The 56750-nt window shown below is 60.3% G+C and carries 50 protein-coding genes (1 of these 50 running past the window's edge); 27 read left to right on the top strand and 23 right to left on the bottom strand.

The window, feature by feature from the left end; genetic code table 11:
- From GJV78_RS15735 to GJV78_RS15700, 8 genes are all read left to right on the top strand, one after another.
- A protein-coding gene (locus GJV78_RS15735; protein WP_155109216.1) for an MFS transporter crosses the window boundary here: on the top strand, nt 1-801 show its 3' portion. Its footprint begins 528 nt before the window's first position; the window shows 801 of its 1329 coding nt (coding positions 529-1329); the start codon falls outside the window, past its left edge; it ends in the stop codon at nt 799-801.
- 50 nt (nt 802-851) lie between these two features.
- Complete coding sequence (locus GJV78_RS15730) at nt 852-1601, top strand: SDR family NAD(P)-dependent oxidoreductase (RefSeq protein ID WP_155109215.1); 750 nt, start codon at nt 852-854, stop codon at nt 1599-1601.
- Nucleotides 1602-1615: 14 nt separating this feature from the next.
- Nucleotides 1616-2464, top strand: coding sequence for a transketolase (locus tag GJV78_RS15725; RefSeq protein WP_155109214.1), 849 nt, complete (start codon nt 1616-1618; stop codon nt 2462-2464).
- Nucleotides 2461-3459, top strand: a complete 999-nt coding sequence (locus GJV78_RS15720) for a transketolase family protein (protein ID WP_155109213.1) — start codon at nt 2461-2463, stop codon at nt 3457-3459. Before GJV78_RS15725 ends, GJV78_RS15720 begins: the two co-directional genes overlap by 4 nt.
- A gap of 251 nt (nt 3460-3710) precedes the next feature.
- Nucleotides 3711-5063 (top strand): ATP-dependent RNA helicase RhlE, encoded by a 1353-nt coding sequence (gene rhlE, locus GJV78_RS15715; protein WP_155109212.1) that lies wholly within the window; start codon nt 3711-3713, stop codon nt 5061-5063.
- 296 nt (nt 5064-5359) lie between these two features.
- Complete coding sequence (gene dinG, locus GJV78_RS15710) at nt 5360-7507, top strand: ATP-dependent DNA helicase DinG (RefSeq protein WP_155109211.1); 2148 nt, start codon at nt 5360-5362, stop codon at nt 7505-7507.
- A gap of 29 nt (nt 7508-7536) precedes the next feature.
- On the top strand, nt 7537-8505 hold the full coding sequence (ybiB, locus tag GJV78_RS15705) for a DNA-binding protein YbiB (protein ID WP_155109210.1): 969 nt from the start codon (nt 7537-7539) through the stop codon (nt 8503-8505).
- 151 nt (nt 8506-8656) lie between these two features.
- Nucleotides 8657-9742 (top strand): malate/lactate/ureidoglycolate dehydrogenase, encoded by a 1086-nt coding sequence (locus GJV78_RS15700; RefSeq protein ID WP_155109209.1) that lies wholly within the window; start codon nt 8657-8659, stop codon nt 9740-9742.
- 636 nt (nt 9743-10378) lie between these two features.
- Here GJV78_RS15700 and GJV78_RS15695 read toward each other — a convergent pair.
- The gene (locus tag GJV78_RS15695) at nt 10379-10645 is read right to left on the bottom strand and encodes a DksA/TraR family C4-type zinc finger protein (protein WP_155109208.1); all 267 of its coding nucleotides are present in this window, start codon (nt 10643-10645) and stop codon (nt 10379-10381) included.
- Between the two features lie 344 nt (nt 10646-10989).
- Between GJV78_RS15695 and rlmF the strand changes: the two genes are divergently transcribed.
- Complete coding sequence (gene rlmF / locus GJV78_RS15690; protein WP_155109207.1) at nt 10990-11922, top strand: 23S rRNA (adenine(1618)-N(6))-methyltransferase RlmF; 933 nt, start codon at nt 10990-10992, stop codon at nt 11920-11922.
- On the opposite strand, the gene ybiO is transcribed toward rlmF, so the two are convergent.
- The 6 genes from ybiO to rhtA all read right to left on the bottom strand — a co-directional run bounded on the left by ybiO (nt 11897) and on the right by rhtA (nt 18994).
- Nucleotides 11897-14110, bottom strand: a complete 2214-nt coding sequence (gene ybiO / locus GJV78_RS15685; protein ID WP_155109206.1) for a mechanosensitive channel protein — start codon at nt 14108-14110, stop codon at nt 11897-11899. The genes rlmF and ybiO overlap by 26 nt on opposite strands.
- Before the next feature lie 114 nt (nt 14111-14224).
- Nucleotides 14225-14947 carry a glutamine ABC transporter ATP-binding protein GlnQ gene (glnQ, locus tag GJV78_RS15680; protein WP_167519600.1) on the bottom strand — a complete coding sequence of 241 codons (723 nt, stop codon included), beginning with the start codon at nt 14945-14947 and terminating at the stop codon, nt 14225-14227.
- Nucleotides 14944-15603, bottom strand: a complete 660-nt coding sequence (gene glnP, locus GJV78_RS15675; protein ID WP_155109204.1) for a glutamine ABC transporter permease GlnP — start codon at nt 15601-15603, stop codon at nt 14944-14946. Before glnP ends, glnQ begins: the two co-directional genes overlap by 4 nt.
- A gap of 466 nt (nt 15604-16069) precedes the next feature.
- Nucleotides 16070-16816 (bottom strand): glutamine ABC transporter substrate-binding protein GlnH, encoded by a 747-nt coding sequence (gene glnH, locus GJV78_RS15670; protein ID WP_155109203.1) that lies wholly within the window; start codon nt 16814-16816, stop codon nt 16070-16072.
- A 364-nt stretch (nt 16817-17180) separates the two neighbouring features.
- Nucleotides 17181-17684 (bottom strand): DNA starvation/stationary phase protection protein Dps, encoded by a 504-nt coding sequence (gene dps, locus GJV78_RS15665; protein WP_155109202.1) that lies wholly within the window; start codon nt 17682-17684, stop codon nt 17181-17183.
- Between the two features lie 407 nt (nt 17685-18091).
- A complete protein-coding gene (gene rhtA, locus GJV78_RS15660) occupies nt 18092-18994 on the bottom strand; it encodes a threonine/homoserine exporter RhtA (RefSeq protein ID WP_155109201.1) in 903 nt (300 codons plus the stop codon).
- Between the two features lie 35 nt (nt 18995-19029).
- Between rhtA and GJV78_RS15655 the strand changes: the two genes are divergently transcribed.
- Both GJV78_RS15655 and ompX read left to right on the top strand, forming a co-directional pair.
- Nucleotides 19030-19176, top strand: a complete 147-nt coding sequence (locus GJV78_RS15655; RefSeq protein WP_155109200.1) for a hypothetical protein — start codon at nt 19030-19032, stop codon at nt 19174-19176.
- Between the two features lie 170 nt (nt 19177-19346).
- The gene (gene ompX, locus GJV78_RS15650) at nt 19347-19862 is read left to right on the top strand and encodes an outer membrane protein OmpX (RefSeq protein WP_155109199.1); all 516 of its coding nucleotides are present in this window, start codon (nt 19347-19349) and stop codon (nt 19860-19862) included.
- A 75-nt stretch (nt 19863-19937) separates the two neighbouring features.
- Here ompX and GJV78_RS15645 read toward each other — a convergent pair whose 3' ends face one another.
- Both GJV78_RS15645 and mntS read right to left on the bottom strand, forming a co-directional pair.
- Nucleotides 19938-21521 carry a phosphoethanolamine transferase gene (locus GJV78_RS15645; protein WP_155109198.1) on the bottom strand — a complete coding sequence of 528 codons (1584 nt, stop codon included), beginning with the start codon at nt 21519-21521 and terminating at the stop codon, nt 19938-19940.
- 247 nt (nt 21522-21768) lie between these two features.
- The gene (gene mntS, locus GJV78_RS15640; protein ID WP_155109197.1) at nt 21769-21900 is read right to left on the bottom strand and encodes a manganase accumulation protein MntS; all 132 of its coding nucleotides are present in this window, start codon (nt 21898-21900) and stop codon (nt 21769-21771) included.
- Between the two features lie 185 nt (nt 21901-22085).
- Between mntS and mntR the strand changes: the two genes are divergently transcribed.
- Both mntR and GJV78_RS15630 read left to right on the top strand, forming a co-directional pair.
- Complete coding sequence (gene mntR, locus GJV78_RS15635) at nt 22086-22559, top strand: manganese-binding transcriptional regulator MntR (protein WP_155109196.1); 474 nt, start codon at nt 22086-22088, stop codon at nt 22557-22559.
- Nucleotides 22556-23677, top strand: coding sequence for an anion transporter (locus GJV78_RS15630; RefSeq protein ID WP_155109195.1), 1122 nt, complete (start codon nt 22556-22558; stop codon nt 23675-23677). Before mntR ends, GJV78_RS15630 begins: the two co-directional genes overlap by 4 nt.
- A 256-nt stretch (nt 23678-23933) precedes the next feature.
- On the opposite strand, the gene ldtB is transcribed toward GJV78_RS15630, so the two are convergent.
- On the bottom strand, nt 23934-24854 hold the full coding sequence (gene ldtB, locus GJV78_RS15625; protein ID WP_155109194.1) for a L,D-transpeptidase: 921 nt from the start codon (nt 24852-24854) through the stop codon (nt 23934-23936).
- Nucleotides 24855-25068: 214 nt separating this feature from the next.
- Here ldtB and GJV78_RS15620 point away from each other — a divergent pair, with 214 nt between their 5' ends.
- On the top strand, nt 25069-26661 hold the full coding sequence (locus GJV78_RS15620; RefSeq protein WP_167519599.1) for an ABC-F family ATPase: 1593 nt from the start codon (nt 25069-25071) through the stop codon (nt 26659-26661).
- Nucleotides 26662-26730: 69 nt separating this feature from the next.
- Here the strand turns inward: GJV78_RS15620 and GJV78_RS15615 are convergent, their stop codons facing one another.
- Together GJV78_RS15615 and GJV78_RS15610 are read right to left on the bottom strand one after the other, a co-directional pair.
- Nucleotides 26731-29100 (bottom strand): glycoside hydrolase family 31 protein, encoded by a 2370-nt coding sequence (locus GJV78_RS15615; protein WP_155109193.1) that lies wholly within the window; start codon nt 29098-29100, stop codon nt 26731-26733.
- A 17-nt stretch (nt 29101-29117) separates the two neighbouring features.
- The gene (locus GJV78_RS15610) at nt 29118-30419 is read right to left on the bottom strand and encodes an MFS transporter (protein ID WP_155109192.1); all 1302 of its coding nucleotides are present in this window, start codon (nt 30417-30419) and stop codon (nt 29118-29120) included.
- A 292-nt stretch (nt 30420-30711) separates the two neighbouring features.
- On the opposite strand from GJV78_RS15610, the gene GJV78_RS15605 reads away from it, so the two are divergent.
- A complete protein-coding gene (locus GJV78_RS15605) occupies nt 30712-31791 on the top strand; it encodes a LacI family DNA-binding transcriptional regulator (RefSeq protein WP_155109191.1) in 1080 nt (359 codons plus the stop codon).
- A gap of 208 nt (nt 31792-31999) precedes the next feature.
- The gene (locus GJV78_RS15600) at nt 32000-32854 is read left to right on the top strand and encodes a hypothetical protein (protein WP_155109190.1); all 855 of its coding nucleotides are present in this window, start codon (nt 32000-32002) and stop codon (nt 32852-32854) included.
- Nucleotides 32855-32876: 22 nt separating this feature from the next.
- Here GJV78_RS15600 and GJV78_RS15595 read toward each other — a convergent pair whose 3' ends face one another.
- From GJV78_RS15595 to GJV78_RS15580, 4 genes are all read right to left on the bottom strand, one after another.
- On the bottom strand, nt 32877-34139 hold the full coding sequence (locus GJV78_RS15595; RefSeq protein ID WP_155109189.1) for a DUF1479 domain-containing protein: 1263 nt from the start codon (nt 34137-34139) through the stop codon (nt 32877-32879).
- Nucleotides 34140-34272: 133 nt separating this feature from the next.
- The gene (locus GJV78_RS15590; protein WP_155109188.1) at nt 34273-35091 is read right to left on the bottom strand and encodes a Cof-type HAD-IIB family hydrolase; all 819 of its coding nucleotides are present in this window, start codon (nt 35089-35091) and stop codon (nt 34273-34275) included.
- A 282-nt stretch (nt 35092-35373) separates the two neighbouring features.
- On the bottom strand, nt 35374-37806 hold the full coding sequence (locus tag GJV78_RS15585; protein WP_155109187.1) for a formate C-acetyltransferase/glycerol dehydratase family glycyl radical enzyme: 2433 nt from the start codon (nt 37804-37806) through the stop codon (nt 35374-35376).
- Nucleotides 37807-37810: 4 nt separating this feature from the next.
- Entirely contained in the window at nt 37811-38710 is a 900-nt protein-coding gene (locus tag GJV78_RS15580; RefSeq protein ID WP_155109186.1) for a glycyl-radical enzyme activating protein, read from the bottom strand.
- 129 nt (nt 38711-38839) lie between these two features.
- Between GJV78_RS15580 and fsa the strand changes: the two genes are divergently transcribed.
- Nucleotides 38840-39502, top strand: a complete 663-nt coding sequence (fsa, locus tag GJV78_RS15575) for a fructose-6-phosphate aldolase (protein ID WP_155109185.1) — start codon at nt 38840-38842, stop codon at nt 39500-39502.
- 58 nt (nt 39503-39560) lie between these two features.
- Here the strand turns inward: fsa and moeB are convergent, their stop codons facing one another.
- Together moeB and moeA are read right to left on the bottom strand one after the other, a co-directional pair.
- Nucleotides 39561-40310, bottom strand: a complete 750-nt coding sequence (gene moeB, locus GJV78_RS15570) for a molybdopterin-synthase adenylyltransferase MoeB (RefSeq protein ID WP_155109184.1) — start codon at nt 40308-40310, stop codon at nt 39561-39563.
- Nucleotides 40310-41545, bottom strand: coding sequence for a molybdopterin molybdotransferase MoeA (gene moeA / locus GJV78_RS15565; RefSeq protein ID WP_155109183.1), 1236 nt, complete (start codon nt 41543-41545; stop codon nt 40310-40312). The genes moeB and moeA overlap by 1 nt, the downstream gene beginning before the upstream one ends.
- A gap of 252 nt (nt 41546-41797) precedes the next feature.
- Here moeA and iaaA point away from each other — a divergent pair, with 252 nt between their 5' ends.
- From iaaA to gsiD, 5 genes are read left to right on the top strand one after another with little or no spacing between them, the layout of a single operon-like run.
- Nucleotides 41798-42766 carry a beta-aspartyl-peptidase gene (gene iaaA / locus GJV78_RS15560; RefSeq protein ID WP_155109182.1) on the top strand — a complete coding sequence of 323 codons (969 nt, stop codon included), beginning with the start codon at nt 41798-41800 and terminating at the stop codon, nt 42764-42766.
- Nucleotides 42750-44618, top strand: a complete 1869-nt coding sequence (gene gsiA, locus GJV78_RS15555) for a glutathione ABC transporter ATP-binding protein GsiA (protein WP_230979166.1) — start codon at nt 42750-42752, stop codon at nt 44616-44618. Before iaaA ends, gsiA begins: the two co-directional genes overlap by 17 nt.
- A gap of 22 nt (nt 44619-44640) precedes the next feature.
- Nucleotides 44641-46179, top strand: coding sequence for a glutathione ABC transporter substrate-binding protein GsiB (gene gsiB, locus GJV78_RS15550; RefSeq protein WP_155109180.1), 1539 nt, complete (start codon nt 44641-44643; stop codon nt 46177-46179).
- A gap of 50 nt (nt 46180-46229) precedes the next feature.
- Complete coding sequence (gsiC, locus tag GJV78_RS15545) at nt 46230-47150, top strand: glutathione ABC transporter permease GsiC (protein WP_155109179.1); 921 nt, start codon at nt 46230-46232, stop codon at nt 47148-47150.
- Nucleotides 47151-47152: 2 nt separating this feature from the next.
- The gene (gene gsiD, locus GJV78_RS15540; RefSeq protein WP_155109178.1) at nt 47153-48064 is read left to right on the top strand and encodes a glutathione ABC transporter permease GsiD; all 912 of its coding nucleotides are present in this window, start codon (nt 47153-47155) and stop codon (nt 48062-48064) included.
- A 36-nt stretch (nt 48065-48100) separates the two neighbouring features.
- Here gsiD and rimO read toward each other — a convergent pair whose 3' ends face one another.
- Nucleotides 48101-49426: a 30S ribosomal protein S12 methylthiotransferase RimO gene (rimO, locus tag GJV78_RS15535; RefSeq protein WP_155109177.1), complete on the bottom strand. Its 1326-nt coding sequence runs from the start codon at nt 49424-49426 to the stop codon at nt 48101-48103.
- Nucleotides 49427-49630: 204 nt separating this feature from the next.
- On the opposite strand from rimO, the gene bssR reads away from it, so the two are divergent.
- Nucleotides 49631-50014 (top strand): biofilm formation regulator BssR, encoded by a 384-nt coding sequence (bssR, locus tag GJV78_RS15530; RefSeq protein ID WP_155109176.1) that lies wholly within the window; start codon nt 49631-49633, stop codon nt 50012-50014.
- Nucleotides 50015-50158: 144 nt separating this feature from the next.
- Here the strand turns inward: bssR and GJV78_RS15525 are convergent, their stop codons facing one another.
- Nucleotides 50159-50785 carry a glutathione S-transferase family protein gene (locus GJV78_RS15525; protein ID WP_155109175.1) on the bottom strand — a complete coding sequence of 209 codons (627 nt, stop codon included), beginning with the start codon at nt 50783-50785 and terminating at the stop codon, nt 50159-50161.
- 235 nt (nt 50786-51020) lie between these two features.
- Between GJV78_RS15525 and dacC the strand changes: the two genes are divergently transcribed.
- Nucleotides 51021-52223: a serine-type D-Ala-D-Ala carboxypeptidase gene (gene dacC / locus GJV78_RS15520; RefSeq protein ID WP_155109174.1), complete on the top strand. Its 1203-nt coding sequence runs from the start codon at nt 51021-51023 to the stop codon at nt 52221-52223.
- A 64-nt stretch (nt 52224-52287) separates the two neighbouring features.
- Here the strand turns inward: dacC and deoR are convergent, their stop codons facing one another.
- Together deoR and ybjG are read right to left on the bottom strand one after the other, a co-directional pair.
- On the bottom strand, nt 52288-53070 hold the full coding sequence (gene deoR, locus GJV78_RS15515; protein ID WP_155109173.1) for a DNA-binding transcriptional repressor DeoR: 783 nt from the start codon (nt 53068-53070) through the stop codon (nt 52288-52290).
- 62 nt (nt 53071-53132) lie between these two features.
- Nucleotides 53133-53741, bottom strand: coding sequence for an undecaprenyl-diphosphate phosphatase (gene ybjG, locus GJV78_RS15510; protein ID WP_155109172.1), 609 nt, complete (start codon nt 53739-53741; stop codon nt 53133-53135).
- 353 nt (nt 53742-54094) lie between these two features.
- Between ybjG and GJV78_RS15505 the strand changes: the two genes are divergently transcribed.
- Nucleotides 54095-55327 (top strand): MFS transporter, encoded by a 1233-nt coding sequence (locus GJV78_RS15505; protein ID WP_155109171.1) that lies wholly within the window; start codon nt 54095-54097, stop codon nt 55325-55327.
- Between the two features lie 95 nt (nt 55328-55422).
- Here the strand turns inward: GJV78_RS15505 and GJV78_RS15500 are convergent, their stop codons facing one another.
- Nucleotides 55423-55638 carry a hypothetical protein gene (locus GJV78_RS15500; RefSeq protein ID WP_155109170.1) on the bottom strand — a complete coding sequence of 72 codons (216 nt, stop codon included), beginning with the start codon at nt 55636-55638 and terminating at the stop codon, nt 55423-55425.
- 315 nt (nt 55639-55953) lie between these two features.
- On the opposite strand from GJV78_RS15500, the gene GJV78_RS15495 reads away from it, so the two are divergent.
- A complete protein-coding gene (locus GJV78_RS15495) occupies nt 55954-56502 on the top strand; it encodes a DUF3304 domain-containing protein (protein ID WP_230979165.1) in 549 nt (182 codons plus the stop codon).
- Nucleotides 56490-56696 (top strand): hypothetical protein, encoded by a 207-nt coding sequence (locus GJV78_RS15490; protein WP_209439258.1) that lies wholly within the window; start codon nt 56490-56492, stop codon nt 56694-56696. Before GJV78_RS15495 ends, GJV78_RS15490 begins: the two co-directional genes overlap by 13 nt.
- The last annotated feature ends 54 nt before the right edge of the window (nt 56697-56750 follow it).

The following is a 56750-nucleotide window of genomic DNA, read 5'->3' as shown; positions in this document are numbered from 1 at the left end:
TTCTACTCTTTTGCCATTCCCGGCATTGTCGCAGCGGTCGCCTGGTATATGCTGGTTAAATCCGCGCCCGCAGAAAGCCGCTTTGTTTCGCAAAGCGAACTGGAGGAGATTAACGCCGGGCAGAGCGACCGGCAGACGACGCGGGAAAATATTTTAATCACCGATAAGTTTACCTGGCTGGATAAGCTCATTCGGGTGCGGAAATTAGCGCCAATCGATACGGCAAAAGGGCTGTTTACCTCTAAAAATATCCTTGGCGACTGCCTGGCCTATTTTATGATGGTGAGCGTGCTGTACGGCTTGTTAACCTGGATACCGCTCTATCTGGTAAAGGAAAAAGGCTTTGACTTTATAAGCATGGGGCTGGTTGCCAGTATGCCGTGCATCGGCGGTTTCGTCGGGGCGATCGGCGGGGGATATATTTCCGATAAATTACTGGGCCGCCGCCGGAAACCGACGATGATTTTTACCGCAATATCGACGGTAATGATGATGCTCATCATGTTAAATATCCCGGCCAGCACCCCGGCGGTGTGCATCGGATTGTTTATGGTGGGGCTGTGCCTGAATATTGGCTGGCCCGCATTTACCGCCTACGGCATGGCGGTCTCCGACGTAAAAACCTACCCGGTGGCCTCTTCAATTATTAATAGCGGCGGCAACTTAGGCGGATTTGTTTCCCCGATGGTGGCGGGCTTTTTACTTGACAGTACCCACAGCTTTAATTCCGTGTTTATGTATTTCGGTATTTGCGCAGCAATAGGTTTAGTGGTGATTCTTTTTCTGGATGAGCCACGCTAACGGGTATTCATTTTGTTCATTTAAATGACCTGAGGTCATGGAGTCATACTATGTTATTAAAAGATAAAGTCGCCATTATTACCGGCGCGGCTTCCGCACGCGGTTTAGGTTTTGCGACGGCAAAACTCTTTGCTGAAAATGGCGCAAAGGTGGTCATTATCGATCTTAACGAGGCGGCCAGCATCTCGGCGGCCCGATCGCTGGGGGAGGGGCATCTGGGCCTGGCGGCAAACGTCGCCGACGAGGCCCAGGTGCAGGCGGCGATCGGGCAGGTTATGGCGAAATATGGTCGGGTGGACGTGCTGGTGAATAACGCCGGTATCACCCAGCCGCTGAAGCTGATGGACATTAGGCGTGAAAATTACGACGCGGTGCTGGACGTCAGCCTGCGCGGCACGCTGCTGATGTCGCAGGCGGTGATCCCGACGATGCGGGCGCAAAAATCCGGCAGCATCGTCTGCATCTCTTCGGTGTCCGCCCAGCGCGGCGGCGGCATTTTCGGCGGCCCGCACTACAGCGCGGCAAAGGCCGGCGTGCTGGGGCTGGCACGGGCGATGGCCCGCGAACTGGGGCCGGATAACGTGCGCGTCAACTGCATCACGCCGGGGCTGATTCAGACCGATATCACCGCCGGTAAGCTGACCGATGAGATGACGGCCGGCATTCTCGCCGGTATCCCGATGAACCGTCTCGGCGACGCCGTTGATATCGCCCGGGCCGCGCTGTTCCTCGGTAGCGATCTCTCTTCTTACTCCACCGGCATCACCCTGGACGTCAACGGCGGCATGTTAATTCACTAAGCGAGGGGCGATTAATGACTAACTCACGGTTACAAAAAGTTGCCGCGGCGGCGTGGCGTATTCGCCGCTATGCCCTGCGTATGGGGGAAGTTCAGGGGCAGGGCTATATCGGCCAGGCGCTGGGCTATGCGGACGTGCTGGCGACGGCGTTCAGCGACGCCGTGTGCTTTCGCGCGGCCGATCCCGAGTGGGAGGGGCGCGATCGCTTTCTGCTTTCCCACGGCCACTACGCCATCGCCTATTACGCGGCGCTGCTGGAGGCGGGAATTATTCCGCAGGAGGAGCTGGAAACCTATGGCTCCGACGACAGCCGCCTGCCGATGTCCGGCATGGCGACCTACACCCCGGCGATGGAGATGTCCGGCGGTTCGCTGGGGCAGGGGCTGTCGATCGCGGTCGGCATGGCGCTGGGGCTGAAGCAAAAGCAGAGCGCGTCATGGGTGTATAACTCGATGTCGGACGGCGAGCTGGACGAAGGCTCGACCTGGGAGGCGGCGATGTCGGCCGCCCACTACGGTCTTAATAACCTGATTACCCTCGTTGACGTCAATAAACAGCAGGCCGACGGCGACTCGCGAAAAATCCTTGGCTTTGAGCCGCTGCACGAGAAATGGGCGGCGTTCGGCTGGCTCGTACAGCGCGTGGACGGCAACGATCTGCCGGCGGTCATCGCCGCTTTCGATAAGGCGAAAAGCGATGTGGGCGAACGGCCGCGGGTCATTCTCTGCGACACTCTGATGGGCAAAGGCGTACCGTTCCTCGAAACCCGCGATAAAAACCACTTTATTCGCGTCGACCCCGATGAATGGCAGCAGGCAATTGCGCTGCTGGATGCCAACAAACCGGAAGGAGTGCTGCAATGAGTCAGACCACGCAAAAACCCCGTTTAAAAACCTCGGCGATGATCGCCTCCATCGCCGACGGAGGCCAGGCGACGGTCGCCGCCCCGTTTGGCGTCGCGCTGTCGAAGCTGGCGGCGGAGCGGCCGGAAATCGTTGGTATGACCGCCGACCTGTCCAAATACACCGATATGCATATTTTCGCCCAGGCCTTCCCGGAGCGTTTTTTTCAGATGGGGATGGCCGAGCAGCTCTTAATGGGGGCGGCGGGCGGCATGGCCAAGGAGGGATTTATCCCCTTCGCCACCACCTATGCCGTATTCGCCACCCGCCGCGCCTGTGATTTTATCCATCAGGTGATTGCCGAAGAACAGCTGAACGTGAAGATCTGCGCCGCGCTGCCGGGCCTGACCACCGGCTACGGCCCCAGCCACCAGGCGACGGAAGATCTGGCGATTATGCGTGGGATCCCCGGCATGACCATCATCGACCCCTGCGATGCGCTGGAGATTGAGCAGGCGGTGCCGGCGATAGCCGCTCACTCTGGCCCGGTCTATATGCGCCTGCTGCGCGGCAAGGTGCCGCTGGTGCTGGATAAATATGACTACCGGTTCGAGTTGGGCAAAGCGAAGCTGCTGGAGGAGGGCAACGACCTGCTGTTTATCTCTTCCGGGCTGATGACCATGCGCGCGCTGGAGGCGGTGGCGAAGCTGCGTGCCGACAACATCAGCGCGGCGGTGCTGCACGTTCCGACCATCAAGCCCCTGGACGAGCAGGCCATCGTTGAGCAGGCGTCGAAGCCGGGTCGGCTAGTGGTGACGGCGGAAAACCACACCTGCATCGGCGGGCTGGGAGAGGCGGTAGCGGCGCTGCTGATGCGCAGGGGCGTGCGCTGTGAGCTGGATACGGTCAGCCTGCCCGACGAGTTCCTGCTGGCCGGCGCGCTGCCGACGCTGCACGATCGCTACGGCATATCCACCGCCATGATGGTGGAAAAAATTAAACGTCGCCTCGGCTGACGCCCGCGCCGCCGCGCAGTGCGGCGGCGCTTTTCCCGCCTCCGGGCCGATGCTCTCCGCGGCAGAATGCCGCTGTTCAGGAAAGCGAATCTTTGTGGCTGAAGAAGGGGCGCGGCGCAGGATAATTTATGCGCCATATCACAAAAACTGTTACACTCCGTTCCTTCATGACATTGTGGTTTTTGTCATCCCTCATGTATGTATCTCCCTGAAGACTACACCGGGAACGGTCGGGGCGGTTCGGAGTTGTTATGTCTTTTGATTCTCTGGGGTTACACCCTGATATCCTGCGCGCTGTTGCCGAGCAGGGCTACCGTGAACCTACCCCTGTTCAGCAACAGGCAATTCCGGCGGTGCTGGAAGGTCGCGATCTGATGGCCAGCGCGCAGACCGGCACGGGCAAAACGGCGGGCTTTACCCTGCCGCTGCTGCAGCATCTCATCAGCAGACAGCCGCACGGCAAAGGGCGTCGCCCGGTGCGTGCGCTGATCCTCACCCCCACCCGCGAGCTGGCGGCGCAGATCGGTGAAAACGTCCGCGACTACAGTAAGTATCTGGATATTCGCTCGCTGGTGGTGTTCGGCGGCGTAAGCATTAATCCGCAGATGATGAAGCTGCGCAGCGGCGTGGACGTGCTGGTCGCCACGCCGGGCCGCCTGCTGGATCTGGAGCATCAGAACGCGGTTAAGCTCGATCAGGTTGAAATTCTGGTACTGGATGAAGCGGATCGTATGCTGGATATGGGCTTTATTCATGATATTCGCCGGGTGCTGGCGAAGCTGCCGGCGAAGCGGCAGAATCTGCTGTTTTCCGCGACCTTCTCTGATGATATCAGGGGCCTGGCGGAGAAGCTGTTGCACAATCCGCTGGCGGTTGAGGTGGCGCGGCGTAATACCGCCTCTGAGCAGGTCACCCAGCACGTTCATCTGGTGGACAAAAAACGTAAACGCGAGCTGCTGTCGCTGATGATCGGCAAGGGCAACTGGCAGCAGGTGCTGGTCTTTACCCGCACCAAGCACGGTGCCAACCACCTGGCGGAGCAGCTTAATAAAGACGGCATCCGCAGCGCGGCGATCCACGGCAACAAGAGCCAGGGTGCCCGCACCCGCGCGCTGGCGGACTTCAAGTCCGGCGATCTGCGCGTGCTGGTGGCGACCGACATCGCGGCCCGCGGTCTGGATATCGAAGAGCTGCCGCACGTGGTCAACTACGAGCTGCCGAACGTGCCGGAGGACTACGTTCACCGCATCGGCCGCACCGGCCGCGCGGCGGCCACCGGTGAGGCGCTGTCGCTGGTCTGCGTGGATGAGCATAAGCTGCTGCGCGACATCGAAAGGCTGCTGAAAAAAGAGATCCCGCGGCTGACCACGCCGGGCTTTGAGCCGGACCCGTCCATCAAGGCGGAGCCGATTCAGAACGGCCGCCAGCAGCGCGGCGGCGGTCGCGGTCAGGGGCAAGGGCAGGGAGCGCCGGGCCGCGCCCAGCGTCCGCGTCGCCAGGACAGCGGCGCGCCACAGGCCAAACCGCGCGGCGGCGAAGGTAAACCGACGGGTGATAAGCCGCGCCCGCCGCGTCGCCCGCGCAGACCAGCCTCCGCGCAATAACGCTCTCTCAGGCCTGCCGCTCCGGCAGGCTCAGACGGATGATAAAGAGGGGAAAACGTAGTTTTCTCCTCTTTATCTTTTTCAGCCCCAAATCAATTTTTCTTGTTTCTTTTCCCGGCGCGTCGGGAGGAATCTGTTCGCCAGTCTATCCGGCCGGTTTTTTCTCTCCCGACCCGCGGGCCTCACCGCCGCCCTCCATTTTTGCGAAGCCCCTTCCGCAACCGGCAAAAAAGGTTCTGCCAGCACCTGATCTATGCCACAATAGTGGCTGTTTATACAGTGTTTCAGGTTTTCTTATGGCCTTAACCGCCGCGCTAAAAGCGCAAATCGCCGCCTGGTACAAGGCGCTTCAGGAGCAGATCCCCGACTTCATTCCCCGCGCGCCGCAGCGGCAGATGATTGCCGACGTCGCCAGAACGCTCGGCGGCGAAGAGGGGCGGCATCTGGCCATTGAGGCACCGACCGGCGTCGGGAAAACCCTCTCCTATCTGCTCCCCGGCATTGCTATTGCCCGCGAGGAGCAAAAAACGCTGGTGGTCAGCACCGCCAACGTGGCGCTACAGGATCAGATCTACAGCAAAGACCTGCCGCTGCTGCGCAAAATCATTCCGGGTTTACGCTTTACCGCCGCCTTTGGCCGCGGCCGCTACGTCTGCCCGCGCAACCTGACGGCGCTGGCCAGCACAGAGCCGGCGCAGCAGGATCTGCTCGCCTTCCTCGACGACGCGCTGACCCCCAATAGCCAAGAGGAGCAGAAGCGCTGCGCAAAGCTGAAGGCCGCCCTCGACGGCCATCGCTGGGACGGCCTGCGCGACCATATCGATATTGCCATCGACGACGACCTCTGGCGGCGGCTGAGCACCGACAAGGCCAGCTGCCTGAACCGCAACTGCCTCTACTACCGCGAGTGCCCGTTTTTTGTCGCCCGCCGGGAAATTCAGGAGGCGGAGGTGGTGGTGGCCAACCATGCGCTGGTGATGGCGGCGATGGAGAGCGAGGCGGTGCTGCCGGATCCGAAAAACCTGCTGCTGGTGCTTGATGAAGGGCATCATCTGCCGGATGTGGCGCGCGACGCCCTGGAGATGAGCGCCGAAATCACCGCCCCCTGGTATCGCCTGCAGCTGGATCTCTTCGTGAAGCTGGTGGCGACCTGCATGGAGCAGTTTCGCCCGAAAACCACTCCGCCGCTGGCCCTCCCCGAGCGCCTGAACGCCCACTGCGAAGAGCTGTATGAGCTTATCGCCTCGCTCAATACTCTCCTTAATCTGCTGATGCCCGCCGGCCAGCAGGCGGAGCACCGCTTTGCTATGGGCGAGCTGCCGGAAGAGATGATGGCCATCTGCCAGCGGCTGGCGAAGCTGACCGAACAGCTGCGCGGGCTGGCGGAGCTGTTTATTAACGATCTCAGCGAAAAAACCGGCGCTCATGACGCGGTGCGCCTGCACCGGCTGCTGCTGCAGATGAACCGCGCGCTGGGGATGTTCGAGGCGCAAAGCAAGCTGTGGCGGCTGGCGTCGCTGGCGCACGCCTCCGGCGCGCCGGTCTCGAAATGGGCCACCCGGGAGACGCGCGACGGGCAGGCGCACGTCTGGTTTCACTGCGTGGGCATTCGCGTCAGCGATCAGCTGGAAAAGCTGCTGTGGCGCAGCGTGCCGCATATTATCGTCACTTCCGCCACCCTGCGCTCGCTGAACAGCTTTTCGCGCCTGCAGGAGATGAGCGGCCTGCAGGAGAAGGCGGGAGATCGCTTTGTGGCCCTCGACTCACCCTTTAACCACGTTGAGCAGGGGAAAATCGTGATCCCCCAGATGCGCTACGAGCCGCTGATGGAAAATGAAGAGCAGCATATCGCCGAAATGGCGGCCTTTTTTCGCCAGCAGCTGGAGAGTAAAACCCATCGCGGGATGCTGGTGCTGTTTGCCAGCGGCCGGGCGATGCAGCGCTTTCTGACCTACGTGACCGATCTGCGCCTGCTGCTGCTGGTGCAGGGCGACCAGCCGCGCTACCGGCTGGTGGAGCTGCACCGCAGGCGGATTGAGAGCGGCGAGCGCAGCGTGCTGGTGGGGCTGCAGTCCTTTGCCGAAGGTCTCGATCTGAAAGGCGAGCTGCTCAGCCAGGTGCACATCCATAAAATCGCCTTTCCGCCCATCGACAGCCCGGTGGTGATCACCGAGGGCGAATGGCTGAAAAGCCTGAACCGCTATCCTTTTGAAGTGCAGAGCCTGCCGAGCGCCTCGTTTAATCTTATCCAGCAGGTGGGGCGTCTGATCCGCAGCCACAGCTGCTGGGGAGAGGTGGTTATCTACGATCGGCGGCTGTTGACCAAAGGCTACGGCAGGCGTTTACTGAATGCGCTGCCGGTATTTCCCATCGAGCAGCCGGCGGCACCGGAGGGGATCGTTAAACCCGAAGAGAAAAAAGCGAAGCCCGCGCGCCGACGTTAACAATGTGAGCACGAGGCAAGGAGTTTTCGATGGATTATCGCAACGTTATTAAAGAGATAGGGCGCGGTAAACACCACGCGCGCGACCTCGATCGGGATACCGCCCGCGCCCTGTACGCCCGGATGCTCAACGGCGAGGTGCCGGACCTGGAAATGGGCGGCATGCTGATTGCGCTGCGCATCAAGGGGGAGGGCGAAGCGGAAATGCTCGGCTTCTATGAGGCGATGCAGCATCACATTCTCCGGCTGACGCCTCCGGCCGGCAGACCCATGCCGGTGGTGATCCCCAGCTACAACGGCGCGCGCAGGCAGGCCAACCTGACGCCGCTGCTGGCGATCCTGCTGAGCAGGCTCGGTTTTCCGGTGGTGGTGCACGGCGTCAGCGAAGATCCAACCCGCGTGCTGACCGAAACCATTTTTGCGCTGCTGGGCATTACCCCGGCCCGGCACGCCGGGCAGGCGCAGGCGGAGCTTGATGGCCAGCGGCCGGTCTATCTTCCCGTCGGCGCTCTCTGCCCACCGCTGGAAAAACAGCTGGCGATGCGCTGGCGGCTCGGCGTACGCAACAGCGCTCACACCCTGGCGAAGCTGGCGACCCCGTTTGCCGAGGATGCCGCTCTGCGCCTCTCCAGCGTTTCGCATCCGGAGTATGTGCCGCGGGTGGCGAAGTTCTTCAGCGATATCGGCGGCCGGGCGCTGCTGATGCACGGCACCGAAGGCGAAGTGTATGCCAATCCGCAGCGCTACCCGCAGATTAGCCTTGTCGATCGCGGCGGAATAAGCGTTCTGCTGGAGCGGCAGAGCGAAATGCCGGACGAGCCGGTGCCGCTGCCGGCGGCGAAAGATCCGCAAACCACCGCCCGCTGGATCGAGCGCTGCCTGGCGGGCGGCGAGCCGGTTCCCGCATCGCTGAAGGTCCAGATGGCCTGCTGCCTGAAGGCGACGGGCGAGGCAGCGTCGCTGGCGGAAGGGCTGGTGCGGGTAAACCAGATCGTCTGATTTCTCGGATCTGCGCTGGTTCGCGGCCGGTGTTGGCCTCTCCGGCGCGACTTTTTCGCGCCTTTATTGACCTTTCGGGCCGCCCGTGGGCAGCATAGAGAGGGGTAAAAAAGCCCCTCCCGGCAGCCGGGCCATATAACAGGAGACAAGAATGAACAGTGGGCACCGCTTTTCCGCACCGACCCTGCACGCCTTTGTTGAGGCCGTTTTCCGTCAGATGGGCAGTCATGAACAGGAGGCGCGTCTGGTAGCCGATCACCTGATCGCCGCTAACCTTGCCGGACATGACTCCCACGGCGTCGGCATGATCCCGAGCTATATTCGCTCCTTCTCGCAGGGCCATCTGCAGATTAACCGCCACGCCAGCGTGATAAAGGATGCCGGGGCGATACTGACCCTGGACGGCAACCGCGCCTTCGGGCAGGTAGCGGCCCACGAGGCCATGGCGCAGGGGATCGCCAGGGCGCGCGAGCACGGCATTGCCGCCGTGGCGCTGCATAACTCGCACCATATCGGGCGTATTGGCTACTGGGCCGAGCAGTGCGCGGCCGCCGGATTCGTATCCATACATTTTGTGAACGTGGTCGGCACCCGGATGGTCGCGCCATTCCCTGGGCGCGACGGCCGTTTCGGCACCAACCCCTTCTGCGCCGTCTTCCCGCGTAAAAACGATTTTCCCCTGCTGCTGGACTACGCCACCAGCGCCATCGCCTTCGGTAAAACGCGCGTGGCCTGGCATAAGGGCGTGCCGGTGCCGCCGGGCTGTCTGATCGACGCCAGCGGCGAGCCGACCACCGATCCGGCGGCGATGCAGGAGCCGCCGCTGGGGGCGCTGCTGACCTTTGCCGCCCATAAAGGCTACGCGCTGGCGGCGATGTGCGAGATCCTCGGCGGCGCGCTCTCCGGCGGAGAAACCACCCATCAGGAGACGCTGCAGGAGAGCGCCGACGCCATTATTAACGGCATGACCACTGTGATCCTCAATCCTGAGCTGTTTGGCGCGCCGGAGTGCGACCGCCAGACCGCGGCCTTTGCCGAGTGGGTTAAGGCTTCCCCTCATGCGGAAGAGGCACCGATCCTGCTGCCGGGAGAGTGGGAGGTGAACACCCGTCGGGAGCGTCAGCAGCAGGGGATACCGTTGGACGCCGGCAGCTGGCAGGCGATCTGCGACGCGGCGCGGCAGATCGGTATGCCGGAAGCGGAGCTGCAATCCTTCTGCCATCGGCTGGCCGGTTAACGATCGCGTCTTATTCGCCGGAAGCGCTGAAAAAGCCCCGCCGCGCCCTGGAAGAAATCCGTTGTCGGCAGGGCCTGACACCGCCGGTGGCGCATAAAAAAGTCCGTCCGCTGGACGGGCAAACAGGGGTGATACAGAGCAATAAGGGGGGAAGCAGTGGTGTCGGTGGGTTAACCGACGAGGAGAACGTCAGGAGAGGCAGCGCTTAGCAAATGCCCCGGCTGTAGTGCCGATCATGAGCGCGATATAAATGTGGCGCTCAACATACAGCACATGGACATAGCAGAATTAATGGCAGCGGATCACGTCGTCAAAGCCATCGAGGCTGGCGTAAGTCTGGCTCTGTGCCAGTTGTAGCCTGAGAAGTGGGAAGACTCGCCGTTTATGGCGGGGGCAGTCACTTGTTGATAAACGCGGTGCCGCTTATTTGCAGATAAGCTTCAGAAAGTTGATGTTTTGTCGGTGCGCTGAGTATCCGGCACGGCGAGGCAATATAAAATTGCATACGAATTTAAGAACGGGTTAACGCGGATCAACGCCGGCCGGCAGCGCGGCGTTTAACGGCACGTTTTGTTAAGCGGTGGGGAGGACAGCAGGGACGCAGACGGAATCGTTTGTGCTGGTTTGCCGCTGATGTCAACGCAGCTGGCTGTCCTTCGAACCCCGGCGGTTATAGCCGGAGCTGACCTGATTCTGCGAATCTTTCTCCTGCTGGCACTGCAGGCACAGTTTGACCCCCGGCACCGCCTTACGCCGGGCCTCCGGGATAGGTTCGCCGCACTCTTCGCATTCGCAGCGGCTCTCGCCGGTCGGCAGCTCGCCGCGGGCGCGGGCAATGGCGTCTTCTATGGTGCTGTTGATCTGATCGTTTACGGCGTCGTCATTCGCCCAGCCGGATGCCATGCGTTACCTCCCGTAGGGTTAAAAATTTTGCCGTCCGGAACGGACGTAGCAAGTGAATCTGTCGTTACGTTGTGCGATCTCCGCACCGCCGGGATTTTAAGAACGTTTTCTTTGAATAGTGTAGTGAATATGCGACCAAAAAACGCGCGCGCAAGGTGTCTCCGGAGAAAGCTATTGCCGGGACGTGGCGGCCCGGGCCGCAAAAACCGCTAAATCAGCGGGATACCGGCGGCGGGGCCAGCGTTTTTTATCCTCTGCCAACTTATGTCGCTTTTCTCGCGTCGTGCTGGTTTACCGCGTGGCGTTATGCGGGTATCTTACGCCGCTGCAAAAAGGAGAATGTTATGTCCCCCCAGAAACCGGGATTACACCCGCGCAACCGTCACCACGGCCGTTACGATCTGGCCGCGCTGTGCCAGGCGAACCCTGAGCTGGCCCAATTTCTTACCCTGACCCCGGCGGGCCAGCAGAGCGTTGATTTCGCCAATCCGCTGGCGGTAAAAGCGCTTAATAAAGCCCTGCTGGCGCATTTTTACGGCGTCGCCAGCTGGGATATTCCACCGGGGTTTCTCTGCCCGCCGGTGCCGGGGCGCGCGGACTATATTCATCATCTCGCCGATCTGCTCGGTGAGACGACGGGGTCCATTCCGACCGCTGCCAGCGTGCTGGACGTGGGCGTCGGGGCAAACTGTATCTATCCGCTTATCGGCGTGCGCGAGTACGGCTGGCGCTTTACCGGCAGTGAAACCAGCGATACGGCGCTGGCCAGCGCCCAGGCGATCGTCAACGGCAACCCCGGCCTGAGCCGCGCCATTCGCCTGCGCAGGCAGAAGGACCCCGCCGCCATCCTTAATGGCATTATCCATAAGAACGAGCAGTATGACGCCACGCTATGCAACCCGCCGTTCCATGATTCCGCCGAGGCCGCCCGCGAGGGCAGCGAGCGCAAGCGGCGCAACCTCGGGCAGAGCAAGCACGACGCCCTGAACTTCGGCGGCCAGCAGGAGGAGCTGTGGTGCGAGGGCGGCGAGGTGGCCTTCATCAGCAAAATGATTGCCGAAAGCCCGGCCTTTGGTCGTCAGGTGATGTGGTTTTCTACCCTGGTGTCGCGCGGTGAAAATCTGCCACCCCTCTACCGGGCGCTCACTGAGGCCGGGGCGGTGAAGGTGGTAAAGAAGGAGATGGCCCAGGGGCAAAAGCAGAGCCGCTTTATTGCCTGGACCTTTATGGATGACGATCGCCGCCGCCGCTTTATGGCGCGCAGACGCCAGGGGTAGGCGACTCCGCTGACGGGGCAGAGGGCGCTGGCAGCACCTGCCAGGTCTGCACCGGGGCGCGAACCTTCGCCAGGTCGAACTGTTTTTTCACCTGGCCGTCGAGGGCGAAGCGCACCGTCCACTGCTTCAGCGGCAGGGTGGTAAACGACACGCGGAGCGTAAAGGCGGTGTTGCTCAGGCCAACGATGCCGGCGAACGACGGTTCGCCGATAATCAGTCCGCGAATCTCCTCCATCGCCATCACTGCCGCTACCGCCTCCTTCAGCGCCTGGTTGGCTTTGTCCGCGTCCTCGTTGCGATCGACGTCATAGTTGGCCACCACCGAGCCGATGCCGCGCACGAAGTTGGCGAAGGTGGTGATCGATGACCACGGAATAATATGATAGGCACCGGTATCCTGGCGCACCCCCACCGAACGGATCGACATGCGCTCCACCGTGCCGGTCAGCGGCCCAATGGTCACCAGATCGCCGGTGTTCATCCCGTTCTCAAACTGAATAAATACCCCGGTAATAATGTCCTTCACCAGGGTCTGCGCGCCAAACGAAATCGCCAGCCCGAGCGCCCCGGCTCCGGCGAGCAGCGGGGCGATATTCACGCCGATCTCCGACAGCACGATCATCACGGTAATGGTGCTGATCACTACCGCCAGCGCGTTGCGAAACAGCGTCAGCAGCGTGCGGGTGCGCGCGCTGGGCAGCGGACGACCGTGGATATCCGACGTCAGCCGGTTTTCGATCAGGCTGGCGAGAAGAGTCCAGCCCACGGCGGAGAAGAAAAGGATCAGCGCGATGCGGATCAGAATATCAACGGTTCTCTCGCCCGCGCCGTAGTGCAGCCAGTTCCAGAAATCAAACAGCCCCCAGGCGTTGAGCAGCAGCATAACGGCGACGCAGACCGTCAGAATACGCGCCGCTTTCAGGGCGGTGGAGAGCCAGCCGTTGAGCCGCTTTTGCAGCTCCGGATAGCTGCGCTGAGTGTGGGGCGACAGGGTAATAGTTTTGGCTATCCAGCGGGAGAATATGCCGCAGACAAAGGCGGCGACGCCGATAATCAGCAGGCTGCGCAGCGTTGCGCCCATCATAAACTTCAGGCTGTTGCCCGGATCGAACAGCGAGAAAAAGAACAGCACGATGAAGTAAGCGCTGGCCAGCCAGTGCCAGATCAGCGCGAAGGCGCGGATAAAGAGGCTGAAGAAGGCCAGCGACCGCTCTGAAAGGCTCAGCAGATGGCCGGCAATCTCTCTTTTATTATGGAAGATCAGGTACAGCGCCCACAGGGTGATGCACAGCATAATAACCACGTTCGCCATCGCGCCCACCTGTACGTTGACCTGATTTGAGACGATCGGCACCGCGACAATCAGCCCGTAGCCGATCAGGCTGCTCAGGGCGCTGAGGCGGCGGTTCCAGTAGTTCGCCCCGACGTCCTGAATGTTGAACGCCCGCAGATCCGCCACCTTAGGGCAGAAAATCAGCCGCAGAACGGCCTTGAAAAACTCAATCAGCGCGAAGGCGTTAAGAAACAGGCTCTGCTGAAAGGCAATGGTTCTGTTATTGGCGTTAAAGCTGTTGCTCAGCATCTGCCCGACGAACAGGGTCAGCGCCAGCAGCAGCAGATCGATAAAAAAAGCGCCGAGGATCATGGCGGGCAGCTGCAGCCAGTTGCTGCGGTCGCGATTCTTTTTGCGCGCCCACGCGCCCATTTTACGATACAGCGGCAGGGCGCACAGGCGCGCCAGCCAGTAAAGGCTGAACACCGCCGCCGCCAGCAGCAGAAAGTGGCTCAGGGCGTTGGTAAAGGTGCGGGCATTAAAGGGTTTATGCGGCGCGGTGGTGATATTGCGATACAGCTGGGCAAAGCGGTCAGAGAAGGCTTCGCCATAGCGGCGGCTGATATCGGTGACGTTTTCCAGCACCGTCTTCTCTTCCCTCAGCGTGGGCGGCGTAATTTTAGGCACCGCTTCCGGGGGCGGCGTGGCGGCCGCGCTGCGCAGTTGGTCAATCAGCTCCTTGCGGGAAGCGTCATTTTCCAGTATGTCCGCCAGCGCCGCCCAGGCCGCTTTTTTCTGCTCCAGGTCCGGCGCGCTCCGGGAATCACTCGTCGCGCCGGTAGTGACGCCAGGAATCACCGCCGCGTGGGCGGTCGCGCCCAGCAGGCAGCAGAGGATAAACAGGATCCACCGCATAGCTCCTCCAGTGAGAAAACAAAACGATAAGTATAGTTGGCGGGGAAGGCGCGGCAGGAAATGGGAGGATTCGTAACCGGTCGCGCCCTTGCGCAGGGAAGGGCGCGACGAGGATCAGGCGACGTGTTGTAAGAATTCCCGCAGGCGCGCGCCGGGCGGGTTGTCGATCAGGGCCTTCGGAGCGCCGTCCTCGGCGATGCGGCCTCCGTCGATAAAGATCAGGCGCGAGGCGACTTTCTCCGCAAAGCCGATCTCGTGGGTGACGATCACCATCGTCATTCCTTCCTCCGCCAGATCCTGCATTACTTTCAGCACCTCATGGCGCAGCTCCGGGTCCAGCGCGGAGGTGGGTTCGTCAAACAGCATCATTTTGGGCTTCACCGCCAGCGCGCGGGCGATGGCCACGCGCTGCTGCTGGCCGCCGGACAGCTCGGACGGATAGTGGTGGGCGCGTTCGGCCAGGCCAACCTTCGCCAGCAGCGCCCTGGCCTGCTTCTCTGCCTCTTCCTTCTTCGCGCCGCGCACGCGCAGCGGGCCAAACATCACGTTTTCCAGCGCCGTCAGGTGTGGGAAGAGGTAGAACTGCTGAAACACCATCCCCGCCTCCTGGCGGATAAGCCGTTCATCCACCTTTGGATCGTTGACCTTCAGGCCGTCGACGATCAGCTCGCCGCTGGTGATCTCCTCCAGCTTGTTGATGCAGCGCAGCAGGGTGGATTTGCCGGAACCGGACGGGCCGATGATCACTACCACCTCGCCCTGACCAATGTTGAGATCGATATTGTGTAGCACCTGGGTGGCACCAAAGTGCTTGGAGACGTTTTTAAATTCAATCACAGGATTTTCATCCTTTTTTCCAGACGACGCAGAATAAAGCTCAGCACCAGAGTTATGATCAGATAGAACACCGCAACGGCGCTCCAGATCTCCAGCGCGCGAAAGTTGCCGGCGATGATCTCCTGGCCCTGGCGGGTCAGCTCGGCCACGCCGATCACGATAAACAGCGAGGTGTCCTTAATGCTGATAATCCACTGGTTGCCCAGCGGCGGCAGCATCCGGCGCAGCGCCAGCGGTAAAATAACGTGGCGGATGGTTTCCCGCCGGGAAAGGCCGAGGGCCAGCCCCGCCTCGCTAAAGCCTTTGTGGATGGAGAGCACCGCGCCGCGGGTGATTTCGGCGATATAGGCTCCGGAGTTAATCATGATGGTGACCACCGCCGCGCTGAAGGGATCGATGCGCAGATCGTTAAACGCCATCGGCAGGGCGAAGTAGATAAACATCACCTGCACGACGATGGGCGTACCGCGAATGATTTCGATAAAAACCAGCGCAATGTGGTTGGCGATCCAGCCGCCGAACGTGCGCGCAAAACCTGCCGCCAGACCAACGATCAGTCCGCCTGCCAGACCGAGGACCGAGATCCACAGGGTCATTTTGGCACCATCGATCAAAAGCGGAATGGCGGGCCAGATGGCGCTCCAGTCAAACTGCATAATCTGTTCCTGTTACCGTGGTGAAAAGAGATATACCCGTCATGCTTCAGGCTGCATGTGTGCTGGCTACTGGTTACTCGTCTCATCCATGAGACTCGCCCTGACGGGCCGCCGCTGCGCGGCGTTCAAAACTGCTCCCGACAGAGTAGTCACTAACCCCGATCGTATAGTTCGCTATGCTCCCGGGGATGAATGAGGGACATCCTTGTCCCTCACCGAAGGCGACCTGCGGTCGGGCAAATTCGTTCCTGACGAATTTGTCGCTCACTTTCCGCGTGATTCGGCCTGCGGCCTCACCCCTTCGGGGCCAGCCCTGAGGCTGTTCAAAATGCGCTGCATTTTGTCATGCAGCTCGAATTATTTAGGGTATAAACGCCCGGTGGCGCAATCCGCCGGGCAATAAACATCATTGTCGTTATTCTTCAGGCGTCGACGGCCTGGCCGCGCGGTTTACCGCGGAAACGACTTATTTAGGCTCGCTGCCGAACCATTTTTTATAGATTTCGTTATAGGTGCCGTTGTCGCGCAGGGTTTTCAGCGCGCCGTTAACCTTATCGCGCAGCGCATCGCTGCCTTTCGGGAAGGCGATGCCGTACTGCTGCGCTTCCAGCGACTCGCCCACCGCCTTAAACTGGCCGTTGCCGGCGGTTTTAATAAAGTAGAGGATGTTTGGCGTGTCGTGCAGCACCGCGTCGGCGCGGCCGGTTCCCAGCTCCATATAGGCGTTATCGATATTCGGGAACTGGCGTAGATCTTTAGTTTTGATATTGGCTTTCGCGTAATCAACCGAGCCGGTGCCGCTCTTTACGGCCACCACTTTGCCGTCGAGATCTTTTACGCTGGTGACGTCGTTATTATTCGCTTTCACCATCACCAGCAGGCCGCTTTTGTAATAGCCGTCGGAGAAGTCGATAGCCTTTTTGCGTTCGTCGGTGATGGTAATGCCCGCCAGCGCCAGATCGATATTTCGCGTCTGCAGCGCCGGGATAATACCGCTGAAGTCCATCGGCTTCAGCGTGTAGTCCAGCTTCAGCTCTTTGGCCACCGCGGCCCACAGATCGACGTCAAAGCCAACGTACTTATCGCCCTGCTTAAACTCAAAGGGCACGAAGGCGGTGTCGGTTGCCACCACCAGTTTTTTATCCGCAGCCTGGGAAGAGACCGCGAAAGCCAGGGTCAGTGCAGCCAGTGAAACGTTTAATAGAGACTTCATAGCATTTCCTTTTTATCCACGGGGCGATCCCCTGCGAGAACCTATGGCGCAATGAAAAATCTGTGCCAGTTTTATAACCCTTTGTTTTGCTTAAGCTGTCTCCCCGTTTCGCAGTGCGGTCGGCGGGGCAATAGCCACGGTTTGCCCCGTAATGGGGCGTTATTTTGGTGCAGGCGAACGGCGAGCCGCTCATCCCGCTTATTTAGCGTAAAAAGCGCTGCTTAAACAAACATTAAATAACTATTCTGTGATGTAATTATTACAGATGTTTTACTTTTTGCGGCGAGGCATGAGGCGGAGCGCACCTGAATAGTGCAAAACCCCCGCCGGGGCGAGGGTTACGGGCAATCAATCAGCGGGTCGGTTAGTCGATGTTGGCTTCGATAAACCACAGGAACTGATCGAGATCGCGGGAGGCGGCGGTAAAGATATCGGCGGTATCCTCATCCTTCGCTTCACCGATGGCTTTGCGCACGTCGTTGGCGACGATGGCATAGCGATCCGCCAGCTCTTTCAGGTGGTCCTGCACGCTGTGAATGTCCAGCGGGTAGCTCTTCAGAGGCGTTTTGCTGTTGATCACCTGAGTGGTGCCAAGGGCCACGCCGCCGAGCTGTACGGCGCGTTCGGCCATGGTGTCAAGGTGATTGGTTAACGCGGTGCGGAAGCCGTCCAGCATTTCATGTACGGCGATAAAGTTGGTGCCGCGCATGTTCCAGTGGGCCTGCTTGGTAATCAGCGACAGGTCAATAAACTGGACAACCTGACGATTCAACAGCTCAATAGTGGCTTTTTTATCGTTGTCGGCGACATCGTTACGGGTGTAAAGCAGATCGGATGCTTTTGTTTTCACCAGTTTAGCGGTACTCATAATTTCATATCCTCTTGATGTTATGTCCCGGTAATTAACGCCATCAAGTATAGCACCGGTTATAGAGGCTGCTTTTCTGGCTGTTCCTGTCGCTTTAATAGCGTATAACGATGGTGGCTTGATAATTTAAAGGTAATCAAAGGATTACTTAATTTCACGGCGGGAGAAAATAACCTGGATTGAGGAAGACAGAGCAGGCATAAATATGCTTTGCAGGCGTTGAAAAGCAGGCTCTTTTTAATATACGGAGCGCTACGGATCAGAAAAAAAGAGAATTTCCTGCATGAATATGCATTCGACGCAGAAAATTCTCATTCAAACCCGTGCCGCCTGGCCTGCGCTGGTACGGGTTACCCGGTGTGCAAATTTTTGCGCTATCAGCCGGGCGAAAAGCCGGGGCCTTAATGCTAAAGCGAACCGCTCTGGTTGGTGTCTACCGGCTTAACGTGGCTTTCACGGCGGAGGGTAAGGGTGGAACCCATCGAGGCGGCAACAATCGCGCACAGCGCCAGCGTCTGGGTCAGCGTCAGGGTCTCTCCGAGGAAAATCATGCCGGTCACGGCGGCAAGCGCAGGCTCCATGCTCATCAGAGTGCCGAAAGTACGGGTGGGCAGGCGCGTCAGGGCGATCATCTCCAGCGAGTAGGGAAGCGCCGTCGACAGGACGGCAACGCCCAGGCCCAGCGGCAGAAGCGACCAGTGCCACAGGGCATCGCCGGCCTGCAGCGCGCCGATGGGCACAAAAACGATCGCCGCAATCAGCGAGCCGACGGCGACGGTCGCCGGCCCATGTTCGGCTCCGGCGCGGCGGCCGGTAACAATATACAGCGCCCAGCAGGCCCCCGCCCCAAGCGCCAGCGCGGCACCGTTCAGATCCACATGTGAGACCTCCTGGCCCAGCGGCAGCAGGAACCAGAGACCGAGCACGGCCAGCACCACCCAGATAAAGTCCACCGGGCGTCGGGAGGAGAAAAGCGCCACCGCCAGCGGCCCGGTGAACTCCAGGGAGACGGCAATGCCCAGCGGCACCGTCTGAATGGACAGATAAAAAAGGTAGTTCATTGCGCCAAGCGACAGCCCATAGAACAGCAGCGGCAGCCGCTGCGCTTTCGCAAAGCGCAGCCGCCAGGGTTTAAAGAAGACCATCAGGATTAACGTTCCGAGGGCCAGGCGCAGGGCGGTAACGCCCGGTGCGCCGACCAGAGAAAACAGCGATTTCGCCAGCGATGCTCCGCTCTGGATGGAGCACATGGCGACCAGCAGAATCAGAACGGAGGCCCAGACGGGCATTTTTCGTGCTAACAGCGGCATCCTTTCTCCTGTCAAGTTTACCAAAGGATAGATAAGTGGGCAGTGTAATGGAAAGCGCCGGCCAGGGTTGTGATTTTGTTGAAAAAAGTTTCCCTGAGGCTGCCGGAACGATCCTTTATTGTTGGATTAATAAGCGACGAATTAAGATTAGTCTGGATGAAGAGATTGGCCTGGGCGCGTAATAATGGCGCGGTTAGCTATAAAAATGGTTTTATTTTAAAGAGATAGCGTTACTTTGAAACATCTTGTTACACGAAATGCCCCCTTAGACAACGTGAATCACAAAGAGTTTCTCATCAATTCTTGTTATATTTAAATCTTAGGACTTATTTAAAGCACATTTGAGGTGGTTATGAAAAAAATTGCATGTCTTTCAGCACTGGCCGCTGTTCTGGCTCTCTCCGCAGGTACTGCCGTAGCTGCGACGTCTACCGTTAGCGGTGGCTACGCTCAGAGCGACGCGCAGGGCGTAGCGAATAAAATGAACGGTTTTAACCTGAAATATCGCTACGAGCAGGACAACAATCCGCTGGGCGTAATCGGCTCCTTCACCTACACAGAAAAAGATCGTACTAACAGTGCGGGCGATTACAACAAATCTCAGTACTACGGCCTCACTGCAGGTCCGGCATTCCGCCTGAACGACTGGGCGAGCATCTACGGCGTTGTTGGCGTTGGCTACGGTAAATTCCAGCAGACCGACTACCCGCGCTATAAAGATGACGTCAGTGACTACGGTTTCTCTTACGGCGCAGGCCTGCAGTTTAACCCGATGGAAAACGTCGCTCTGGACTTCTCCTATGAGCAGAGCCGCATTCGTAACGTTGACGTCGGCACCTGGATCGCAGGCGTAGGCTACCGTTTCTAATCACCTTCCGGTGAGATAAAAAAAATCCGCCCTTCGGGGCGGATTTTTTTTGCCTGCGTGGCGTCTCCGGATTGCTTAGCGGGTCCGGGTTGCAAAAGTATCGCTGCCCAGATGAGTGTAGTCCACCTTCTGCAGTTTGAAGTTAGTGACGTACACCGGACCGGCGTTCTGCCCGGAAATAAAGCGGTAGCGGCTGCTGATCTCTTTGGCCGCGATCCCCGTCCACTGTGAAAAAAAGCTCAGAAAATCATTGGCCGAGCGGCGCGCCTTAATCAGACGGTGGGCCTTGTCGTCACTGGAAAGCACCATAAACGGCACCTGAAAATTTTGCTGAAACCGGTCGTCGTGGGCCAGATACTGAACCGCTTTGCCGCGCTCTTTAAAGGCCAGCCCGTGATCGGAAAAATAGACCAGTGAAAAGCTTTCGCCGCTGTTGCGCAGCCGATCGTACAGGGCGTGCAGCAGTTCGTCGGTGCGGGTGATGGAGTACAGATAGCAGGAGGTTTCCTTCGACTGAACGAAAACCGTATACTTTCCGTGGGTGCGGTCGCAGGCCTGGGGATGCGATCCCATCAGGTGCAGGACGATGAGCTGCGGCTGGCTGCGGTCGGCCTCCAGCACCTGCGAGGTCATGTTTAACAGCGCCTCATCCTCGGTATTCTTATCCGCCTCAAAATCGCCGCTTTTCAGGAAGTGCACCTCGTCGGCGCGCCTGGCGATGCTGGCGATGGCCGTGTCATATTCGCCAATTTGTCCCTGATTGGAAAACCACCAGGTCTGAAAGCCGGCCCGGTTGGCCAGAGTAATCACGTTGTTCTGAAACTGCGGCCGCTGGTCCACCACCCGGTTCAGGGTCAGACCGAGCGACTTCTGGGTGGAGCCGCTTGCCGCAACGTAGTCGGTAAAGAAATAGCCGTTGACGCTGCTGGCGAAGGGGGTGTTATTCCAGTGGCCGCCAAAGGCACCGAGCGCGTCGCGGCGGGCGCTTTCACCAATCACCATCACATAGAGATGATACCGTGGCTTTACTGCGGTGACCGTCCAGCTATCTTTCATCGTTGACAGCTCCGCCATTCGCCGCTGCTCGTCAATCACCTCGTTGTTATTGACGATAACGTCTTTAATAAAGCGAAAAGCCGGATAGCCGGTGTCCTGCAGCTTAAATTTACCGCCCCAGGTCAGGTTTTGCACCGGCGCGACAAAAAAGGCCGCCGCGCTGAACAGCAGGCACAGGCTGTCGACGCTGCTCCAGCGCTTCTTCTCCCCCTTTTTCCGGCGAAGGGCGACGACCCCCAGCGCAAAGATAAACAGGCTGACAAGATAGCTGTACCAGGGGAAAAGGGACAGGATCTCACTCGACTCCTGGAGATTGGTCGAATGCAGCGCCAGCAGGGTATTAAAATTGGGCGAACCGTAGGTTTGCCCAAACGGAAAGTACAGGGCGGCGATAAGCGAGCAGACGCCGACCAGCGCCTTCTGCAGGCGCGGTGCCGTGCGCCACAGCAGCAGCAGTACGCAGGCGAAGGCCGCGGCGTAAAGCAGGCTGAAGGGGTAGCCCAGCGCAAGGTTAATCAGCAGGGACTGTAAAAAATAGAAACCCACCCACGGGCTGACGCCCTGGATACGGGTAAGAAGAGTGGCTTTAAGAGATAAATTCATGGGCCGCTGTCGCTAAAACGCCAATTGCTCACCCTGGCGTCCCGGGTCAAAACCTGCTGCTGCGCGGAAAAGTGGCGGAAAGATCCGCAACCGGAAGAGGCGGTACAGGCAGGGCTGCAAGAAGATAGAGCGGTTGACGGTTCAGGTCAACAGCCGGGGGCAACGGTTTTGCGAGAGTGCGGGAAAAACCCACAAAAAACAGGGTTAACGTGGCAACCGACGGGAGGCTGCCGCTAACGACGCCGCGCTAGCGCCCGGATGCCGTTTTATCCGCATCCGTTTTGTCGTGAAACAGCTCGCACAGCATGGAAAGCAACAGCAAGCGTACCTTAAAGGGAGAGTGGCTGAACACGCGCATACACCTCTTAAATTCGTTCATCGGATACTCCTGATGAAAAGCTCCCTCGATCCGTGAAGGATGTCTGCATTACCTACAGATATAGCACAGGCTATATTATATGGCTATTGCTAAAACGTTAATTTTTTGTGCCCGAGGCACTCTGGTTTACAATGTGCCCTCTCCAGAGCAATGCTGGTAACGTGTTACAGGAATGAGGAAGCAGAATGAGCCGTCGCGCAGGTCCGCCCACGATAAAAAAAGTGACGCAGCTGGTGAACGTAGAAGAACACGTTGAGGGATTTCGCCAGGTCAGGGAGGCGCACCGCCGCGAGCTGATCGACGATTACGTTGAGCTGATCTCCGATCTGATCAACGAGGTTGGCGAGGCGCGGCAGGTTGATATGGCGGCCCGGCTTGGCGTTTCCCAGCCGACCGTCGCCAAAATGCTTAAGCGGCTGGCTTCGGTGGGCCTGATTGAGCTGATCCCCTGGCGCGGCGTGTTCCTGACCCCGGAGGGCGAACAGCTGGCCCAGGAAAGCCGCGAGCGGCACCGGGTGGTGGAAAACTTTCTGCTGGCGCTGGGCGTCAGCCCGGAGATTGCCCGCCGGGATGCGGAAGGTATCGAGCACCACGTCAGCCAGCAGACGCTGGAGGTGTTTCGGCTGTTTACGCAGCGGCACGGAATCGCCGCCGAATGAACCTGTCTTTCTGGCGCGCCCTGCGGCGCGATCGTTTTTTTCAACTGCTGCTGCTGACGGGCGTCGGGCTGAGCCTGTGCGTACCTTTTGCCCCCCGGGCGTGGCCCGCCGCCGTTGACTGGCACACTATTATTACCCTTAGCGGTCTGATGCTGCTGACCAAAGGGGTGGAGCTGAGCGGCTATTTCGACGTCCTGGGGCGCAGGATGGCACGCCGCTTCGCCACCCAGCGGCGGCTGGCGATGTTTATGGTGCTGGCGGCGGCGCTACTCTCCACCTTTCTCACCAACGACGTGGCGCTGTTCATCGTCGTGCCGTTAACCCTTACTCTCCGGAAGCTGTGCGCTATTCCGGTTAACCGGCTGATTATCTTCGAGGCGCTGGCGGTCAACGCCGGCTCTCTGCTGACGCCTGTCGGCAATCCGCAAAATATTTTGCTGTGGGGGCGCTCAGGCCTTTCGTTTGTCGGGTTTATCGGGCAGATGGTACCGCTGGCCGCGGTGATGATGCTAACCCTGCTGGCGCTGTGCGGGTTCTGCTTCGCCGACAGGGCGCTGACGTACCATACCGGCGCGCGCTCGCCGGTATGGCAGCCGCGGCTGGTATGGAGCTGCCTCGGGCTGTATCTCGTTTTTCTTACCGCGCTGGAGCTGAAGCAGGAGCTGTGGGGGCTGGCGGCGGTGGCGGTGGCGTTTCTGCTGTTGGCGCGCCGGGTGGTGTTCAGCGTGGACTGGACGCTGCTGCTGGTGTTTATCGCGATGTTTATTGACGTTCACCTGCTGACCCAGCTGCCGGTGCTGCAGGCGGTGCCGGACCGCGTTGAAACGCTCTCCGCCCCCGGCCTGTGGCTGAGCGCCATCGGACTGTCGCAGGCGATCGGCAACGTGCCGGCGACGATCCTGCTGCTAAACTACGTGCCGCCGACGCCGCTGCTGGCCTGGGCGGTGAACGTCGGCGGCTTCGGCCTGCTGCCGGGGTCGCTGGCCAATGTGATTGCCCTGCGTATGGCCAACGATCGGCGCATCTGGTGGCGTTTTCATCTCTACTCGCTGCCGATGCTGGCCTGGGCGGCGGCGGTGGGGTATGGCCTGCTGCGGCTCGTTGACGCCGGGCTGTAATCTCCCGTTGCTGACGATGCGCCCAGGCAGGGGGGCAGGGTTTTGCCGCGATCGAACCGTAGAGCAGGAATAACACCCCTTCGACGAAGGTTGAGGATCGTTTCGTAATAAATATCCAGCAAAAGAGTGGCAAAACCAATTGATGAACTTAAAGCGCATTGGCGCGGCCGTTGGCTGCTGAAATAACAACAGGCCCGATGACGATAGCGCCATCGGGCCTGTAAAATTACCGCCAACGCCTGAGGGCGTGGCGGGATCAGTTCAGGCGAACCGGCATACCGGAGCGAGCCTGTATAGCCTTATCAACCACGGTGGCGTCGACGTCAGGCTGGCCGGTCACCGTCCGCACGCTTTTCGTCAGCGTAACCGGCACCGTCTCGCTGCCCTCAAACTGGGCTTCGGTGGTGGAGAGCGGGTTGTGTACCTCAATGTAGCGGCTGCCGTCCGGCTCGGTGGTCGCTTTTACCGGCTCGTCGATGAACTGCACGCGGGTGCCGACAGGTACGTTTTCGAACAGGAATTTAATGTCGTCATTGCGCAGGCGCACGCAGCCATGGCTGACCCGCAGGCCAATGCCGAAGTTAGCGTTGGTGCCGTGAATGGCGTACAGACGGCCGATATAGAGCGCGTAAAGCCCCATCGGGTTATCCGGCCCGGCCGGAACCACCGCCGGCAGCGGTTCACCCGCCGCCCGGTACTCCGCATGCATCTTCGCCGTTGGCGTCCAGGTCGGCCCCGCCTTTTTGCGTTCGACTTTGGTGGTCCAGTTGATCGGCGTGTCTTTGCCCAACTGGCCGATGCCGATCGGCAGCACGATAACGGTATTAGTGCCTTTCGGGTAGTAGTAGAGGCGCATTTCGGCGCTGTTAATAATAATCCCTTCGTGCACGGTGTCCGGCAGAATCAACTGCTGAGGAATCGTCAGCACGGTGCCGCCTTTCGGCAGATAAGTATCAACGCCGGGGTTGGCCTCCAGCATATTGGATAGCCCCATCTGGTATTTTGCCGCAAAGTATTCCAGCGGCTGGGTGTTGCCTTCCGGGATCGTGATGATCTGGTTCTGACCAACCAGCCGGCTGCCGTCCGTAGGGAGCGGATAGGTGACGGCAGATGCCGTGCGGCAAAAGCCGACTACGGCGAGAGCCGCCGCGAAAAGCGTTGTTAATTTCATATTCATAAGCGGTGAAATTCAGTGCCTGCAGGCTGTTAGGTTGAGAATTCTGTCACGTTGGGGCGCATTATAGGTGCATTCCCGTTAACAGGGAATTCAGATGTGTACGAAATCACCTTAACCCCTCTATGCTTCAGTGTAGCGCTTCGTACAGGGCGCGATCTTATTTAAGAGTTATGGCATAATAAGCGGTTCGTCACATAATTTTCAGGATAGGTCAGTGTTAGTTTCCAGCAACGTCACCATGCAGTTCGGCAGCAAACCGCTGTTTGAAAATATCTCCGTCAAGTTCGGCGGCGGCAACCGTTACGGCCTCATTGGCGCAAACGGTAGCGGTAAATCCACCTTTATGAAGATCCTCGGCGGCGACCTGGAGCCGACGCTGGGCAACGTTTCTCTCGATCCCAATGAGCGTATCGGTAAGCTGCGGCAGGATCAGTTCGCCTTTGAAGAGTTCACCGTGCTCGACACCGTGATTATGGGCCACGCTGAGCTATGGGAGGTGAAGCAGGAGCGCGATCGCATCTATGCCCTGCCGGAAATGAGCGAAGAGGATGGCTATAAGGTGGCCGATCTGGAGGTCAAATATGGCGAAATGGACGGTTACTCGGCGGAGTCGCGGGCGGGCGAGCTGCTGCTCGGCGTCGGTATTCCGGTGGAGCAGCACTACGGCCCGATGAGCGAAGTGGCTCCGGGCTGGAAGCTGCGCGTGCTGCTGGCCCAGGCGCTGTTTGCCGATCCGGATATTCTGCTGCTCGATGAACCGACCAACAACCTGGATATTGACACCATCCGCTGGCTGGAGCAGGTGCTTAACGAACGTGACAGCACCATGATCATTATTTCCCACGACCGCCACTTTCTGAACATGGTCTGCACGCATATGGCGGATCTCGACTACGGCGAGCTGCGCGTTTATCCGGGGAATTACGACGAATATATGACCGCGGCGACCCAGGCCCGGGAGCGTCTGCTGGCCGACAACGCCAGGAAGAAGGCGCAGATCGCCGAGCTGCAGTCCTTCGTCAGCCGCTTCAGCGCCAACGCCTCAAAATCCCGCCAGGCCACTTCCCGCGCCCGGCAGATTGACAAAATTAAGCTCGATGAAGTGAAAGCCTCCAGCCGCCAGAACCCGTTCATTCGCTTTGAACAGGATAAAAAGCTGTTCCGTAACGCGCTGGAGGTTGAAGCCCTGACCAAAGGCTTCGACAACGGCCCGCTGTTTAAAAACGTCAAGCTGCTGCTGGAAGTGGGCGAGAAGCTGGCGGTGCTGGGGACCAACGGCGTGGGGAAATCGACCCTGCTGAAAACCCTGGTGGGCGTGCTGGAGGCGGACGCCGGCACCGTTAAGTGGTCGGAAAATGCGCGTATCGGCTACTATGCGCAGGATCACGCCGAGGAGTTTGATAACGATCTCAGCGTCTTTGACTGGATGAGCCAGTGGAAGCAGGAGGGCGACGACGAGCAGGCGGTGCGTAGTATTCTCGGGCGGCTGCTGTTCAGCCAGGACGATATTAAAAAGCCGGCGAAAGTGCTGTCCGGCGGCGAGAAAGGGCGGATGCTGTTCGGCAAGCTGATGATGCAAAAGCCGAACATCCTCGTAATGGACGAGCCGACCAACCACCTGGACATGGAGTCGATCGAGTCGCTGAATATGGCGCTGGAGATGTATCAGGGCACCCTGATTTTTGTCTCCCACGACCGGGAGTTTGTCAGCTCGCTGGCGACCCGCGTGCTGGAGATCACGCCGGAGCGGGTGGTTGACTTCAGCGGTAACTACGAAGATTATCTGCGCAGTAAAGGTATCGAGTAGTCTCTCCGCTGGCCCGGCGGCCGCGCCGGGCTTCCCGCCCCTCTTTTGCAGGAGAGGCGGGAAAGGGGATCAGCGGTTCAGGCACCACTCGCTGCGTTCTTCACCATTCACCAGCAGCCTGCGTTTTTCACCGGCCGGCAGGGTTATCCGCAGGGCCTGCCAGGCCGGGCGATAGTCGCCGCGGGTGCCGATCTTCAGATTAATGGTCGTTGCGCTGCACGCCATTTCCCACTCCAGCCACAGGGCGTTCCCCTGCTGATAGCCCCAGCTTTCGCCGTCATCTTCAAACAGCAGGCCGGAGGTGGTTCCCGTGCCTTTAAGCGGGAATAGCTTCAGCTCGCGCGAGTCGTCCTTCTGCGGATCGACGTGGGTCAGGCGTTCGCTCAGGGGCAGACCCGCCCCGGCGCGTACCAGCAGCGGAAGCGTTTCCAGCGGCGCGTCGCGAACGATCCACTGGCCGCCCGCAAACCATTCGTGGGTGTAGAAGTCATACCAGCCGGCCGTGTTATCCGGCAGCCAGAGGCGGCGTTCACGCTGGCCCGGCTCAACCACGCTGGCCACCAGCAGGTCGCGGCCCAGCAGGAAGTCGTCGCACTCCGCGAAGGTCTGCGCATCATGCTCGTGATCGAGAAAGGTCGGACGCAGCATCGGCTCGTCGTCGGCATGGGCCTGCCAGAGCAGGGTGTAAAAATAGGGCAGCAGGCGGTAGCGCAGCTCAATGGCGCTGCGGATCGCCGGCGTCACCCCCGGATACATCCACGGCTCGTTTACCGTGCAGTCGTCGTTCCAGGAGTGAATGGTAAAGCGCGGGTGCATAACGCCATTCTGCACCCAGCGGACGAACAGCTCGGCGTCCGGCTTATCCCCGGAGAAACCGCCCACGTCATGGCCAACGTTAAACAGCCCGGAAAGGCTCATACCCAGCCCCATGCGCGTGTTGTAGCGCAGGGTGTCCCAGCTGGTGCGGTTATCGCCGCTCCAGGTCTGCACGTAGCGCTGCATCCCGGCGCAGCCGGAGCGGGAGATCAGGTACGGTCGTTTTTCCGGCGCAAAGCGCTGCTGGGCCTCCAGCGAGGCGCGCATCATCAGCAGCGGCATGACCGGGCGAATATGTTTGATGGCAATGGTCTTACCGAAACCATGACAGCGGGCCTCGCCGTCCCACACCTCGAACTCGTTGTTATCGTTCCAGGTTGAGTCGATGCCCATTTCAAGAAGCTGGGTGGTCACCCCCTCCTGCCACCACTGGATGGTCTGCGGATTGGTAAAATCGAGGTGAGAGCCTTCATCGTCCCAGAAGCTGGAGCGCTCCGGCATATCGTTTTCAGAATCGCGAATAAACAGCCCCTTTTGCGCCACCTCGTCGTAGCGCGGGTGATCCTGCAGCAGACACGGCTTAATGTTGGCGGCAAGCTTCAGCCCGGCATCGTGAAACGCCTTACACATAACCTTCGGCTGCGGCACTTTATCGTAATTCCAGTTGAAGACGTAGCGCTTGCCGTTAATGGAGGTATAGCCTGACGAGAGCTGAAAGGAATCGCACGGAATCGCATGTTCTTCACACAGGCGAATAAAGTTCATCAGCTGATTTTGCGCATCCGGCGCGTCGGTGTAATGCATAGTGGAACCGCTGTAGCCCAGGCTCCACTTCGGCCCGAACAGCGTTTTGCCGGTCAGGCGCACAAAGGCTTTGGTCACCTCCAGCACCCGTCTGCCGGTAAACATATAGTAATCAATATCTCCCGCCTCCGCCTGCCAGCGGCGGTAGGCGGTATGGTAGTTGTCTATTTCGTTACCGAGATCCAGCCAGCAGCTGCTCAGGTTGTCATAAAACAGGCCATAGCTGACGTCGTCGCGGCGGGCGATGGTGAACGGGATATGTTTGTACAGCGGATCGGTGCTAACGGCGTTATAGCCCATCGCATCCAGATTGCGCATTTCATAGCGCTTGCCGGTGCGCTGCAGGTCGCCGGCCTTTTCCCCAAGACCGTAAAAGCGTTCATCCCGACGGCGGCTCAGGTAGTGGGCGACGCCGTCGCCGTGGGCGTTAAGCAGATAGGCGCTGGTGGGGCGGTCATTGACCAGCGGCTGCCACTCGCCCGCCTCATTGCGGTACTGCCACTCCAGCCATAGCGGCTGATGAATGGTAACGCGCAGCTGCGCGGTGGTGATGGTCAGGGCGTCATCCTGCCGATCCAGCGTCCAGGCCGGACAGGTGAAGCCGCTCAGATCCTCACGGTCGCGGCCCTCCCACGGCACATCTTTTTCCGGGGCGATGCTCCAGGTTTTATCCAGCGCCAGCTCGCCTTTGCGCTTGATCAGTACGCGGAACAGATTCTCTTCCAGCACGTAAAGGCACAGCAGGTGCTGGTCATCCACCCGCAGCTCCAGGTGATGCGCTGACTGTTTATTGAGTGTCCAGTTTTTCAACGTTTTCATAGGCTATACATCCACGATTAGCTACGCCGGGTACGGCGTTCGGCAATAAATGCCACCAGAAAAATAGCGCCAACCAGGTCAAAGAACCCCATGGCGATAAACAGCGGGTTAAAGCCGATTTTGTCGGCGGTTACCCCAATCAGAAGCGAGAACAGGAAACTGGCAATCCAGGCCGCAGAGCCGCGCATTCCGTTGACGGTGGCCATCTGGCCTTTATCAAACGACTCCACCACCAGCGCGCTCAGCATGCAGGAGATAATCTGGTGGCCGAAGCCGCCGATAGAGATCAGCACGATGGTGATATACGGGTCGCGGGTAACGGCGACGATAGCCAGCGAGATCATCAGAAACGCGCCGGTCACCGAGCTTGCCACCACGGAGTTAACGCGAGAGCAGCCAAACAGACGAGTATACAGGCGGGTAAGGTAGCCGCTCGCCACGCTGCCGAGATCGGCGGCGAGGAACGGCAGCCAGGCGAACATGGCGATCTGCTTTAAATCCATGCCGTGCTCTTTGGCAAGGTAGAGCGGCACCCAGAAGCTGAGCACCGCCCAGGCCGGTTCCGCCATAAAGGCCGGGATAGCGATACCGTAAAAACGCTTGTTCTTTGAGACGGTTTTCAGCGCGGTAAGAAAGGGCAGCTTCACGGCCGGCGGCTCGTTATCCTGCTTAATGAACGCCAGCTCTTCCTTCCCGAGGTTCGGGTGCTTTTCCGGGTTATGGTAGAAGATCCACCACAGCAGCACCCACAGCAGCGCCAGCAGGCCGGTAAACATAAACGCGCCCTGCCAGCCGAAGGAGGCGTGGGCGAAATAGATAATCGGCGGTGCCAGCATGGCCCCGACGGAGAAGCCTACGCCAGCCCAGCCGGCGGCGACAGGGCGCTCAGATTTCGGAAACCATTCGCCCAGGGTTTTGGCGTTGGCGGGCGTGGCGGCGGCCTCTGAGGCCCCCATAAAGAAGCGCAGGATCGCCAGGTGCAGCCAGCTGCCTGCGCCGGCGTGCAGGATACACATCAACGCCCATAGCCCGGCACAAATCATAAATCCGAGCTTCAGGCCGATCACGTCAATCAGCCAGCCGCAGAGCGGCTGAAATATCGTATAGGCAATCTGAAAGGCACCCACGATCCAGGAATATTGCTCGGTGGTAATGCCGAGGCTCTCTTTCAGCTCCGGTGCGAGGATACCTAATGAGTTGCGGGTAATATAGTTAACGGTTACGCCAAGCAAAAATAAAATCAGTACATACCAGCGTAAATTCTTAATGACCCGGCGCGTTTTGCCAACCGGTGTCACATTGTTAATGTCCTGGCTCATTTATCTCTCTCCCTAAGGTGGATGTATAAGGTAAGTGAAAGACTTATGTCATACATGTTTAGTTAACCTTTTGAAAATGGAGTGTTTTTTTATTAAGGTTGCTATACCACTAGTATGGTAGCTGTGTGACAAATGCAGCCTAAGCAAGAAGAAACGCCGGCGACAGTCATTTTTGTGCAAGTTTTCTCATAAAGTTGTGGAAAATTCTGGCATGGTATAGCGACAGGCCGGGGTTATTTACTTTTCTGGCTGTGAAATTTTTTTCATTGGTAAAATCGAGCGAGATCACAAAATGAATAAAAGGCTCAGAATCGCTGAAATTGCCGCCCGCACCGGGCTTTCTGTCAGTACCGTTTCCCGGGTGCTGGCGGGCAAAGCCAATACCAGCGAGAAAGCGCGTCATAAGGTGCTGGAATGCGCGCGGGAACTTGGGGTTATGGAGGGGATGGCAGCGGGAAGGCTGCTGCTCAATAACCTGGTGATTTTTGCCCCTGCGCGCGCTTTTGACGAGCGGTCTGACATCTTTTACCACCGGGTGATTCAGAGCATAAGTAAATGCCTTGCCGCCTATGAGGTCCGGCTACGCTACTGCGCGCTGGAGGAGTTTGACAGCGACGCCCAGCGATTTCTGGCGCGAATGAACGATCCGCAAACCCAGGCGGCAATACTGCTGGGCATCGACGACCCGCACATCCACGACCTTGCGGTCGATGTGGGTAAACCCTGTGTGCTGATTAACTGCCGGGACCGGCGGATGCGCCTGCCCGCCGTTGCGCCGGATCACCGGGCGATTGGCGAATATGCCGCCGATTATCTTTTTGATATGGGGCACCGGGAGATCGTCAACGTGATCTGCCTGCGGCGCTATACCATGGAGCTGCGGCTGGCGGGGATCGTTGATGCCTGGCGGGCGCGTAATCTGCCGTTCAACGAGCAGCAGCATCTGCTGACGGTGCCCGGCTTCAGCGCGAAGGAGACGGAACAGCGGGTCAGCGATTTTCTGGCGCAGACGGCGGAAAGCGACCTGCCGACGGCGTTTCTCGTCGGCGGCGATTTCATGGCCGCCGGAACGATGAGCGCCCTGGCCAGGCACGGTCTGCGCGTCCCGCAGGACGTCTCCGTCATGAGCATCGACGGCTTTAATCTGGCGGCGATACAGGATGTGCCTCTGAGCGCCGTACAGGTGCCCCGCGACGAGTTGGCGGCGGAGGCGGTGTATATGCTGCAGCAGCGGCTGGTGCGCCCGGATGCGCCGGTGGGCACGCTGCTGCTGAGCGGCACTCCGGCCCTTCGTCAGTCGGTGCGCCGTATTCGCCCCGGAAAAGACCGAACCGCTGTAGAAAGCGAGGGGCTTTACGATTCTCTGCCGTAACGATTCTGTCAGCGTGCCGGCTACCGCTGGTGGAATGCCCGCGGTGCGCCCGGCTCAGCGGCGATAAGGCCGGCGCGCTGCACGATTTATCGAACTGAAAAAATACAGACTTTTCAGGCGGTAATCTGAAAATTCATCCCGGCGGATGCGCCTCTGGCGTCGTTGCGGCTAAGATGCCTTAACGTTCAGAAATTCAGGGAAGAAAATAATGCATACGCCGGAAGCTTGGCCTTTAACTCGTCTTAAAGCGCAGCTGTGCGATCTAAACGCCAGCGATGATTGCCCCTTTATCCTGCGGGAAGAGGGCAGCGAAGTCGTTGCCAGCTGGAATATCGCAGACGCCAGGTGGCGGGCGATTCTGGGTAACGGCGGACTGAAAAAACAGTATGAGCTGAGACTCTTTTTTGATGAAAGCAAAAAGCAGGTCAGCTATCGGGAAAAAACGGTGGATCTGGAGTGGAACGCCGACTACAGCAGCGTGAGCGTTCAAAAGTCGGTGCACGTCGGCAAGCGGCTGGAGTTCTCGGCGGGCAGCGTCTGGGGCGTAAAGGAGGATGGCCACTTCGGGAAGATTGCCGGCTATCGGTTTAGCTCGACGGAAATCAGCGATCGGGTTTTTAACGTCGTCCGGGAGGCCGGCTGGCAGGTGCGCGGCGTGCTGGCCAACGGGCGGTCGCGTAAATTTATTATTGCCGGCGTTATCGCGGCGGTGCTGGCGGCGTTTATCGGCGTCGGGATCCTGCTTTACACCCTGCTGGGCGGCATGAAGGACGCGGCAAGAGCGGAAATCGATCTGCTGCGCGGAGAGGACTACGCCGGGGCCTGGGAGGCGAGCGCCGCGTCGCTGCAGCGAAAAATATCCCGCGAAGACTTTATGCGGGTCTTTGAGGCGCTGCGGTTTCCGGATATCGTCGACTATAGCTTTACTCAGCTGCGCTCGGCCAACGACGTCGGCTATTTGTCCGGTAGCGTGGAATTTAAAGATGGTACGACCGGGGAGATTAACATCATGATGCATAAAGAAGACGGCCAGTGGAAGCTGGCCGGCGTGTCGGTCGATTAGCGCCTCCGTCGTGCAAAGGGCGCTATTCCATTCCCAGCGCCCGCCTGCCGTGAGCGTTCAGGTCGTTAAGGGTGAAGCGCCCCTCCCACTGCGTCTCATAGTCTTCGCGCGGGAAGTCCGCCGGCGATGCGCCGGTTTCCAGCGCCGCTTTGACCCGGCGGGCGTAAGCGAGATTTCTCTCGCACAGCGGCGCGGCAGGAATATACATCACGTTTCCCCAGCCCTGCTGATCCGTCACCGGTGCCACCGAGTGGATCAGATCGCTGTGCCACCAGACGGAGTCGCCGGCCTCAAGCTGTGGAATGCTGGTTAAGGCCTCCATCAGCAGCGGGTGCCAGCGTTCGGACACCGGCAGCGCCCGGCCAGGCGTCACTCCGCACAGCTCATCTTCCGGCACGTCGTCGAGCAGCGGGCGCAATAAAAGCCAGGCCATCGCTTCCGGGATCGGCACCACGTGCAGCAACCCCTGGCCCGGCAGCATATCAGAAAGGGCGGTCCAGCCCTGGAAGGTACGGAACACCGAGCACCGGGTGGTGTTATCGACGCTGTACTCCTCTACGTCGGGGCGGTGCGCCGCCCGCCAGGGATCGTAGCGCTGCGGGTCGCCGCTGAAGACGTCGGCAAACACGCGCTGCCAGGCCGGAAGCAGCCAGCGCTCCAGCGCCCCTGAGTCGGTATGCGCTCCCAGCCCTTTCGAGGTGGTGCCCGGCGGGCGGCGACGGATGCGGTCCGGATAAATCACACTGACGTCCGGATCGAACCACCTTTTGCCCTCGCTTTCAAAGGTCCACAGGCGGTTAAGAAAGGACTGCACGCTGGCCATCTCTTCGCTCTGGCGCGCCTGCATCTGCGCCTGCGACCAGTAAATGGGATAGATCTCCGGACGCGAGGCCGCCAGGGTGCCGAAGAAGTTATCGCCGGGTCCTTTGTACACCTCGTCAAAGCGGTTACGCGCCAGATAATCGAGCATTGATCTGTCCCACTCCAGCGCCCGCTGGCGTGGGAAATGCCCCTTGATTACCGCGCAGCCGCGACGCCTGATTGCCTCGCGCTGCCGGGGGGTAATCCGTCCGGCGGCGATATCAGCATACTCCAGCACCGGCCAGACGGCGTCGCCCTGGGCTTTTAGGGCGTTAATCTCTGCCACCCGGGCGGCGATGGCGGCGTTAAGCGGATCAAAAATAGCCTGAACGTCGCCCATCTGCGCGCGGAGCGCCCGTTTCATCCGGCGGATGGCTGACTTAGGATCGGCCGGCAGCGTGTTGCTGGTAAAGGTTTCGCTCATACCCACCTCATTTTCTTTCATTTGAAAGTTTTTGTAGTTGCAAATGACAATATAAGTTAAAAATAAGTTAATGCAAGCTCGAGGGTAGGCAGACGGGCGGGCTGAAGCCGGAGCGGGCGCTCCGGCGCGGTTGTCAGGCATCGTTAAAGGGCGGGGTGCGGTCCAGCACGGCCTGAATCACCTTCAGCGCGCCCTGGTGGTTGTTGTCGTCGGTGTGGTAACGGGAAAGCGCCTTAATCTCGGGGGCCGCGTTGCCCATGGCAAAGGCGTAGCGCGCCATTTTCAGCATTTCCATATCGTTGCCGCTATCGCCGATCGCCACCACGTTCTGCGGCGACAGCGCCCAGCGCTTCAGCAGCCGGCTGATGCCGCTGGCCTTATGCAGGCCGGGAATAATGAGGTCAATAAAGCCAAAGCCGCTGGTGACGGGCTTCATAATGCCCTCCAGCGAGGCGTGCAGCCTGTCGACCATCTGCGGGATCTGCTGATCCGGGAGATTAAGCGAGAATTTAAACAGCACGTCGTCAATATCGCGGTAGTCCTTCACCCGCTGCAGGCGGTGGTAGTGTTTCGCCATCAGCGCCACGAAGGCTTCCGGGGCGTTTTCGCTGACGTAGGCGCTTTCCAGCCCGCAGGCGACGAAGTTGAGCCGGCTGTCGCTGAGCAGCTCGCCGAGCACGATGCGGGACTCGTTGCGGGTCAGCTCGCCGTGGAACAGCCGTTTGCCGTGCTCGTAGACCAGCGCGCCGTTTTCGGCCACGAAGGAGATTTCATCTTTAAGTTCAGGAAAAAAGGAGATCAGCTGGTAGTACTGATTGCCGCTGGCGACCACGAATTCGATGCCCCGTCCTTTGAGCTGCTGATACTGCGCCATAAATCGCGGGCGATCGTACTTTTTGGCATCATCAAGAAAGGTCCCGTCCATATCGGTGACGATAACGTTAACGGTCATATTTAGCTCCTGGATCGGGAGCCAGACTTATACGCTGTTGAACCAGGGCAACCCGAAGCGTGAGCGTGGCGAAACCTCCGCACGTACCGGGAATACGCGCCGGATACTGCGCGCTGTCCGCGTTCAGGCCGGCTGCGACAGAAATGCCTGATAAGCCTGGCTCAAAACTGCAACCAGAAGCATTTTAATAATAGTGTGATATAAACCACAAATTTTTATTTCGTTCGGCTTCACCCGACGCCCCTCCACGCCGCGCGGCGCAGCGTGAAGGGGCAGGGCTGATTACAACATATGCTCCGTGCGGGCGATGATATCGTCCTGGGCGTCCGGCGACAGGGCGGTAAAGAAGGCGGAGTAGCCCGCCACCCGCACCACCAGATCGCGGTACTGGTCCGGATGCTTTTTCGCCTCCAGCAGCGTTTCCCGGGAGACGATGTTGTACTGAATATGCCAGCCTTTGTGCTCTTCAAAGAAGGTGCGCAGCAGGATCATCAGCTTCTGCTTGTCGGACGTATTTTCCAGGGTTGTCGGGTTGAGCTTCTGGTTAAGCAGCACCCCGCCGAGGATGGAGCCGGTCGGCAGTTTGCCGACGGAGCCGATTACCGCCGTCGGGCCGAGGTGGTCGGTGCCGGAGGCCGGGCTGGCCCCTTCCGCCAGCGGCGCGTGCGCCTTGCGGCCGTCCGGGGTGGCCATGGTCGCCGCGCCGAACGGCACGTTCGCGGAGATAGACGACGTGCCGGCGTAGTAATTGCCGCCGATCGGACCGCGGCCGTAGCGCGGGTTGTGGTACTGCTTCAGTTCGTCGATATAGGTCTGATAGGCGCGAACCAGCAGGGCGTCAACGTCGTCGTCGTCGTTGCCGTACTTCGGCGCGCCGTTGATCAGCCGCTGGCGCAGCTGTTCGTGGGTCAGCCCCTCGAAGTTCTCCGCCAGCGCGGCGGCGAGCTGCCGCTGGCCGATGACGCCCTGGTCAAAGACCAGCCGCTTCACCGCCGCCAGGCCGTTGCCAAGGTTGGCGATCCCGACCTGCAGGCCGGAAACCCAGTCATACTTCGCGCCGCCCTGCTTAATGCTTTTCGCTCGCTCTATGCAGTCGTCCACCAGCGCCGAGCAGAGAATGTCGTGCACGTTCTCTTCCAGCATAGTGTCCACCACGTACTCAATCTCAATGGATTTGCGGGTGTAGTAGCGGATCTGCGTATCCCAGGCCGCCAGCACCTCGTCGAAGCTGGCGAAGTTGCCGGCGGAGAGGGCTTTTTCCTGCGCCAGGAACACCCGGCCGCTGGTGGCGTCGCGGCCGCCTTCCAGCGCCGCCAGCATCACGCGGGCGAAGTTAATAAAACTCATTCCGGTGCAGCGATAGCCCCATTTACCGCCGACGGCGGTTTCGATGCAGCCGATGGCGGCATAGTCCCAGGCGTCCTGCGGCGCAATCCCCAGGCGGATAAACTCCGGGATCACGATTTCATCGTTATTAAACGCCGGCATGCCGAAGCCGCAGCGGATCACCTGCACGCAGGCGTCGAGGAAGTCGTCGCTCATTCCGGCGTGGTAGCGCACGCTGAGGTTGGGCTGAGTGGAGCGCAGGCGGCCGCAGGACTCCAGAATGGCGTAAGAGAGCGGGTTGACCGCGTCCATGGGCTGGCCGTTAATCAGCTTCTGTCCGCCGATGGTGACGTTCTGGTACAGCGGGCTGCCCGCCGAGGCCTTCGAGTGCGAGCCGGAGCGGATTTTGTTTACCTCCAGCAGCTTGAGCCAGCAGCTGTGCAGCAGCTCGATGGCCTGTTCGCGAGCCAGGGACTCCTGCAGCTCCACGTCGCGGCGATAGTAAGGGTAGAGGTACTGGTCCATCCGGCCAAAAGAGACCGAGTGGCCGTTGGATTCAATCTGCAGGATCAGCTGAATGAAATAGCACAGCTGCAGCGCCTGCCAGAAGGTTTCCGGCGGCCGGTGGGCGATCAGCGCGCAGTTCTCTGCGATGGCCAGCAGCTCGTGGCGGCGGCTTTCGCGCGTCTCCTGCGCCGCCATGGTGCGCGCCAGCCCGGCAAAGCGCTCAATATGCTGGCTGACGGCGTTAAGCACGATGTCGATGGCCTTCAGGAACTGCTCGCCGTGCAGGTCTTCCAGCACCGTCAGGTTGATGCGCGAGCGGCGCTCCGCCAGCTTTTCGCGCAGGCCGTCCAGCCCTTTTTCCAGCAGCAGCGGGAAATTCACCGCCAGGTGGGCGTCGCCGGAGGTCATGTTGCCCTCGGCTTTGATAATTCCGCTCTCCAGCAGGCTTTTCTGCTCGTCGGTAAACATGCCGTAGCAGCGATCCTGCACCGTCTGGCCGCGCCACCACGGGCACACCTCGTGCAGCACGCGCTTGTTCTCTTCGCTGACCGCAAAGCCCGCGCCCGGTCGATCGGCAAGATCGTCGATCTCTTTTTCAATCCACGAAACGGTATATTCCGGAAAGATCGGCGCGGCGCGCACTTCGCTGGCCTGGTTGCCGACAATCAGCTCGTCATGCTTGATCCAGATGGTGCGCTCCGCCAGGTGGTGCGCCAGCGCCAGGGCGCGGCGAACCGGGATCGGTTTATCCAGATGCTGCTGATACATTTCGGTATAGTGCTGCGCGCGTTCGGTACATACCGGCGGTTTGACGATGTGCACCAGCGCGGTTTTGTGCGCCTTAATGCGCTCGCTGAGGGTGTCCAGTTTCAGTTGAGTCATAGCATTATCCTCGTAGGGTGGCGGTCAAACCTTTCCTGCAGGCATACTGTTGCGCAAATTCCAGCAGCGCGGTCGCCTTCAGCGGTTTATCCGGGGCGTAATAGGGTTGGCTGAGTAAGGTGTATTTATTCATGCCCAGCGTGTGGTAGGGCAGGAAATGGATCTCGCGCACCTGCAGCTCGTCGGCGGCGAAATCGGTAATGGCCATAATGGAGGCCTCGTCGGCGTTAAAGCCCTGGATCAGCGGCACGCGGATAATCATCTGCTTACCGGCCGCCGCCAGCCTTTTCAGGTTTTCCAGCACCCGGGAGGCGCGGCCCTGGGTCCACTGTTTAAAGGGCTCCTCGGCCACCTGTTTCAGGTCCGCAAGAAACAGATCGATATACGGCAGCGACGGTTCGATATATTGCCACGGCACGTGCAGGCAGGTTTCGACCGCGGTATGAATGCCCGCCTCACGGCTGGCCCTGAACAGCGCCGCCGCCAGCTCCGGCTGCATAAACGGCTCGCCGCCGGAAAGGGTGATGCCGCCGCCGCTGCGCGCATAAAACGGCCTGTCGCGCAGGACGACGGCCATAATCTCTTCCACGCTTTTTAGCTCACCGCAGACGGTCAGCGCCTGGGTCGGGCAGCAGTGGGTGAGGGCGTCGAGGTGGGCGACAGTGACCTTCTGGCGATGAATAATCAGGCCGTTCAGGGTGCGATCGATGGCTTCCGGCGCGGCCTGCGCGCAGAGATTGCAGCCTTCCAGGCAGAGGCGCGCGTCAAAAAGCAGCTCCCGGCCGCGGGCGCGGCTTTCCGGATTCTGGCACCAGAGGCAGCCCAGCGAGCAGCCTTTAAGGAACACCACGGTGCGGATGCCGGGGCCATCGTGGGTAGAGTAGCGCTGAATATTGAAAATCATACACGGCCTCTTTTCTTTTGTTTGAAGATTAAATAACTTTCAAGTGAAAGTTATCTTGACGTGAGTCAACTTCGCGGTGGTTTTTGCCGTGGTATCGTTGCTGCCATTGCCAAAGCTTGAGGAACAAAAATGGAACTCTATCTGGATACGTCTGATGTTGCCGCGGTGAAGACCCTGGCGCGAATTTTTCCGCTGGCGGGCGTGACCACCAACCCGAGCATTGTCGCCGCCGGGAAAACGCCCGTCGGGACGCTGCTGCCGAGGCTGCGTGAGGCGCTGGGCGACCAGGGCCGCCTGTTCGCCCAGGTCATGGCCCCCACCGCGGAGGGCATGGTCAGCGACGCGCGCAGGCTGCGGGCGATGGTTGAGGACCTGGTGGTTAAGGTGCCGGTCACGGCGGAGGGGCTGGCGGCGATTAAACTGCTGAAGGCGGAGGGCATTCCGACGCTGGGAACGGCGGTCTACGGCGCGGCGCAGGGGCTGCTGTCGGCGCTGGCGGGGGCGGAATACGTTGCGCCTTACGTCAACCGCGTGGATGCCCAGGGCGGAGACGGCATTCAGACGGTGACCGAACTGCACCGCCTGCTGAAAATGCATGCGCCCCACGCGAAGGTGCTGGCCGCCAGCTTCAAAACCCCGCGCCAGGCGCTGGCGTGCCTGCTGGCCGGCTGTGAGTCGATCACCCTGCCGCCGGACGTGGCGCAGCAGCTGATTAGCGCTCCGGCGGTGGATGCCGCGGTGGCGAAGTTTGAACATGACTGGCAGAGCGCCTTTGGCCGCAGCGCTATCTGAGCCTTAGCGTCTGGCCCGGCTTTCAGCGGTCTGGCCGGGCAGGCACGGGGCGTCCGGGTTAGCTTCCGCACACCTCGCAGCCTGGGTTGCGCATCAGCTTCATCTCGCGGAACTGACAGGTCATCGCATCGTACATCACGATTTTGCCGCTTGCCGGCTGGCCGTAGCGCGCCAGCAGCTTAATCGCCTCCATCGCCTGTAGCGAACCGATAACGCCGATCAGCGGGGCCATAACGCCCGCCTCCACGCAGGTGAGGGCGTTTTCGCCGAACAGGCGGCTCAGGCAGCGGTAGCAGGGTTCGCCCTCTTGCCAGGTAAAGACGGCGATCTGCCCCTCCATGCGGATAGCGGCACCGGAGACCAGCGGCACCTTCGCCCGGAAGCATCCGGCGTTAAGCTGGTTACGAACCGCGACGTTATCGGTGCAGTCCAGCACCAGATCGTGTTCGGCAATCAGCGCGCCGAGGGACGCCTCGTCCAGCAGGGCGTTGACCGGCGTAATGGCGATATGCGGATTGATGCGCGCCAGCGCCTCCCGGGCGGAGTCGACCTTTGGCTGACCGACGGTGGCGTCGCTGTGCAGCGTCTGGCGCTGCAGATTGGAGAGCGAAACCGTGTCAAAGTCGAGCAGCGTCAGTTGGCCGACGCCCGCGCTGGCCAGATACTGGGTCGCCGCGCAGCCGAGGCCGCCGAGGCCGACCACCAGCACCCGCGCCGCCTTCAGCGCCTCCTGCCCTTCAAAATCAAAGCCGCGCAGCACGATCTGCCGGTTGTAGCGCAGCATCTCCTGGTCGCTGAGTTCCGCCATCACTGGCCTCCGAACAGCGCGTTAAACGGCTCGACGTCCACCCATTCTCCGGCGCTGACGCTGCCGCGATCGCGCTCCAGCACGATAAAGCAGTTGCCCTGGCTGAAGGAGCTGAAGATATGTGAACCCTGATCCCCCGTTGTGACAACCTCCAGCAGGCCGTCGTCGGCGCGTCGCAGCACGCCGCGCTGGAAATCAAGACGCCCCGGCGTTTTTTTCAGGTCGCAGGCGGCGCGCACCCGCTGGCGCGGCGGCAGGCCGCTGGCGGCGTTACCGGCAAGCCTGGCCAGCATCGGCTGCACCAGTTGGTAGAAGGTCAGCGCCGCGGAGACCGGATTGCCCGGCAGCCCGCAGAACCAGCTGCTCTTAAGGTTGCCGAAGGCGAAGGGCTTGCCCGGCTTGATCGCCAGCTTCCAGAAGGTGATTTCGCCCAGCTCCTGGAGAATGGTTTTGGTGTAATCCGCTTCGCCCACCGACACGCCGCCGGAGCTGATGACCACGTCGGCCAGGCTGTCAGCCTCGATGAAGGCCGCCCGCAGCGCCTCGGGATCGTCGCGGATAATGCCCAGATTGATCGCCTCGCAGCCGAGCTGTTGCAGCATTAGATGCACCGTTAAGCGGTTAGTGTCATAGATTTGCCCCGGGCCGAGGGGCTGGCCGGGTAGCTGCAGCTCATCGCCGGTGGAAAACAGCGCCACGCGCACCCGGCGCACCACCAGAACCTCAGCCACGCCGAGTGAGGCCAGCACCGGCAGCTCGGCGGCGGTCAGGCGCGTACCGGCGGGGAAAACCACCGCCCCCTGGCGAATATCCTCGCCGCAGCGGCGGATGTTTTGCCCGGCTTCAGCCTCAGCGGTAAAGCGTACGCCGTCGTCGCTCTGCAGGGTCTGCTCCTGCATCACCACCGCGTCGCAGCCGTCCGGCACCGGCGCGCCGGTCATAATGCGAATGCAGGTGCCCGCGGGCCACTGGCCCTGAAACGGCTGGCCGGCAAAGGCTTTCCCGGCCACCGGGAGCGGACGATCGGCGGCCAGATCCGCTAACCGCACCGCGTAGCCGTCCATCGCTGAGTTATCAAATCCCGGCACATTCAGCGGCGAAACCACGTCGGCGGCCAGAATGCGGCCAAAGCATTGCGTCAGCGGCAGCGACTCCACGGCGGTGAGGGGGGTAATACGCGAAAGCATCTGCTCAAGCGCCGTTTCAAGCGGCATGAGGCCGGCAGTAAATTCCATCAAAAACTCCTGGGAGGGGCAAAAAATCGAATCCGTCTATTATGTCAGAAAATCAGCGGAGACTGTATGTCGTCTCACGCCGGCGGCGGGTCGTTGCCTTTACATGCCGTTTGCAACTTTCTATATTCAAAAATCGAATCAATAAATCACGGCAATTCTGATATTTATATATCCTTTACTTCGCAGGCGTCGTCGGCGCTCCGGATGCGCCAGGGTATAAAAATGGCGGGCCGCCGTTTCAGGAATAGCACTATGGTCAAGGCAGTGATTGCAATACACGGCGGCGCGGGGGCGGTTAGCCGCGCGCGAATAAGTCCGCTACAGGAGCAACGCTACGTCCGGGCGCTGTCGGAAATTGTCGAAGCCGGGCAGAAGATGCTTGAGGCGGGCGAAAGCGCGCTGGAGGCGGTGACGGAAGCGGTGCGGCGGCTGGAGGAGTGCCCGTTATTCAATGCCGGTATCGGGGCGGTTTATACCCGCGATGAAACCCACGAGCTGGACGCCTGCGTGATGGACGGCAACACGCTGAATGCGGGCGCGGTGGCCGGCGTAAGCCATCTGCGCAATCCGATTCTTGCCGCCAGGCTGGTGATGGAGAAAAGTCCCCACGTGATGATGTGCGGTGCCGGGGCGGAAGCGTTTGCCGTTGCGCAGGGGATGGCGCGGGTCTCCGCGGATATCTTCTCTACTCCGGAGCGCTATCAGCAGCTGCTGGCGGCGCGGGCGGCGGGTGAAACAACGCTCGATCGCGGCGGTGCGCCGCTGAGCGACGCCAAAAAAATGGGCACCGTCGGCGCGGTGGCGCTGGATCTGGCCGGCAATCTGGCCGCCGCGACCTCTACCGGCGGCATGACCAATAAGCTGCCGGGACGGGTGGGGGACACGCCGCTGGTCGGTGCCGGCTGCTACGCCAATAACGCCAGCGTTGCGGTCTCCTGCACCGGCACCGGCGAGGTGTTTATCCGGGCGCTGGCGGCCTACGATATCGCCGCGCTGATGGAGTACGGCGGCCTCAGCCTGGCGGAGGCCAGCGAGCGCGTGGTGATGGAAAAGCTCCCGGCGCTCGGCGGCAGCGGCGGGCTAATCGCCGTCGATCGCGAAGGGAACGTGGCGCTGCCGTTCAACAGCGAGGGCATGTATCGCGCCTGGGGCTATGCGGGCGACACGCCCACCACCGGCATCTACAGGGAACAGGGGGATAGCGTTGCCACACAGAGATAATCCTGACCAGAACGCGGTGCTGGCGGTGCGCAATCTGAACGTGACCTTTATTCAGGAGGCGCAGCGCGTGGAGGCGGTGCGTAACCTGTCGTTTCGCCTGCAGCGCGGTGAAACGCTGGCTATCGTGGGTGAATCCGGTTCCGGGAAGTCGGTGACCGCGCTGGCGCTGCTGCGTCTGATTGAGCAGGCGGGCGGCGAGCTTCGCTGCGACGAAATGCGCCTGCGCCGACGCGACGGCGCGGTCGTGGAGCTGAGCGAGCTGAGCGCCTCGCAGCTGCGGCGCGTGCGCGGGGCGGATATCGCCATGATTTTTCAGGAGCCGATGACCTCGCTTAACCCGGTCTTCACCGTTGGCGACCAGATCGCCGAGTCCGTTCGCCTTCACCAGGGCGTTGGTCGCGACGCGGCGCGGAAGGAGGCCCGGAGGATGCTTGAGCGGGTGCGTATCCCCGAAGCGAAGGCCGTGCTGTCCCGCTATCCGCACCAGCTTTCCGGTGGGATGCGCCAGCGGGTAATGATTGCAATGGCGCTCTCCTGCCTCCCGGTGGTACTGATCGCCGATGAGCCGACCACCGCGCTGGATGTGACCGTCCAGGCGCAGATCCTGCAGCTGATCGGGGAGCTGCAGCAGGAGATGGCGATGGGGGTGATTTTTATCACCCACGATATGGGCGTGGTGGCAAATATCGCCGATCGCGTGCTGGTGATGTACCAGGGCGAAGCGGTGGAGAGCGGCAGCGTTATGCAGATATTTCACGCCCCGCAGCACGCCTACACCAAAGCGCTGCTGGCCGCGGTGCCGCAGCCTGGCGCGATGAAGGGCCTTCCCCTGCCGCGTCGTTTCCCGCTGTTTGTCCCCGGCGATCCGCATGGCCCTGGGCCGCAGAGCGAACCGAATACGGTGGTGGACGGCGAGCCGATCCTGCGGGTGCGCGACCTGGTGGTGCGCTTTCCGCTGCGCAGCGGACTGCTTAACCGCGTCACCCGCGAAGTTCACGCGGTGGAAAAGGTCAGCTTCGATCTGCGCCCCGGCGAGACTCTGTCGCTGGTGGGGGAGTCCGGCTGCGGCAAATCGACCACCGGCCGCGCGCTGCTGCGGCTGGTAGCCTCGCAGGCGGGCGAAATTACCTTTAACGGCCAGCGCATTGACGGGCTTCCCGCCGGAAAGCTTCAGCCGCTGCGCCGCGATATCCAGTTTATTTTTCAGGATCCTTTCGCCTCCCTCGACCCGCGTCAGACGGTGGGCGACTCGATTATAGAGCCGCTGCGCGTGCACGGCCTGGTGCAGGGCGATGGGGCGGCGCGGGTGGCCGGGCTGCTGAAGCGCGTCGGTCTCAGGCCGGAGCACGCCTGGCGCTATCCGCACGAGTTTTCCGGCGGCCAGCGGCAGCGGATCTGCATCGCCCGTGCGCTGGCGCTGAATCCGAAAGTCATTATCGCCGACGAGTCGGTGTCGGCGCTGGACGTGTCGATTCGCGGGCAGATTATTAACCTGCTGCTCGATCTGCAGCGGGAGCGGGGCATCGCGTATCTGTTTATTTCTCATGATATGGCGGTGGTGGAGCGCATCAGCCATCGCGTGGCGGTGATGTATCGTGGGCAGATCGTTGAAATGGGTTCCCGGCAGGCGGTGTTTGAGCATCCGCAGCATCCCTATACCCGCAAGCTGCTGGCGGCGGTGCCGGTGGCCGATCCGGGCCGCCAGCGCCCGCAGCAGGTTCTGCTGACGGAGGAGCTGCCCGGTAATATTTATCAACGTGGCGAAGAGCAAACGCCCGTTTCCCTGCAGCGGGTTGGGCCGGACCATTACGTCGCGCGTCCGCTGGCGGAAAACGCGCTTGCGCAACACTAACAGACAGGATCAGGAGAATAACATGACAAGACGTGTAGCCCGTCGCTGGCTGCTGGCACTGGGCATGGTTCCGGTGCTGGCGGCCTTTTCGGCGCTGGCGGCCAAAGACGTGGTGGTCGCGGTGGGATCGAACTTCACGACGCTCGATCCCTATGACGCCAACGATACGCTGTCCCAGGCGGTGGCCAGGTCGTTTTATCAGGGGCTGTTTGGCCTGGATAAGGACATGAAGCTGAAAAACGTGCTGGCGGAGAGCTACAGCGTCTCCGACGACGGGCTGACGTACACGCTGAAGCTACGTCAGGGGGTGAAGTTTCAGGACGGCAGCGATTTTAACGCGGCGGCGGTGAAGGCGAATCTCGATCGCGCCAGCAATCCGGATAACCACCTCAAGCGCTACAACCTCTACAGAAATATTGCGCAAACCGAGGTGGTGGACGCCGCCACGGTCAAAATCGTTCTCAAACAGCCCTTTTCAGCGTTTATTAACGTTCTGGCCCATCCGGCCACGGCGATGATTTCGCCCGAAGCGCTGAAAAAATATGGCAAAGAGATCGGCTTTCATCCGGTGGGAACGGGGCCGTACGTGCTGGAGACCTGGAACCAGACCGACTTTGTGAAGGTGAAAAAGTTTGCCGGCTACTGGCAGCCGGGGCTGCCGAAGCTGGATAGCATCACCTGGCGTCCGGTCACCGACAACAATACCCGGGCGGCGATGCTGCAAACCGGCGAAGCGCAGTTTGCCTTTCCCATCCCCTATGAGCAGGCGGCGCTGCTGGAGAAAAACGACAATCTGCAGCTGGTCGCCAGCCCCTCCATCATGCAGCGCTATATCAGCATGAACGTGACCCAAAAGCCGTTTGATAATCCGAAGGTGCGCGAGGCGCTGAACTACGCCATCAACCGCCAGGCGCTGGTGAAGGTGGCCTTTGCCGGCTACGCGACGCCGGCCACGGGGGTGGTGCCGCCGGCTATCGCCTCGGCCCAGAGCTACGCGCCCTGGCCCTACGATCCGGCGAAGGCCCGCGCCCTGCTGAAGGAGGCGGGCTATCCCAACGGCTTCAGCACCACCCTGTGGTCATCGCATAACCACAGTACCGCGCAGAAGGTGCTGCAGTTTACCCAGCAGCAGCTGGCGCAGGTCGGTGTCAAGGCACAGGTGATGGCGATGGACGCCGGCCAGCGCGCTTCGCAGGTGGAAGGCAAGGGGCAGAAGGAGAGCGGCGTCAGGATGTTCTATACCGGCTGGTCCGCCTCGACCGGCGAAGCGGACTGGGCGCTGTCGCCGCTGTTCGCCTCGCAGAGCTGGCCGCCGACCCTGTTTAACACCGCTTTCTACAGCAACAAGCAGGTGGACGAAGATTTAGCCGCCGCGCTGAAGACCAGCGACCCGGCGGAAAAAGCGCGGCTGTATAAAGAGGCGCAGGACATCATCTGGAAAGCGTCACCGTGGATCCCGCTGGTGGTGGAAAAGCTGGTGTCGGCGCACAGCAAGAAGCTGAGCGGATTCTGGATCATGCCGGACACCGGCTTTAGCTTTGACGATGCGGATCTGCAATAAGCCGGGGGGCGACCGGCTGCCTCCGGTCGGCGGCGCACAGAGGGAGCCTGATGCTTAACTATGTTCTCAAGCGTCTGCTGGGGCTGATTCCGACCCTGCTGATCGTGGCGGTGCTGGTGTTTCTGTTCGTCCACCTGCTGCCCGGCGATCCGGCGCGTCTGATCGCCGGCCCGGAGGCGGACGCCGGGGTTATCGCGCTGGTGCGCCAGCAGCTGGGCCTTGACCAGCCGCTGCACCAGCAGTTCTGGCACTATCTGAGCAACGCCCTGCGGGGCGATTTCGGCATTTCGATGGCGTCCCGGCGTCCGGTGGCGGACGAGATCGCCAGCCGCTTTATGCCGACCCTGTGGCTGACCCTCGCCAGCATGGCGTGGGCGGTGCTGTTCGGCATGGGCGTTGGCATTGTGGCCGCCGTCTGGCGCAACCGCTGGCCGGACCGGCTGGGCATGACCCTGGCGGTGACCGGAATCTCCTTTCCGGCCTTTGCCCTGGGAATGCTACTGATGCAGATTTTCTCAGTAAATCTCGGCTGGCTGCCCACCGTCGGAGCCGACGGCTGGCGGCACTATATTCTGCCGTCGCTCACTCTCGGTGCCGCCGTGGCGGCGGTAATGGCGCGCTTCACCCGCGCCTCGTTTGTTGACGTGCTGGGGGAGGACTACATGCGCACCGCCAGGGCTAAAGGGGTCAGCGAAACCCGGGTGGTGCTCAGGCACGGCCTGCGCAACGCGATGATCCCGGTGGTCACCATGATGGGGCTGCAGTTCGGCTTTCTGCTTGGCGGATCCATCGTCGTCGAGAAGGTGTTTAACTGGCCCGGCCTTGGGCGGCTGCTGGTGGATTCCGTCGAGCTGCGCGACTATCCGGTGATTCAGGCCGAGGTGCTGCTCTTTTCGCTGGAGTTTATTCTTATTAATCTGCTGGTGGACGTGCTCTATGCCGCCATCAACCCGGCAATCAGGTACAGGTAAGGATGCGATTAGTTAACTGGCGTCGTCAGGCGATGCTCAAGGCAATGCCGCAGATGGCTCCCGACCGGGTGCGCACCCCGTGGCGCGAGTTCTGGCGGCGCTTTCGCCGTCAGCGGGCGGCGGCGATCGCCGCGCTCTTTGTGCTGGCGCTGATCCTGGTGGCGATCTTCGCCCGCTGGCTAACGCCGTTTGACGCTGAAAACTACTTTGATTACGACCGGCTTAACGACGGTCCGTCGATGGTGCACTGGTTTGGCGTGGATTCGCTGGGGCGGGATATTTTCAGCCGGGTGTTGGTGGGGGCGCAGATCTCGCTGGCGGCGGGGGTGCTGGCGGTGCTGATCGGCACCGCCATCGGCACGGTGCTGGGGCTGCTGGCGGGCTACTATGAGGGCTGGTGGGATCGGCTGATTATGCGCCTCTGCGACGTGCTGTTCGCCTTTCCGGGAATTTTACTGGCGATCGCGGTGGTGGCGGTGCTGGGCAGCGGGATCGCCAACGTCATCGTCGCCGTGGCGATCTTCACCATCCCGGCCTTTGCCCGCCTGGTGCGCGGCAACACCCTGGTGCTGAAGCAGCAGACATTTATTGAGTCGGCGCGCAGCATCGGTGCCAGCGACGCGACCCTTATTTTTCGTCACATCCTGCCGGGAACCATCTCTTCGATCGTGGTCTTTTTCACCATGCGTATCGGCACCTCGATTATCTCGGCGGCCAGCCTCTCTTTTCTGGGGCTGGGGGCGCAGCCGCCGACCCCTGAGTGGGGGGCGATGCTTAACGAAGCGCGGGCGGATATGGTGATGGCCCCGCACGTGGCGCTGTTTCCGGCGCTGGCGATTTTTCTGACGGTGCTGGCGTTTAACCTGCTGGGGGACGGGCTGCGCGACGCGCTGGACCCGAAGATTAAGGGATAAACCGGCCCGACGTCGTTCGTCGGGCCAGAGGAGAGCTTACACCCGCGTTCCCCACAGGTCGTATTCGTCGGCGTTCTCTACCTTGACGCGAATAATATCGCCAGGCTTAACGCCGGTTTCGCCGTTCAGGTAAACCGCGCCGTCGATCTCCGGGGCGTCGGCCATGCTGCGGCCAATAGCGCCCTCCTCGTCCACTTCATCGATAATCACCAGGATTTCCCGGCCTATCTTCTGCCGCAGGCGTTCGGCGGAGATCTGCTGCTGCAGCTGCATGAAGCGGTTCCAGCGCTCTTCTTTCACCGCTTCCGGCACCCGATCCGCCAGCGCGTTGGCCGCCGCGCCCTCCACCGGGCTGTACTTGAAGCAGCCGACGCGATCCAGCTGCGCCTCCTGCAGAAAGTCGAGCAGCATCTGGAAATCCTCCTCCGTCTCGCCGGGGAAGCCGACGATAAAGGTGGAGCGCAGGGTCAGATCCGGGCAGATTTCCCGCCACTGCTTAATGCGCGCCAGCTGGCGATCGACGGAGCCGGGGCGCTTCATCAGCTTAAGAATGCGCGGGCTGGCGTGCTGCAGCGGAATATCCAGATAGGGCAGAATTTTACCTTCCGCCATCAGCGGGATGACGTCATCCACGTGCGGATAAGGATAAACGTAGTGCAGGCGGGTCCAGATGCCGAGCTTTGCCAGCTGTTCGCACAGGCTGACCATGCTGGTTTTGACCGGCTCGCCGTTGTGGAAGCCGGTGCGGTGTTTGACGTCCGCGCCGTAGGCCGAGGTGTCCTGAGAGATCACGAGGATCTCTTTCACGCCGGCGTCCGCCAGGCGTCTGGCTTCGCTCAGCACCTCGCCGATGGGGCGGCTGATCAAATCGCCGCGCATGGACGGAATGATGCAGAAGGTGCAGCGATGGTTGCAGCCTTCGGAAATTTTTAAGTAGGCGTAGTGGCGCGGGGTCAGCTTGACGCCCTGCTCCGGCACCAGGCTGAGAAAGGGGTTGTGCTTCGGTTTAGGAACATAGCGGTGAACGTGCTGCAGAACCTGCTCATAGCTATGCGGCCCGGTAATTTCCAGCACCTTCGGGTGGACTTCGCGGATCTGATCTTCATTCGCCCCGAGGCAGCCGGTGACCAGCACCTTGCCGTTTTCGTTCAGCGCTTCGCCGATGGCCTCCAGTGACTCCTGCACCGCGCTGTCGATAAAGCCGCAGGTATTGACGATCACCATATCGGCATTGTCATAGCTCGGCACCACTTCATAGCCCTCGATACGCAGTTCGGTAAGGATGCGCTCCGAGTCGACGAGGTTTTTCGGGCAGCCCAGGCTGACAAAGCCGATTTTCGGCGGTTGGGTTACATTGCTCATAGCGTAAAAAATGTTCAGTTATAGGAGTGGTCAGGGCAGGGATTTTACAGAGTTCCGCATGAAAGGTGTATCGCAATCTCCCCTCCCGGCGCATATGGCGATACTGGCTTATACTCAGACCAGGCCCGGCGCGCCCCTCCGCCTTTACGGCAACCGCGGGCGGACCGCTAAGTTACACCGCTACAGAGAGAGGAGGAACCCAGAATGTTCGTTGACAGACTGAGAAGCGATCTGCTGAATCAGCTGATCGACGCCAGGCTCGACCTCGCTGCCTATCTGCAGCTAAGGAAGGCGAAAGGATATATGTCAGTCAGCGAAAGCGATCGCCTGCGCGAAGACTTTTTTGCACTGAACCGGACGCTGCGCGATCGCGCGCTACGCGCCAACCTGCATCTTGATAAGGAAGAGTGGGATGCGCTGCACCGCGCCGGAGAGGCGCTGGCCGCCGCCGCTGTCTGCCTGATGAGCGGGCACCATGACTGCCCGACGTTTATCGCCGTCAACGCCGAGAAGCTGGAATATTGCCTGACGTCCTTAACCCTGAGTATCGACAGCCTGCGGGCGAACGCCGGGCTGGAACGGGCTTAAACGTGGGGGAAGCGGCCTCTCGGTCGATTGGGGCCGCTTCGACCCTGCAGGCTATGCATTACGCTGATTATAGGGATACGCAACGCGGGCGGCTTTTTCGCTTATCGCCGCGATCGTTTTCTCCAGTTTTTGCTCCGGGCACCCTCAACTGACCGGGATCATCACCACCTTGCGGAACGCCGGGCGCTCGCTGAGCTGCTGATACCAGCGCGCCAGGTGAGGGCGCGGGGTCCAGGACAGGCCAACGTTAAGCAGGTTATAGACAAAGGGGGCGACGGCGATATCGCCGGGGCCGAAGTCGTCGCCGGACAGCCAGCGCCGTTTCGCCAGCGCCTCGTCAGGTATGGCGAGCAGCGCATCACAGCGCCTGACGGCATCGTCGATCGCCTCCCGATCGCGCTTTTCCGGCGGAGTTCTGACCAGATTCAGCACGATGACGCCGTGCGCCGGGGCGAGCGTCTGGTTAGCCCAGTCCATCCACTTTTCTCCTTCCGCGCGCCGGGCGGGGGCATCGATCCACAGACGGCCCTGACCGTACTGGGCGGCCAGGTAGCGTACAATGGTATTGGATTCCCACAGCAGCAGATCGCGCTCGTCGTCGCGAAGCAGCGGCACCAGCCCGTTGGGATTCATTGCCAGATAGTCGGCGTCGTGGTTCAGGCCGAACCGGCCGCCCGCCGGGATGTGCTGACAGGGTAGATCCAGCTCCTCAAGCGTCCATAGCACTTTCTTCACGTTGGTTGAGTTATTGCGGCCCCACAGTGTAATCATCGTTTACCCTCCAGTAGTTGGTCGCGTACGCCACAGTAGAGTGGAATAAAATTAACGTTTTAGCAACAGTCGCTAAAAAAACGATCGCCCGCCCGGCATGGGGGCAAATTCCTGGATAAACTTTAAAAACTTTACCAACTTGCGGTTTCTTTAAGCCTGCGAGTGGGTTATTACTCAGCGCAACTTTGCACGCTGACACGGCGTGTTTTCTGGAATGGATATTCGGGTGGTATTTATGACGCAATATACTTCTTCCCTTCATCGTTTTGCCGCGGGCGCAGCGCTCCTGCTGCTGGTTGTGCCGCTGACCCAGGCGGCGGAGCAGAATATTGCCGCGCCGGGCGTTGACGCCAGGGCGTGGATCTTAATGGACTATTCCAGCGGCAAGGTGCTGGCCGAAGGCAACGCCGATGAGAAGCTGGACCCCGCCAGCCTGACGAAAATAATGACCAGCTACGTGGTGGGCCAGGCGCTGAAGGCCGATAAAATCAAGCTGACCGATATGGTCACCATAGGCAAAGATGCCTGGGCGACGGGCAACCCGGCGCTGCGCGGATCGTCGGTGATGTTCCTGAAGCCCGGCGATCGGGTTTCGGTGGCCGATCTGAACAAGGGGGTGATTATTCAATCGGGCAACGATGCCTGTATCGCCCTGGCCGACCACGTGGCCGGCAGCCAGGAGTCGTTTATCGATCTGATGAACGGCTATGCGAAAAGGCTGGGGCTGACCAACACCACCTTCCGGACGGTTCACGGCCTGGACGCGGAGGGGCAGTTCAGCACCGCCCGCGATATGGCGCTGCTCGGCAAGGCGCTGATCCACGACGTGCCGGAAGAGTACGCCATACATAAAGAGAAAGAGTTCACCTTTAATCGTATTCGCCAGCCCAACCGCAACCGCCTGCTGTGGAGCACCAGCCTTAACGTCGACGGCATGAAGACCGGCACCACCGCCGGGGCCGGCTATAACCTGGTGGCCTCCGCCACTCAGGGCGACATGCGGCTGATTTCGGTGGTGCTGGGTGCGAAAACCGACCGCATCCGCTTTAACGAATCGCAAAAGCTGCTGACCTGGGGCTTCCGCTTTTTTGAAACCGTCACCCCCATTAAGCCGGACGCCACCTTCGTCTCTCAGCGCGTCTGGTTCGGCGATAAAAGCGAGGTCGGCCTGGGGGCGGGCGAGGGCGGTTCCATCACCCTTCCGCGCGGCCAGCTGAAGAACCTGAAGGCCAGCTTTACCCTGAGCGAGCCGCAGCTTACCGCACCGCTGAAAAAGGGCCAGGTGGTCGGCACCATCGACTTCCAGCTGAACGGCAAGGTCGTTGAGCAGCGTCCCCTGATGGTGATGGAAGAGGTTAAAGAGGGTGGCTTCTTTGGGCGGATCCGGGACTTTGTGCTGATGAAGTTCCATCAGTGGTTCGGCGGCTGGTTCGCTTAACCCGCAGCCTGAGACGGCGGGCCGCCGATCAGGCCGCGACTTCGGCATCGCCGGCGGCGGGGCCTTATGAACGGCTAAGGGTTTCCGTCGGATAGACCAGCTTAATGTCCCGGGCGCGGGCGTAGTCAATAAAGGCGTCATCAGGGCAGGCGTCGCTGACGATCGCATCAAAGCGCTTCAGCTCCCCCATCCGCGCCGGGCGCACCTTGCCAAACTTGCTGTGGTCGACCACCAGCACGTGGTACTGCGCCATCGACATCGCCCAGCGCTTGACCGGCAGCTCCTCAAGATTAAAACAGGTCGCCCCTTTGCTGATGTTCACCCCGGCTGCGGAGTAGAAGGCGATGTCCGGGCAGATAGGGTTGAGGGCATCCTGCGGGTCGAGCGGCGTGAAGATGGCGTTGCTGGCGTGGAACTCGCCGCCGCAGAGGATGGCGCGGCACAGCGGCTTGTCCTGAAGCGCCAGAAAGGTATTCAGCGAATAGCAGACGGCGGTAAAGGGCAGGTCGTTATCGATGGCATCGATGATCCACGGTGTGGTGGTGCCGCAGTCAAAAAAAAGCGTCTGATGCGGCTGCACCATCTCCGCCGCCAGCCGGGCGGCGCGGCGCTTTTCGTCCACCAGACGCGACTTCTGGTCGCTCAGCAGGTAGTGGTTAACGCTGCGAGGCTCCAGCACGATATAGCCGCCGAGCAGCACCACCGGCGCGCTGTTGCTGTTCAGGTCGCGACGAATGGTCATCTCCGAAACCCCAAGCAGGGCTGCGGCTTCCTTAAGATGTAGCTTATCGCTGCGTTTTAGCGCCTGCAGTAGCTGGTTGATACGCTCGTCACGACGTGTTTCCATAGTTCCTCTGGGGGGGCAAAAGCGCTCTGTGCGGCGCTTAATATTACTCTTTTTCCCCTGAGTTAGTCACGCACCCAGCCCTTGCGGATAGGCAGGGCAAAGCAGAAGCGATAGCCCTGCTGCAGGCTGCGATAGAGAGCCGCGCCAAATTTCTGCCAGATCATCAGGGCGCTCAGGCAGCCGATGGCACCCGCCAGCAGTCCGCCAAGCATGTCCAGCGGCCAGTGGACGCCAAGATAGACCCGGGACCAGGCGATGGCCGTTGCCAGCACCATCAGCAGCGTGCCGGACCAGAGGCGATGCCAACACAGAAAGGCCAGCGCGAAGGTGAAAATCACCGTGCCGTGATCGCTCGGGAAAGAGTCGTCGGCGGCGTGGTGCAGGAAGTTATAGCCGATGTGGCTGGCGAAAGGGCGATCGTGGGGGAACAGGTTACCCATCAGCCAGGAGACGCCCAGGCTGACGACCAGCGCAATGGCTATCTTAATGACCAGCTGGCGCTGGGCGCTGACCTGCCCGCGCGGCCCCCACAGCCAGAGCGCCACCGCCAGCAGCGGCACGATATTAATCAGATCTTTGGCGATGAAGGTCGCCAGGGTAATCATCCACGACGCCGAATCTGGCGTGGCGTTAATTAAAGAGAACAGCGAGTAGTTCAAATTTTCCAGCATAGCGTCCAGACTCAATATGTTTAATCAGTGACCGCGGCAAAGCGCAGGATAAAAGCCTGCTCATCGGTGGTAAACCAGTTTTATCTCATTTCCTTGTCTGGCGGACCCTTTTTCCCGAATCCGCCGCTGCGCGCCTATCATACCGTCGTCAGGTTAAATGAACCTTAAAATCTGCTGCATCAGGGGCATGATATTTACCGTTTTGAGTACGGGCCGGGCGGTTAACGCCTTTGCGGATTTTTTCGCCGTTCCTGTAAAAATGTGCGCAATTGGCCGGTCGCCGCCATAATTCGCTGTCGCCGCTGCGGCGGTTTCATTACACTTTGCCCGATTTTTACTGGTGAAGAGTCCGCATGTACAACCGTTTTAAAACCCGCGCCCGGTCTGGCCGCCAGGCGCTACTTTTTCCTCTCTGTCTGGTGCTCTACGAATTCTCAACCTATATCGGCAACGATATGATCCAACCCGGCATGCTGGCGGTGGTGGAACAGTATCAGGCGGGAATCGACTGGGTGCCGACCTCTATGACCGCCTATCTGGCCGGCGGCATGTTTCTGCAGTGGCTGCTGGGGCCGCTGTCGGATCGCATCGGCCGCCGGCCGGTGATGCTGGCGGGGGCGGCGTGGTTTATCGTCGCCTGCCTTGCCACGCTGCTGGCGCAAAACATCGAGCAGTTTACTCTGCTGCGCTTTTTGCAGGGGATTGGCCTTTGCTTTATCGGCGCGGTGGGCTATGCCGCCATTCAGGAGTCCTTTGCCGAGGCGGTATGTATCAAAATCACCGCGCTCATGGCCAACGTGGCGCTGATCGCGCCGCTGCTGGGGCCGCTGGTGGGCGCAGCCTGGGTGCACGTTCTGCCGTGGGAGGGGATGTTCATCCTGTTTGCCGTGCTGGCGACGATCGCCCTGTTCGGCCTGCATCGCGCCATGCCGGAGACCGCCACGCGCATCGGCGAAAAGCTGTCGCTGGGGGAGCTGGGGCGCGATTATCGGCTGGTGCTGAAAAACGGCCGCTTTATGGCCGGGGCGCTGGCGCTGGGGTTTGTCAGCCTGCCGCTGCTGGCGTGGATTGCCCAGTCGCCGATCGTTATTATCAGCGGTGAGCACCTCAGCAGCTATGAGTACGGCCTGCTGCAGGTGCCGATTTTTGGCGCGCTGATCGCGGGCAACCTGGTGCTGGCGCGTCTGACCGCGCGGCGTACGGTGCGCTCGCTGATTATCGGCGGCGGCTGGCCCATCGTCGCCGGGCTGCTTATCGCGGTGGTGGCAACGGTGGTCTCTTCCCACGCCTGGCTGTGGATGACGGCGGGCCTGAGCGTCTACGCCTTCGGTATCGGCCTGGCCAATGCCGGGCTGGTGCGTCTGACCCTGTTTGCCAGCGATATGAGTAAAGGAACGGTGTCGGCGGCGATGGGGATGCTGCAGATGCTGATTTTTACCGTCGGCATTGAGCTTAGCAAGCACGCCTGGCTACTGGGCGGCAACGCGCTGTTCAGCCTGTTCAACCTGGCGAGCGGCATCCTGTGGCTGCTCCTGATGATAATTTTCCTGAAGGATAAGCGGGTGGGCAATTCGCAGGAAGGATAAGAACCGGCAGGCAGGGCCTGCCGGGATGGCCGCGCATTAATGGTGACGCTTTGCGCAGTTCCGGGCGTTGCCTGCGGTCAGAGCACTTATCTTTATTATCGATAATTAAATTGAAATAAGCGTACAGGCTGGCGCTGAACGCGCAGAACGGCCTCAGCAACGTGACGCCCTGCTGCAAGAGCCTGCATATCAGCCTGTTCTTTGATGGCACCAATAATAATGAACGGGCGTTCCCCCGGCCCGGTTCCGGCAATATTTCCCGGCGGTATGATATAATACCGCTGGATATTGACAGCGGATATACCCGTCATACTTCAAGTTGCATGTGCGTTGGCTTTATTCGGCCCGGGGGCCTCACCCTAAAGGGCCGCCGCCAGCGGCGTTCAAATCAGCTAAACTGATTTGTCCTCGTTCACCCCGGTCACTTACTGCAGTAAGCTCCCGGGGATTCTCTGCGTCGCTGCCTTCCTGCAACTCGAATTATTTAGGGTATAGCATCACTCTTGTCGGATTACCCCGTGTTAAAAACGTAATAATAAAACAGCCCACGGAGTAATCCGGTTGAGAATAACCGTTACAAGAATTTGAATGAGGAATATTTCCAGTCAAAAGAATAAGGAGAGAGAATGAATTTAATGATGCGTTATCTGAAGAGCAGCCCTCCGGCGCTTTTATTGTTCACCGCGCTGCTGTCCGGCTGTGACCTGCCGGCCGCCCCGGTTCCGGAAAGCTGGAGCGGCGGGGACCTGCGCGGCGTAAACCATACGCGCTATCCAATTCCTCGTTTCAGCGTCAACGGCAGCCCGGGGCCGAATATCGGGGCGTTTGGCGAAGGGGGGGGGGCCTGCTGTATCTCCCTGCCGGAGAAGTGGCGGCCCGGTCTGAAGGCCGACGTGGAGTGGGTGGTCAACACCCATGCTGGCCTTGTGAAGTTCCCCGGCTATGTGGACAGAGAGAAATATAAGGCCTGGGAAAAAAACTACACGGATGGCCTGGTGAAACATCGGACCACCGTCGATATACCCGACTATGGCAATGAGAAATGCGGGCTAACGGTGCACTTTCTGCCCTGTAACCAGATTAAGGTTACTGCGTCATGCTGGGGATCGAACAGGCCGGAGCATCCGGTAAAAGAGCCGCGTAGAATGGAGGAGCCAGCCGTATGTCCGGAATAAATGCCAGCCCGCTGTGGGCACCCCCCTGTTTCCCCGCGATGGGTCGTTTACCCGATACGGCGGACCAGGTGCAGGCCAACGTGGATCTCCAGTATCGCGAGGAAAAGGAGCACAAGCTGGCGCTGAACGCGCAGAACGGTCTCAGCAACGTGACGCCCTGCTGCAAAAGCCTGCATATCAGCCTGTTTTTTTGACGGCACCAACAACAATGAACGGGCGTTCCCCCGGCCCGGTTCCGGCAATATTTC

Origin of the sequence: Intestinirhabdus alba (assembly GCF_009711095.1) — a bacterium.
Taxonomy (GTDB): Bacteria; Pseudomonadota; Gammaproteobacteria; order Enterobacterales; family Enterobacteriaceae; genus Intestinirhabdus; species Intestinirhabdus alba.
Note: the sequence above shows the minus strand (reverse complement) of the source record. Positions and strands in the feature narration are given on the sequence as shown.

What these genes read in the sequence shown, in the direction of transcription:
- GJV78_RS15615 (WP_155109193.1), bottom strand. Translation starts at nt 29,100, where the DNA reads ATGAAAACGTTGAAAAACTGGACACTCAATAAACAGTCAGCGCATCAC.
- GJV78_RS15595 (WP_155109189.1), bottom strand. Translation starts at nt 34,139, where the DNA reads ATGAGCGAAACCTTTACCAGCAACACGCTGCCGGCCGATCCTAAGTCA.
- ybiB (WP_155109210.1), top strand. Translation starts at nt 7,537, where the DNA reads ATGGATTATCGCAACGTTATTAAAGAGATAGGGCGCGGTAAACACCAC.
- GJV78_RS15695 (WP_155109208.1), bottom strand. Translation starts at nt 10,645, where the DNA reads ATGGCATCCGGCTGGGCGAATGACGACGCCGTAAACGATCAGATCAAC.
- GJV78_RS15505 (WP_155109171.1), top strand. Translation starts at nt 54,095, where the DNA reads ATGTACAACCGTTTTAAAACCCGCGCCCGGTCTGGCCGCCAGGCGCTA.
- moeA (WP_155109183.1), bottom strand. Translation starts at nt 41,545, where the DNA reads ATGGAATTTACTGCCGGCCTCATGCCGCTTGAAACGGCGCTTGAGCAG.
- glnH (WP_155109203.1), bottom strand. Translation starts at nt 16,816, where the DNA reads ATGAAGTCTCTATTAAACGTTTCACTGGCTGCACTGACCCTGGCTTTC.
- GJV78_RS15600 (WP_155109190.1), top strand. Translation starts at nt 32,000, where the DNA reads ATGCATACGCCGGAAGCTTGGCCTTTAACTCGTCTTAAAGCGCAGCTG.
- ybjG (WP_155109172.1), bottom strand. Translation starts at nt 53,741, where the DNA reads ATGCTGGAAAATTTGAACTACTCGCTGTTCTCTTTAATTAACGCCACG.
- mntR (WP_155109196.1), top strand. Translation starts at nt 22,086, where the DNA reads ATGAGCCGTCGCGCAGGTCCGCCCACGATAAAAAAAGTGACGCAGCTG.
- GJV78_RS15500 (WP_155109170.1), bottom strand. Translation starts at nt 55,638, where the DNA reads ATGACGGGTATATCCGCTGTCAATATCCAGCGGTATTATATCATACCG.
- bssR (WP_155109176.1), top strand. Translation starts at nt 49,631, where the DNA reads ATGTTCGTTGACAGACTGAGAAGCGATCTGCTGAATCAGCTGATCGAC.
- rhtA (WP_155109201.1), bottom strand. Translation starts at nt 18,994, where the DNA reads ATGCCGCTGTTAGCACGAAAAATGCCCGTCTGGGCCTCCGTTCTGATT.
- GJV78_RS15610 (WP_155109192.1), bottom strand. Translation starts at nt 30,419, where the DNA reads ATGAGCCAGGACATTAACAATGTGACACCGGTTGGCAAAACGCGCCGG.
- ompX (WP_155109199.1), top strand. Translation starts at nt 19,347, where the DNA reads ATGAAAAAAATTGCATGTCTTTCAGCACTGGCCGCTGTTCTGGCTCTC.
- ybiO (WP_155109206.1), bottom strand. Translation starts at nt 14,110, where the DNA reads ATGCGGTGGATCCTGTTTATCCTCTGCTGCCTGCTGGGCGCGACCGCC.
- GJV78_RS15720 (WP_155109213.1), top strand. Translation starts at nt 2,461, where the DNA reads ATGAGTCAGACCACGCAAAAACCCCGTTTAAAAACCTCGGCGATGATC.
- dacC (WP_155109174.1), top strand. Translation starts at nt 51,021, where the DNA reads ATGACGCAATATACTTCTTCCCTTCATCGTTTTGCCGCGGGCGCAGCG.
- GJV78_RS15495 (WP_230979165.1), top strand. Translation starts at nt 55,954, where the DNA reads ATGAATTTAATGATGCGTTATCTGAAGAGCAGCCCTCCGGCGCTTTTA.
- deoR (WP_155109173.1), bottom strand. Translation starts at nt 53,070, where the DNA reads ATGGAAACACGTCGTGACGAGCGTATCAACCAGCTACTGCAGGCGCTA.
- GJV78_RS15700 (WP_155109209.1), top strand. Translation starts at nt 8,657, where the DNA reads ATGAACAGTGGGCACCGCTTTTCCGCACCGACCCTGCACGCCTTTGTT.
- GJV78_RS15585 (WP_155109187.1), bottom strand. Translation starts at nt 37,806, where the DNA reads ATGACTCAACTGAAACTGGACACCCTCAGCGAGCGCATTAAGGCGCAC.
- glnP (WP_155109204.1), bottom strand. Translation starts at nt 15,603, where the DNA reads ATGCAGTTTGACTGGAGCGCCATCTGGCCCGCCATTCCGCTTTTGATC.
- rlmF (WP_155109207.1), top strand. Translation starts at nt 10,990, where the DNA reads ATGTCCCCCCAGAAACCGGGATTACACCCGCGCAACCGTCACCACGGC.
- mntS (WP_155109197.1), bottom strand. Translation starts at nt 21,900, where the DNA reads ATGAACGAATTTAAGAGGTGTATGCGCGTGTTCAGCCACTCTCCCTTT.
- rhlE (WP_155109212.1), top strand. Translation starts at nt 3,711, where the DNA reads ATGTCTTTTGATTCTCTGGGGTTACACCCTGATATCCTGCGCGCTGTT.
- GJV78_RS15725 (WP_155109214.1), top strand. Translation starts at nt 1,616, where the DNA reads ATGACTAACTCACGGTTACAAAAAGTTGCCGCGGCGGCGTGGCGTATT.
- iaaA (WP_155109182.1), top strand. Translation starts at nt 41,798, where the DNA reads ATGGTCAAGGCAGTGATTGCAATACACGGCGGCGCGGGGGCGGTTAGC.
- GJV78_RS15580 (WP_155109186.1), bottom strand. Translation starts at nt 38,710, where the DNA reads ATGATTTTCAATATTCAGCGCTACTCTACCCACGATGGCCCCGGCATC.
- rimO (WP_155109177.1), bottom strand. Translation starts at nt 49,426, where the DNA reads ATGAGCAATGTAACCCAACCGCCGAAAATCGGCTTTGTCAGCCTGGGC.
- gsiD (WP_155109178.1), top strand. Translation starts at nt 47,153, where the DNA reads ATGCGATTAGTTAACTGGCGTCGTCAGGCGATGCTCAAGGCAATGCCG.
- GJV78_RS15630 (WP_155109195.1), top strand. Translation starts at nt 22,556, where the DNA reads ATGAACCTGTCTTTCTGGCGCGCCCTGCGGCGCGATCGTTTTTTTCAA.
- fsa (WP_155109185.1), top strand. Translation starts at nt 38,840, where the DNA reads ATGGAACTCTATCTGGATACGTCTGATGTTGCCGCGGTGAAGACCCTG.
- GJV78_RS15730 (WP_155109215.1), top strand. Translation starts at nt 852, where the DNA reads ATGTTATTAAAAGATAAAGTCGCCATTATTACCGGCGCGGCTTCCGCA.
- gsiB (WP_155109180.1), top strand. Translation starts at nt 44,641, where the DNA reads ATGACAAGACGTGTAGCCCGTCGCTGGCTGCTGGCACTGGGCATGGTT.
- gsiC (WP_155109179.1), top strand. Translation starts at nt 46,230, where the DNA reads ATGCTTAACTATGTTCTCAAGCGTCTGCTGGGGCTGATTCCGACCCTG.
- GJV78_RS15605 (WP_155109191.1), top strand. Translation starts at nt 30,712, where the DNA reads ATGAATAAAAGGCTCAGAATCGCTGAAATTGCCGCCCGCACCGGGCTT.
- moeB (WP_155109184.1), bottom strand. Translation starts at nt 40,310, where the DNA reads ATGGCGGAACTCAGCGACCAGGAGATGCTGCGCTACAACCGGCAGATC.
- GJV78_RS15590 (WP_155109188.1), bottom strand. Translation starts at nt 35,091, where the DNA reads ATGACCGTTAACGTTATCGTCACCGATATGGACGGGACCTTTCTTGAT.
- ldtB (WP_155109194.1), bottom strand. Translation starts at nt 24,854, where the DNA reads ATGAATATGAAATTAACAACGCTTTTCGCGGCGGCTCTCGCCGTAGTC.
- GJV78_RS15525 (WP_155109175.1), bottom strand. Translation starts at nt 50,785, where the DNA reads ATGATTACACTGTGGGGCCGCAATAACTCAACCAACGTGAAGAAAGTG.
- GJV78_RS15645 (WP_155109198.1), bottom strand. Translation starts at nt 21,521, where the DNA reads ATGAATTTATCTCTTAAAGCCACTCTTCTTACCCGTATCCAGGGCGTC.
- GJV78_RS15490 (WP_209439258.1), top strand. Translation starts at nt 56,490, where the DNA reads ATGTCCGGAATAAATGCCAGCCCGCTGTGGGCACCCCCCTGTTTCCCC.
- dinG (WP_155109211.1), top strand. Translation starts at nt 5,360, where the DNA reads ATGGCCTTAACCGCCGCGCTAAAAGCGCAAATCGCCGCCTGGTACAAG.
- dps (WP_155109202.1), bottom strand. Translation starts at nt 17,684, where the DNA reads ATGAGTACCGCTAAACTGGTGAAAACAAAAGCATCCGATCTGCTTTAC.